Source organism: Paenibacillus sp. G34 (assembly GCF_056856875.1).
Genome location: NZ_CM166469.1, coordinates 2306857 through 2364527, shown reverse-complemented (window position 1 = coordinate 2364527; position 57671 = coordinate 2306857). Strand labels below are relative to the sequence as shown.

The 57671-nt window shown below is 45.9% G+C and carries 42 protein-coding genes and 1 pseudogene (2 of these 43 only partly in view); 7 read left to right on the top strand and 36 right to left on the bottom strand.

Annotated elements, in window-relative coordinates; genetic code table 11:
- The 5 genes from AC1VYS_RS10775 to rpiA form a co-directional block, all read right to left on the bottom strand.
- Window positions 1–1537, bottom strand: the 5' portion of a protein-coding gene (locus AC1VYS_RS10775) for an ATP-binding protein (protein WP_482914232.1). The gene continues 179 nt to the left of window position 1, outside the view; the window shows 1537 of its 1716 coding nt (coding positions 1–1537); it begins with the start codon at window positions 1535–1537; the stop codon falls past the left edge of the window.
- Between the two features lie 15 nt (window positions 1538–1552).
- Entirely contained in the window at window positions 1553–2641 is a 1089-nt protein-coding gene (locus tag AC1VYS_RS10770; RefSeq protein WP_482914231.1) for a cobalamin B12-binding domain-containing protein, read from the bottom strand.
- A gap of 226 nt (window positions 2642–2867) precedes the next feature.
- Window positions 2868–3329, bottom strand: a complete 462-nt coding sequence (locus AC1VYS_RS10765; protein ID WP_482914230.1) for a MarR family winged helix-turn-helix transcriptional regulator — start codon at window positions 3327–3329, stop codon at window positions 2868–2870.
- 15 nt (window positions 3330–3344) lie between these two features.
- A complete protein-coding gene (locus tag AC1VYS_RS10760) occupies window positions 3345–3944 on the bottom strand; it encodes a GNAT family N-acetyltransferase (protein ID WP_482914229.1) in 600 nt (199 codons plus the stop codon).
- A 30-nt stretch (window positions 3945–3974) separates the two neighbouring features.
- Window positions 3975–4649 (bottom strand): ribose-5-phosphate isomerase RpiA, encoded by a 675-nt coding sequence (gene rpiA, locus AC1VYS_RS10755; RefSeq protein WP_482914228.1) that lies wholly within the window; start codon window positions 4647–4649, stop codon window positions 3975–3977.
- Window positions 4650–5154: 505 nt separating this feature from the next.
- Between rpiA and AC1VYS_RS10750 the strand changes: the two genes are divergently transcribed.
- Together AC1VYS_RS10750 and AC1VYS_RS10745 are read left to right on the top strand one after the other, a co-directional pair.
- Complete coding sequence (locus AC1VYS_RS10750) at window positions 5155–6900, top strand: methyl-accepting chemotaxis protein (RefSeq protein WP_482914962.1); 1746 nt, start codon at window positions 5155–5157, stop codon at window positions 6898–6900.
- Between the two features lie 42 nt (window positions 6901–6942).
- Complete coding sequence (locus AC1VYS_RS10745; RefSeq protein ID WP_482914227.1) at window positions 6943–10647, top strand: non-ribosomal peptide synthetase family protein; 3705 nt, start codon at window positions 6943–6945, stop codon at window positions 10645–10647.
- A 171-nt stretch (window positions 10648–10818) separates the two neighbouring features.
- Here the strand turns inward: AC1VYS_RS10745 and AC1VYS_RS10740 are convergent, their stop codons facing one another.
- The 3 genes from AC1VYS_RS10740 to AC1VYS_RS10730 all read right to left on the bottom strand — a co-directional run bounded on the left by AC1VYS_RS10740 (window position 10819) and on the right by AC1VYS_RS10730 (window position 12872).
- On the bottom strand, window positions 10819–11439 hold the full coding sequence (locus AC1VYS_RS10740) for a TraX family protein (protein ID WP_482914226.1): 621 nt from the start codon (window positions 11437–11439) through the stop codon (window positions 10819–10821).
- A gap of 57 nt (window positions 11440–11496) precedes the next feature.
- Entirely contained in the window at window positions 11497–12057 is a 561-nt protein-coding gene (locus AC1VYS_RS10735) for a GNAT family N-acetyltransferase (protein WP_482934509.1), read from the bottom strand.
- A gap of 341 nt (window positions 12058–12398) precedes the next feature.
- On the bottom strand, window positions 12399–12872 hold the full coding sequence (locus AC1VYS_RS10730; RefSeq protein WP_482914224.1) for an RbsD/FucU family protein: 474 nt from the start codon (window positions 12870–12872) through the stop codon (window positions 12399–12401).
- A 210-nt stretch (window positions 12873–13082) separates the two neighbouring features.
- Between AC1VYS_RS10730 and AC1VYS_RS10725 the strand changes: the two genes are divergently transcribed.
- Window positions 13083–13505 carry a MarR family winged helix-turn-helix transcriptional regulator gene (locus AC1VYS_RS10725; RefSeq protein WP_482914223.1) on the top strand — a complete coding sequence of 141 codons (423 nt, stop codon included), beginning with the start codon at window positions 13083–13085 and terminating at the stop codon, window positions 13503–13505.
- Between the two features lie 29 nt (window positions 13506–13534).
- Window positions 13535–14875: an MFS transporter gene (locus AC1VYS_RS10720; protein ID WP_482914222.1), complete on the top strand. Its 1341-nt coding sequence runs from the start codon at window positions 13535–13537 to the stop codon at window positions 14873–14875.
- Window positions 14876–15095: 220 nt separating this feature from the next.
- Here AC1VYS_RS10720 and bcbE read toward each other — a convergent pair whose 3' ends face one another.
- The 3 genes from bcbE to yicI all read right to left on the bottom strand — a co-directional run bounded on the left by bcbE (window position 15096) and on the right by yicI (window position 20100).
- On the bottom strand, window positions 15096–16484 hold the full coding sequence (gene bcbE / locus AC1VYS_RS10715; RefSeq protein ID WP_482914221.1) for a bacillibactin exporter BcbE: 1389 nt from the start codon (window positions 16482–16484) through the stop codon (window positions 15096–15098).
- 95 nt (window positions 16485–16579) lie between these two features.
- Window positions 16580–17668 (bottom strand): phosphotransferase family protein, encoded by a 1089-nt coding sequence (locus AC1VYS_RS10710; RefSeq protein ID WP_482914220.1) that lies wholly within the window; start codon window positions 17666–17668, stop codon window positions 16580–16582.
- A 113-nt stretch (window positions 17669–17781) separates the two neighbouring features.
- Complete coding sequence (gene yicI / locus AC1VYS_RS10705) at window positions 17782–20100, bottom strand: alpha-xylosidase (protein ID WP_482914219.1); 2319 nt, start codon at window positions 20098–20100, stop codon at window positions 17782–17784.
- Window positions 20101–20273: 173 nt separating this feature from the next.
- Here yicI and AC1VYS_RS10700 point away from each other — a divergent pair, with 173 nt between their 5' ends.
- Window positions 20274–21206: a helix-turn-helix domain-containing protein gene (locus tag AC1VYS_RS10700; RefSeq protein ID WP_482914218.1), complete on the top strand. Its 933-nt coding sequence runs from the start codon at window positions 20274–20276 to the stop codon at window positions 21204–21206.
- A gap of 152 nt (window positions 21207–21358) precedes the next feature.
- Here AC1VYS_RS10700 and AC1VYS_RS10695 read toward each other — a convergent pair whose 3' ends face one another.
- From AC1VYS_RS10695 to AC1VYS_RS10600, 20 genes and pseudogenes are all read right to left on the bottom strand, one after another.
- Window positions 21359–22288 carry a hypothetical protein gene (locus tag AC1VYS_RS10695; RefSeq protein WP_482914217.1) on the bottom strand — a complete coding sequence of 310 codons (930 nt, stop codon included), beginning with the start codon at window positions 22286–22288 and terminating at the stop codon, window positions 21359–21361.
- Window positions 22289–22679: 391 nt separating this feature from the next.
- The gene (locus AC1VYS_RS10690) at window positions 22680–24551 is read right to left on the bottom strand and encodes an adenine deaminase (RefSeq protein ID WP_482914216.1); all 1872 of its coding nucleotides are present in this window, start codon (window positions 24549–24551) and stop codon (window positions 22680–22682) included.
- A gap of 320 nt (window positions 24552–24871) precedes the next feature.
- Complete coding sequence (helD, locus tag AC1VYS_RS10685; RefSeq protein WP_482914215.1) at window positions 24872–27247, bottom strand: RNA polymerase recycling motor HelD; 2376 nt, start codon at window positions 27245–27247, stop codon at window positions 24872–24874.
- 194 nt (window positions 27248–27441) lie between these two features.
- Window positions 27442–27903, bottom strand: a complete 462-nt coding sequence (locus AC1VYS_RS10680) for a pyridoxamine 5'-phosphate oxidase family protein (protein WP_482914214.1) — start codon at window positions 27901–27903, stop codon at window positions 27442–27444.
- A 135-nt stretch (window positions 27904–28038) separates the two neighbouring features.
- A complete protein-coding gene (locus AC1VYS_RS10675; protein ID WP_482914213.1) occupies window positions 28039–29106 on the bottom strand; it encodes an FUSC family protein in 1068 nt (355 codons plus the stop codon).
- Between the two features lie 599 nt (window positions 29107–29705).
- A pseudogene (locus AC1VYS_RS10670) lies at window positions 29706–30086 on the bottom strand (HD domain-containing protein); the annotation flags it as partial.
- The gene (locus AC1VYS_RS10665; protein ID WP_482914212.1) at window positions 30086–31525 is read right to left on the bottom strand and encodes an NAD-dependent malic enzyme; all 1440 of its coding nucleotides are present in this window, start codon (window positions 31523–31525) and stop codon (window positions 30086–30088) included. The gene AC1VYS_RS10665 and the pseudogene AC1VYS_RS10670, both read right to left, overlap by 1 nt.
- A gap of 279 nt (window positions 31526–31804) precedes the next feature.
- Window positions 31805–33877 carry a beta-galactosidase gene (locus tag AC1VYS_RS10660; protein WP_482914211.1) on the bottom strand — a complete coding sequence of 691 codons (2073 nt, stop codon included), beginning with the start codon at window positions 33875–33877 and terminating at the stop codon, window positions 31805–31807.
- Window positions 33878–33939: 62 nt separating this feature from the next.
- Window positions 33940–35025 (bottom strand): glycoside hydrolase family 53 protein, encoded by a 1086-nt coding sequence (locus tag AC1VYS_RS10655; RefSeq protein WP_482914210.1) that lies wholly within the window; start codon window positions 35023–35025, stop codon window positions 33940–33942.
- Between the two features lie 32 nt (window positions 35026–35057).
- Window positions 35058–35936: a carbohydrate ABC transporter permease gene (locus tag AC1VYS_RS10650; RefSeq protein WP_441929694.1), complete on the bottom strand. Its 879-nt coding sequence runs from the start codon at window positions 35934–35936 to the stop codon at window positions 35058–35060.
- A 29-nt stretch (window positions 35937–35965) separates the two neighbouring features.
- A complete protein-coding gene (locus tag AC1VYS_RS10645; protein ID WP_441929695.1) occupies window positions 35966–36856 on the bottom strand; it encodes an ABC transporter permease in 891 nt (296 codons plus the stop codon).
- A 282-nt stretch (window positions 36857–37138) separates the two neighbouring features.
- A complete protein-coding gene (locus AC1VYS_RS10640; protein WP_482914209.1) occupies window positions 37139–38830 on the bottom strand; it encodes a type 2 periplasmic-binding domain-containing protein in 1692 nt (563 codons plus the stop codon).
- Window positions 38831–38954: 124 nt separating this feature from the next.
- Window positions 38955–40583: a response regulator gene (locus AC1VYS_RS10635; protein WP_482914961.1), complete on the bottom strand. Its 1629-nt coding sequence runs from the start codon at window positions 40581–40583 to the stop codon at window positions 38955–38957.
- A gap of 21 nt (window positions 40584–40604) precedes the next feature.
- A complete protein-coding gene (locus AC1VYS_RS10630; RefSeq protein WP_482914208.1) occupies window positions 40605–42365 on the bottom strand; it encodes a sensor histidine kinase in 1761 nt (586 codons plus the stop codon).
- Between the two features lie 538 nt (window positions 42366–42903).
- The gene (locus AC1VYS_RS10625; RefSeq protein WP_482914207.1) at window positions 42904–43602 is read right to left on the bottom strand and encodes a hypothetical protein; all 699 of its coding nucleotides are present in this window, start codon (window positions 43600–43602) and stop codon (window positions 42904–42906) included.
- Between the two features lie 165 nt (window positions 43603–43767).
- Entirely contained in the window at window positions 43768–45297 is a 1530-nt protein-coding gene (locus AC1VYS_RS10620) for an ABC transporter substrate-binding protein (protein WP_482914206.1), read from the bottom strand.
- Window positions 45298–45426: 129 nt separating this feature from the next.
- Complete coding sequence (locus tag AC1VYS_RS10615) at window positions 45427–46335, bottom strand: carbohydrate ABC transporter permease (RefSeq protein WP_090924403.1); 909 nt, start codon at window positions 46333–46335, stop codon at window positions 45427–45429.
- 17 nt (window positions 46336–46352) lie between these two features.
- A complete protein-coding gene (locus AC1VYS_RS10610) occupies window positions 46353–47339 on the bottom strand; it encodes an ABC transporter permease (protein WP_186809556.1) in 987 nt (328 codons plus the stop codon).
- A 181-nt stretch (window positions 47340–47520) separates the two neighbouring features.
- A complete protein-coding gene (locus tag AC1VYS_RS10605) occupies window positions 47521–49134 on the bottom strand; it encodes a response regulator transcription factor (RefSeq protein WP_482914205.1) in 1614 nt (537 codons plus the stop codon).
- Entirely contained in the window at window positions 49109–50902 is a 1794-nt protein-coding gene (locus AC1VYS_RS10600) for a sensor histidine kinase (RefSeq protein ID WP_482914204.1), read from the bottom strand. The genes AC1VYS_RS10605 and AC1VYS_RS10600 overlap by 26 nt, the downstream gene beginning before the upstream one ends.
- Window positions 50903–51414: 512 nt before the next feature.
- On the opposite strand from AC1VYS_RS10600, the gene AC1VYS_RS10595 reads away from it, so the two are divergent.
- The gene (locus AC1VYS_RS10595) at window positions 51415–52833 is read left to right on the top strand and encodes a hypothetical protein (RefSeq protein ID WP_482914203.1); all 1419 of its coding nucleotides are present in this window, start codon (window positions 51415–51417) and stop codon (window positions 52831–52833) included.
- Here AC1VYS_RS10595 and AC1VYS_RS10590 read toward each other — a convergent pair.
- The 4 genes from AC1VYS_RS10590 to AC1VYS_RS10575 form a co-directional block, all read right to left on the bottom strand.
- Window positions 52830–53432 (bottom strand): DUF4269 domain-containing protein, encoded by a 603-nt coding sequence (locus AC1VYS_RS10590; RefSeq protein ID WP_482914202.1) that lies wholly within the window; start codon window positions 53430–53432, stop codon window positions 52830–52832. The genes AC1VYS_RS10595 and AC1VYS_RS10590 overlap by 4 nt on opposite strands.
- 5 nt (window positions 53433–53437) lie before the next feature.
- On the bottom strand, window positions 53438–53647 hold the full coding sequence (locus AC1VYS_RS10585) for a YwbE family protein (RefSeq protein WP_482914201.1): 210 nt from the start codon (window positions 53645–53647) through the stop codon (window positions 53438–53440).
- A gap of 290 nt (window positions 53648–53937) precedes the next feature.
- Window positions 53938–54729 carry a polysaccharide deacetylase family protein gene (locus tag AC1VYS_RS10580; protein ID WP_482914200.1) on the bottom strand — a complete coding sequence of 264 codons (792 nt, stop codon included), beginning with the start codon at window positions 54727–54729 and terminating at the stop codon, window positions 53938–53940.
- Window positions 54730–54817: 88 nt separating this feature from the next.
- Window positions 54818–56848 carry a Na+/H+ antiporter gene (locus AC1VYS_RS10575; protein WP_482914199.1) on the bottom strand — a complete coding sequence of 677 codons (2031 nt, stop codon included), beginning with the start codon at window positions 56846–56848 and terminating at the stop codon, window positions 54818–54820.
- A 207-nt stretch (window positions 56849–57055) separates the two neighbouring features.
- On the opposite strand from AC1VYS_RS10575, the gene AC1VYS_RS10570 reads away from it, so the two are divergent.
- Window positions 57056–57355 carry a hypothetical protein gene (locus AC1VYS_RS10570; RefSeq protein ID WP_482914198.1) on the top strand — a complete coding sequence of 100 codons (300 nt, stop codon included), beginning with the start codon at window positions 57056–57058 and terminating at the stop codon, window positions 57353–57355.
- A 96-nt stretch (window positions 57356–57451) separates the two neighbouring features.
- On the opposite strand, the gene AC1VYS_RS10565 is transcribed toward AC1VYS_RS10570, so the two are convergent.
- Window positions 57452–57671: the end of a MarR family winged helix-turn-helix transcriptional regulator gene (locus AC1VYS_RS10565; protein ID WP_482914197.1), read on the bottom strand. It continues 263 nt past the right edge of the window; only the last 220 of its 483 coding nucleotides appear in the window; its start codon lies off the right edge, out of view; it ends in the stop codon at window positions 57452–57454.

Here is a 57671-nt window from a genome sequence, read left to right as displayed (position 1 = left end):
CTGTCTCGGCTGCGGCCTCATGATCGGCTGAAACCACATGTCTGCGCAAGTCCTCGATCTTTCCAGGCGTTTCCGCACGATACATCTCCAGTAGCATACTGAGTAACGTTTGATTGCCATCCGTGTTTAATTCAGCAATTTCACGAACCACGTTCATATTTAGAATCTGTACGGGTTTCGATGCGGAGTGCCACTTCCGAATGATGGAGCCCAGCACCTCCAAGGTAAACGGCTTGCCGATAAAATCATTCATTCCAGCCTCATAACACTTATCTTTTTCACTTTGCATGACATTGCCAGTCATTGCAATCATCGGCGTTGGTTGGCGCATCTCATCCTGCTCAATTGTCCGAATCTGACGAGCGGCTTCGATTCCATCCATCACTGGCATCATACTATCCATCAGAATCAGGCTGTATTTCTTATGACGAAATGCATCTACAGCATCTTCCCCATTAACTACACATTCAAGCTCTGAAAAACCAAGTTTTTTGAGTTGTAGCTGGACAAGCTGACGGTTAATGGCATTATCATCAGCCAGCAAAATCGGCAAGGTACGAGAATCTTTTTCAGACTGATCTCGATTCACCGAAGCTTCCTCTCCATCCGTTTGCTGCACAATATCTTCGCTTTCGGCCATCTGCAGTCCAAGCTCAAGCTCAAACCAGAAAGTAGAACCTTCTTTTTCTTTACTCTCAACGCCAATCTGTCCATTCATCAGAGTAACGAGTGACTTGCAGATCGACAAGCCAAGACCTGTACCTTCATATTCCTTCGAACGTCCCTGTTCTGTCTGCATATAAGGCTGGAATAGACGAGCCTGATCTTCCTCTGAAATGCCAATACCAGTATCATGCACCTCGAACCGAACAAGCTGTTTACTTGCATGTTGTTTCACAAATTTAACCCGCACCTTAACTGAACCATCGGTAGTAAATTTATTTGCGTTCTGAATCAGGTTGATCAGTATTTGTGTAATTCGGGTCGAATCCCCTTCAAGTACAGCAGCGATTTCCGAATCACAATCAATCAAAAACTGGTTTCTTTTCTTATCAATCTGCGGCTTAAGCAGACGGAAGATGTGATCCAGAATTTCCTGGAGCTTCACCTCTCCCTGCTCAAGACGCACCTGACCTGCCTCGAGCTTGGAAAGATCCAGAAGATCCTGAATTAATTTGAGCAAGAGTTTGGCCGCCTCCTGGATAACTGTCACTGATTCCTTCTGCTCCGCCGATAGAGGCGACAACGCTAATAATTCTGCCATTCCCAATATTCCGTTCAGCGGTGTGCGGAAATCGTGACTGATGACCGCCATAAAAGCACTTTTAGATTCGTCAGATGCCACTGCCTGCTGGCGTGCGGTCTCAAGACCAGCATTATTCTTACTGAGCTGCCGCTGGAGCGTAACCAGTTCATTATTCATATCCGAAAATGCCGACAGTGTTCGCTCCTCTTGTTCCTTGCTTCGAATCAGTTGATCCGATAACTGCTCGATCGTTAGGCGCAGTCTCTGTATCTCTTCATTGTCATTAGACATCACTTCAGCCCTTCCCTATTCAATTACCTTGCTTGCACTGTCAAACGATACCGGATGATTCAGTAAACGCTCAGCAATAGCAACCGCCTCGTCCGCTCCAGGTGCATAACCGTCAGCACCAACTGTTCGCCATAAATCCTTGTCTATATTAAACGGATAACCGCCTACCATCACTTTGACATGAGCCGTTTCTGCATGGTTACGAATACGTTCAATCAACTCTTTAGCCAGATGAAGATGATAAGTCATCGTCACCGAAATCGCTATTACATCACTCTTATGCTGCTTGATCGCTTCCACAATACTTCCATTGGGCACATTAGCGCCGAGATAATACGTATCCCAGCCTTCCATTTCAAATACATCCGTGAGCATTCGCAGCCCAACCTCGTGCTGTTCACTCCCCACGCAGGCAGCGACCAGTTTTTTACCCTGATTTGGACCGATCATCCATCTAGAATATAACCGTGAAATAAATGATTGCGTTGCTGCTGTGCAAAAATGCTCTTGACCTACACTAATCTGGCCTTGTTGCCACAGCCGACCAATCTCATATTGAACAGGCTGGAAAATGTACCGATACATATCACGGATCGATGCTCCACCATCCAGTTCCGACTCGATAATTTCAAAAGCTTCCCTCCGCTGATTGTTTAGCAGATATTGCAAATAAACCTCAGCTTCCATTCCGTAGGGCATCGAGGCAAGAATAAAACTGGACTGGGTTTCCATTTGCTTCGTTACATCGATCCCCATCTCCAAATATTCTAATAGAAACTCACGATGCGGTTGTTCGAATTCTTCATTTAATGCCTCTTTGATCAGCTGAAGGTTCATTCCCAGATCCTCTGCCGATACCTGGTAGCCTGCAAGTAGCACTTTTAACCATGATATATAGTGAGTGAACAAACTGGGACTTTTCACAAGCACACTTTCTGCCAGATAGCTCAGACTGTACTGTGAGTCCTGTTTAGTTCTTATTTTCCCAATCGGACCGAAACGCTCCATTAAGTCGGGCTGCAACCGATACTGCATTTCGGTTATTTTCTCAGCCAAGATCCCTGCATCTTGAAGTAAACGTTCTCCGGCCTCCCGATGACTCATCGACGCATTCCTCCTTTTCTACATCCTGCTAACGCACAAAATCTATTTCATCTATATGATTCCGTTCATATGATTCCGTTCAAGGCAACTCTGCTAATCTATTATACATGAAGCTGGGTATTTACTTTCGACGTTATAAAACAATTTTCCTATATTATGCAGCCATACGCAAGCCATATAGCCAGTATCCGAGGTACGTTGCAGACACAAAAAAAACGGATCTACGTTATAAACGCAGGTCCGTTTTGCCTTCTGCAGCAAGTCCAAGCTTCTTCAGCAGACGTATCGCATCCACTTTTTCGGAAGGCTCAAGCCCCTCCAAAATGTCGATAATGACTTGATGGTGCTGTGGGAATATTTGCGTGAATAACTGCTTTCCTTCTTCCGTTAATTCAGCATATATTACCCGGCGATCCTCCTTGGAGGGGCGTCGAAACAGTAAATTCTTGTTTTGCAGCTTATCAACAACATACGTGATATTGCCACTGGACATCAATACTTTTTCACCAATCTTTTGCAAAGCCTGTGGTCCTTTATGATATAACAAGTCGAGTACACCAAATTCTGTGGAATTGAGTCCATGGCTTTGGATGTCCCGATTGGAACGTGATGTCACTGAGTTGTAAGCGCGAATAAGAACCACAAACAACTGCAATGACAGTTCCCGGTTATCCTCCTTGTTCAGCATTTCTATAATCCTCCATCAGTTATATACATTTCCGTCCGTTTCGCCGGATCGCTTCTGTTCCCATTCCTCACGCAGCATGCCCATTCGAATTGAATCATAATATTTCCCAAGAACGACCCGGCATTTCCGCATCCGCCCCTCGATCTGCAGTCCTATCTTTGCAGCAGCCCTCATCATTCGTTCATTGCCAGACCAAGTAGTCAGTCCAACTCTCACAATAGGCATGTGTTCAAACAAATGACTTGACCACATATGTAGTGATCGTGTACCAATCCCCCGCCCCCACCTGGCAGGTTTGTAGATTATAATTCCCATCTCCAGCCACATGGATAGCGGATCTTCGATATAATAACTAATCATTCCCACGATTTCTCCGTCTGCTTCAATGACCCGGATGGATTCCGGACGTCCTACTTTTTGATCTGCTTTCAACCGTGCGTGCGTATTGTGCTCGTATTGTTCGTAATGCACAGGCTCCAAAGGATAATAAGGTGCATCCCATTTCTTCCATTCAGGATCGTCATCACTGTAGATCAGCTCATATAGTTTAATAATGTCGTCTTGTTCCACTACACGAAGAACAAGCTCATCATCTCTAAGAGGCAGTTCTTTCATATTAAATCATGACACCCACTCTCGATAAATTCATTGCGGACGGTGAAGCTCATCTATAGTGCCATCTTCTTTCGCGATGATCACAACGTCTGCCATATTCACGAATAGTCCATTATCCACGACACCTGGTAGCATATTCAGTTGCACGTTAAGCTTGGCTGCATCAGCAATGGCTCCCATCTGACAGTCTGCAATCAGATTTCCGTTATCTGTAAGGTATTGTTCCTCTCCGTTCATTCGCCACTTCGGCTGACATCCCATTTTTTCAAGTGTCTGAAAGGTCCATTCTGAGGCAAAAGGTACGACCTCAACCGGCAAAGGAAATTTCCCGAGTTTTTGTACAGCCTTGCTACCGTCGGCAACAATAATCAGTTTATTGCTGTTCGCAGCCACTATTTTTTCACGCAGAAGTGCTCCGCCACCGCCCTTGATCAGGTTAAACTCCGGATCGACTTCATCCGCTCCATCAATCGTCAGATCCAGTCGTCCGATTTGGTCAAAAGGAATAATCGGAATCCCCCATTCCCGTGCCAGCTTGTCCGAAGCCTCTGAGGTAGCCACTGCCTGAATATTCAGACCTGCCCGTACCCGCTCCCCAATTTTACATATCGCAAAATATGCGGTTGAGCCTGTACCCAAACCAACCTTCATTCCATCTTCAACGAACGCTGCCGCATGTTCTGCCGCAATCTGCTTCAGATTCATTATTTAACCCCCGCCTGCTCTTAATTTGTATGAAACCATATGTATTTATTATAGATAAAACCTCATCCGATGTATATCCATGCTTCCAAGCCAGATGAGTCCTTTCCTGATGATAAATGGTGTAATTTTTCTCGCTATGTTATAGAATACAGAATGAAACTAAAAAATGGCAATTTTTAATAATAAACAGTACTAATTACCTATAAAAAGAATCCTATGTCCATAAATACGTAAAAAATTAAAAAAGTTTTAACAAAACTATTCAATTTAACGACATTTTACACGACATAATAGATATAGATGTGTTTTAATAATTAGACACACATGGTTTCAAAAGGTACATAAGTCTTGCATAGTAATCAATAACCAAGACCATTGTCTCATATTCCCCTAGGAGGAGATGACTGAATGAAGTAACTTTTTTACACCGTAAGCACACCTTACAGATTCTTAATTTATAGAAGATCAGGAGTGGAGTTTAGTGAAATCATTGAGTTGGAAAAACATGTCGTTTTTCTCCAAAAATTTATTGCTCTCATTTACCAACATTATCATTATCGGCGTGGCTTTGATTGCAAGCAGTTATTACTTCCAAAGAACGGTTCTCGTCGATCAGCTTCATGGACAAGTCGCACAGATTACGAAAAAGTGGGCCCAAGATATTAATCCTGCAGATGTACAAACTGCAATTACAGAGCGTAGCTACGAAGGTACTGCACAGACGAAACTGAGAGCCTATTTCGATGAGATGCAAAAATATTATCCTAACATTGCACAAGCCTATATCTTTGGTGTGGAGCTTGGCGGCGACAACAAACGGTTAACCTCCCTTGTTGCGATGCCAACGAACCTGAGAGAGGCTTTTCAGAGCGATAACGTAAATATTGGCGATATGTACGAACAACCGGTCGTTGTAGCCAATGCCCTGAAAGAAATGCTGAATACCGATCGTCCAACGTTTACGACCTTTTATTCTGATGACTTCGGAACCTGGACAACCATTGCTTATCCAATCAAAGACAACAACGGCAAAATTTTCGCTTACTTCGCTGTCGATGCGGATGCCAAAGCAGTTCCTGCAGGTCTGAACTCGTTGTTATTAAACGGAATTATTATTCTCGTGGCGTTCTTGCTCCTGTTCCTCATTATTCAATACCTAGTCGTTAAAAACACCCTCTCCCCGATTCGTCATCTGATTAAAGGCATTGATGAAGTCAGCAGAGGTAATTTGGATGTCAACATACCGACAGGAAAAGATGATCTGGGACTTGTTAACGAGAAATTCAACGTCATGGTACGCCGAATCAACGACACTATCGTAAAAGTGCAAATGACTTCTCAGGAAGTGAATCAATCCGCGAAGGAACTCTATGAAGTCTCTGAACGCAACAGTGACAACGCAGACACCATCAATAGCAACGTCACCCATATTTCTTCCAATATCCGCTCGCAGGAACAAGCTACCCGTGACAGCGCACGTGCAATGTCTGAGATGGCTACCGTCATTCAGACCATTGCGAGCAGTTCCGCAAGTGTTGCGGATGAGGCCTATGAGATGGAGCGTCGTTCACAGCAAGGTAACAGTGTGGTTCGTCAAGTATCTGAACAAATGAACCTGATTACTCAATCCGTGAAAAATACGGCTTCTGCAATCGAAGTGCTGGAGAGCCGTTCACAGGAAATCGGCGATATCCTAAACATTATCTCAGGGATATCGAGCCAAACTAACCTGCTCGCTCTTAATGCATCCATTGAAGCTGCTCGTGTAGGTGAAGAAGGAAGAGGTTTTGCCGTGGTTGCCGGCGAAGTACGTAAGCTCGCCGAACAGTCTGAACAGGCAACCAGTCAGGTTGGCGTATTGATTCAAGAAATTCAAGCCGGTATTAAACAAGCCGTGCAAGCCATGGAACAAGGTACTTCTGAAGTAGATACGGGTCTCTCCGTAGCAGATCAGACCGGTCAATTGTTCGATGAAATCCTTGAAGCGGCGAAAAAGGTATCCCATCAGATTCAGGAAGTGTCAAGTGCAACTCAGGAAATTTCAGCTGGCACAGAAGAAATGACCGCAACAGCCGATGACTTGTCTGCAAGTGTAAGCAAGACAGCGGATAGCAGCGAGAAGATTTCTGTATCTGTGGACGAGCAAAAGGCATCTCTGATTACACTGGTAGACTCCTCCACTCGACTTAATGATATGTCTCAAGAGTTACAGGAGTTAATCTCTCATTTCAATGTAAGCAGGCAAAAATAAAAATAAACCAATATTCAGTTACAACCAAGGAGGATACCTGAAGTGATTGAAAACCAATCATTATCCCTCTCCGTGGAATCTGGCTTACCTGTTCTTCAGATTCCATTGGATTATGGACGTCGCCAGCAAACATTCTCTTATGAGTCTACTCATATTACATTGAAAGCGTCATTGAGTCGTGAACTTAGACAGAAGTTTGAGGAACAGATGGTGTACCCTGCTTTCCTTTCAGCTTATGCGGCCTTGTTATTCCGATTGTCTGCTGAACAGGAGCTAGCGATCGGAGTACTTGCTCCCGACCAGGCTGCTTCTTATCTTTCAATACAGGTTCAAGGAAAGACAACTTTCAGTGAACTACTTACACAGATCACGCAGCAGCTTCAGATTCCTTATACACAACAAACCGGAGGATATCCTGAGACATTGTTCATGCTGAACAGCGTACAATTGCCTCAGGCACCTCAGGTGATGAATTGGAACGTTCGTTATGATCAGGATGAAATGATACTCGATCTATTTTATGACCGTTCGTTATTACAAGAATCAACCCTTTTGCGGTATGCAGAATATTTTCAGACTTTGCTTCTCGCTCTTTTGCGTGATGATGGCAGAGCCATTGGCGCAGTAGACATTCTCTCGGCTTCAGACCGTTTGATCTATCGAGAAATGAACGACACCGCAGTCCTTGAACCAGCCCATTCAACAATTCATGGCTGGTTCGAAGCAACTGCCGCAGCGTACCCGGATTCCCCGGCGATCACTTCACTTTCTGCGGCTTATACGTATCGCGAGTTGAATGAACGCGCAAATCAGGTAGCTCGTGTTTTAATCTCAAACGGATTGAGGCAAGGTGAATTCGTCAGCATTTTTATGGATCGCAGCCTAGATACGATTATTTCGTTGCTCGGTGTTCTTAAAGCAGGCGGTGCCTATGTGCCGATTGATCCTGAACATCCGCAAGAACGTAACAGTTACATTGTCGAAGATACAGCCTCGCCGTTTGTACTGACAACCGAGGCCTCGTTTGATCAAGCCAAAGAATTATTCTCCAGTATTTCTACGGTACGTCAGATTCTTTCCGTAGACGGACGGCTTGCAGGATTTGCTGCCAGCAACCCCAATCTGGATATCAAACCGGATGATCTCGCTTATGTCATTTATACTTCTGGCTCTACCGGAAAACCGAAGGGTGCACTCATCGCCCATCGAGGTGTCACTAATCTGGGCAGTGTCGTACAGCGCGACTGCGACATTCAATCCGGCGATGTATTAACTCAGTTTGCCACATACAGCTTCGATGCATCGGTATGGGATACCATCGGCGCTCTGTTCTATGGTGCTGAGCTTTATCTCTTGTCTGCGGAAGAGCGGGTATCTATTGAAGAATTTGCAAGTGCAATTGAGCGAACAGGCACAACAATCATTACGATTTTGCCTACCATTTTCTTCAATCAACTGGCCTCTTATCTTTCAGATGAAGGCTTTCATAAGCTGGCAAAAGTGCGCATCATCACCGTAGCCGGAGAAGCACTCTATGGAGAGCAAGTTCGGGCTTTCCAACGCAAATTTGGCAATCAGATTGACATTGTTAACGTGTACGGTCCGACTGAATGCACAGTGGCTACCACTACACACCGAATTAGTGAACAGGTTCCAGGACACGTCGTTAACATTCCAATTGGCAGACCTATTCATAACTACAAAGTATACATTGTCAACGAAGAGCAGCAACTCTGCCCTGTAGGTGTACCTGGTGAAGTATATATCTCCACTCCTGCTCTTGCCAAAGGATACTTGAATCAGCCAGAGCGGACGGAACAATCCTTTATTGATAGTCCTTTTGCTATGGGTGAGAAAATCTACAAGTCCGGAGATATTGCCAAATTGCTAGATACAGGATTATTGGAATATGTGGGGCGCAGTGACTCTCAGCTCAAAATCCGAGGACACCGGATCGAGATCGGCGAGATCGAAGATCATTTGGCAAGACTGGAGCAGATTCAAGATGTTGCCGTAATTGCGAAAAAGGAAGCGGACGGCCAAAACATGCTCGTAGGCTACTTTACATCCAAAGATGGGAGCACACTCTCCGTAGCTGACATCAAAGCAACACTTTCAGAGAAGCTGCCATCATACTTTGTACCGAAGTGGATCTGCCAGCTGGATGAGATGCCTATTGCTCCAACCGGAAAAATCAATCGCAAAGCTATGGTATCCATGCCACATGCTGAACGTCATACCGAGAAGCTAGACCGCGTGATGCCTGAAACAGAAACGGAATCTATTCTCTTCCAAGCATGGAAGGAGATTCTACAGCATGAGGAGTTTGGTGTCGAAGACAGTTTCTTCAGCATTGGTGGTGATTCCCTGCGTGTCATCCATGTATTGGTTCTTCTGAAGCCACATTATCCGCAGCTGAAAATCGCTGATTTCTTTGCTGAAAAAACAATTCGCGCGCTTGCTCGACGTGTAGCAATTTTATCAGAACAACGTGAACCAGTTAAACAGACATCCACTGCAGATGGCATCATCACTCAGCTTTCGGAACATCCTGTGGAGCTATCTTCCCAACTTGGTTACCCAGACATTCTTCAGCCTGAACATGTGCTGCTGACTGGTGCAACCGGTTATCTCGGCTCGCATGTATTACAGCAGTTAATTGTAACGTCTTCGGCACGCATCTACACCCTTGTTCGTCGCCCAAGCAGTGATATGACAGCCATGGAACGTTTGAGCAAGGTGATGCAAGGTTATTTCGGCAAACAACTTGCTGACCAGCTTGTGAATCGTGTCGTTATCGTTGAGGGAAATTTGGAGGAAAAAAATCTGGGGCTTTCCGCCGAACAGCAACGTTTGCTCGAGAAAAAAATCGATCGTGTCATTCACTGTGCGGCTGATGTACGCCATTTCGGAGAGGCGGCTCAGTTCGCTAAAACCAATGTCGAGGGTACAGTTGCTTTGTTAAACCTGATACGTCACAAAAAAGGAGCTTCGTTCCATCACGTCTCCACGATGGGTATACCTGAAGATCTGGCCCTAAGCGGACAATGGGAATCTACATTGCAATATGACCGTTTCCCGGAAGATCTGCATGTGGACAACGTCTACTCAGACAGTAAACTCGAGGCCGAAAAAGTACTCATGACCGCCGCAGAAGAAGGCGTGCCGGTCAGCATTTACCGTGCAGGCAACCTGACATGCGATTCTCATACCGGTCGTTTTCAGACTAATATCGATAGCAATGCCATCTACCGCATGATCAAAGCGATGCTGTTGCTGGGCAAAGCCCCTGCCGCGGACTGGCTGATGGACTTTACTCCGATCAATTATGCCAGTGAAGCGATCGTACATCTTGCTTTGCGTCAAGATACAGCTGGACGTGTGTTCCACATCTGTAATCCGGAGCCGATTCACTATGACACACTAGTTGAAGCGGTAAAGCTCGCTGGTTATGACGTCGAAACCATGCCATTTGAAGACTACAACAGCTGGTTATTTGATGCGAGCATAGCAAAAGAACCGGAAGCTTTGCAGCTGGCCATTGCCCAGTTGGAAGGCGATGGAGCGAAAGATTCAGCATATGCCTACGCATCACCTGTTACAACGGCATATGTCGAACCAGCCGGAATTTTCTGCGCCAAGACCGATGAGCGTTTCATTCATACTATGTTGGACTATGCTGTTCAAATCGGTTATTTCCCAGCACCGATTCGACCAAATTATGGAACAACAAAGGTAGCAGAGTAAACGGGTTTTGATCATTGATTAAGTACAACTGGAGCTAAAGTAATAAGCCAAGTTCTCGCCCATTACGGCAAGAACTTGGCTTTTTTTACTGCCCATCATTGAGAAGGCTTAGAATCATGTCATTACGTTCGTCCACAGACGGTGCTTCTGAGCTTAAGCCACTTCTCGGTTCTATATCCAACGAATCACCGCAATGATCGCCAGATGAGCCGGATAGAAATAACGCCAGATCCATCGTGGCCCTTTCAAGCGAAAACCTGCCTGGTAGTACTGTGCGATAGCTATACCGGTTGTCGCAAGCACGCTATACATCTGGAGAAAACTATGGTGCAGCATCAGGTAAAGAACATTTAATATAACATGTGCCATAACCAGCACTGGCCCTTTGAAATACCGGAACAACAGCACCAATATCAAACCATACATACCATAATCCATATGCGTCCATTCCATAACCAGTCCTGCCCCGATTGCAATCGGGATACTAATCAGCTTCGAAGGTAGTCGATCCAAAGCTAGCAGAACCAACAATGCCGACCAGAGAGTCCAGACGACATTCAGCGAAAAATGATTAAACGCAGCCATAAACGGCACTTGGGAAATCACTGCGATCCAGAATAACCGCCATATGTATTTCTGTACGTTACGTGTATGCTTGTAGCCGATAAATACGGCAAACGCATAGATTGGAAAAGCGATACGACCGATAATTCGGAGTTCAATCACATGTGGAAAAAATACAGCTCCTATATGATCAATCAGCATCGTTATCATGGCAAGCCACTGCATCATATCTGGTTATCCCTCCATATCCCGTCAACAACAGCTGATGTAACTGTAACATTTTTATCAAGATTTATTTTCGTACTCAACGTTACATTCATAATACATGAAGCTTTGATCCTGTGTATATCCTTCGGATTCATATAAGGCTTGTGCCTGCCGATTACTGATCGCTGTAGAAAGCGAAATACGAAGAATATGTTGCTCCTTAGCCTGTTTCATAACGGCCCGCAACAGTTTTCTGGCTATCCCTTTCTGTCGATACTTCGAATCCACATACAGGTCGTTTAGAATCCAGATCGGTCCCATCGAAACGGAACTATAACTGGGATAAATCTGTACCAAACCCATGGCTGTATTAGGCACCCCCGATTCTTCGATATGTTTTTCCTGAATGGCAACGTCGGTGTTCACATCTATATCTGCGTCAGAGGATGAACCTTCTTCTTTTCCTTCGTTACACTCAGCTATGTAAATAATTGAATCCTGATTAATCATTCGTTCCTGAATAAAGCTGGACGCTCTCTCCAAATCCGAATCCTGACCATAGAACATACGGTATTCATTAAAAAGCCTGGATACCTCAGCAATATCACCTGGCTTTGCTTGTCTGACTCTAATTTCCATGCCCTTCATTCCCTTCATACTGTTCATTCCTTTTCCTTCATACTGTTCATTACATCATATTATTACATTACATTCCTCGCAGCGTATCATTCTTAAATTCATTGTAAAAGAAACCATGCCTTTCTCCCATTCATCAACCGGAGTAAAGTTTGCATTTATCTATCCTTCAGACTGGACACTTTTTCTGTACCGTTCTCTACATTCAGTCCATTATTGATAACCAGATGCAAACATCCTGATCTCAAGATGATTCAATTCATCATAGGGAAATATATAAAAACTAAAGCTCAGGCAAACGTAAAAAAGCGACGAAAGCCTCGCCAGCTGCGTCGCCATAATTTTTAATAGGTTTCTGAATTCAACCGCTCTTGAGCGGGTCCCGGTTCAGGGAAAATAACTCCCTTTTTCAAAATGAGGTTCGCGTATTGAGCACGTTCCCCCGTCGCAACAATGACATAGGCCTTGGCAGCGCGCTCATAAAAATCAAAACGATCCTCGTATTCGAGTGCATCGCTCATATCCTCGTATTCTTCAATCAACCTCCGGTAATCTTCCCAGATGATCGGAATAACCGGATCTCCCTTAACCACTTGCATTACGGCTGCTGGCCGCTCTACATAAGTATCCAGCGGAAAGAGCTTTAATATCGCTTCTAGTAGCTGTGCGGTGCCTATACCATCACAGCGTACTAAACGCTGCGCATGACTGGCGGCCGGAAAATTGGCATCGGTGAGAACGAGTTCATCGCCATGCCCCATTTCGGACATCAGTTTGAGCAACTCGGGCGGAAGGATGGCAGGAATATTTTTCAGCATCGTTAAACGCTCCTTATATAACAGATTTTATTATTATGGAAGCCGTTTCATCCTTATTCTAACAGGATTTTTTACGCTTTGCATCGTTATACTCGGCTCCTTTCCTTCAACAATTGTCTTTGACAAAGTTACTTGTTCCACATATAGTTGTTATAACAAGTATATGAATTTTAGAGATATTCCTCTACGGAAAGCGAGGTTCATCGATTCATGGATTATTCTTTGGAGCAATCTGTTGGATTCATGCTCGGACTCACTCACCGCAAAACAGCTGCCCTTCTAGCAGCACAATTCAAACCCTACGATATTACGACAGAGCAATTCTCCGTGCTTTTTAATGTGGTGCGTAAGGAAGGCGTTAACCAGAAAGAAATGGCAGGGTATGTGTTCAAAGACCAGCCTACCACTGCAAGGATCATTGATTTATTGGAGAAAAAAGGTTGGGTCGAGCGCCGTACAAGTGATCAGGACCGTAGAGCGTACCTGCTGTATCCTACCAAAGAGGGCAAAGCATTAATTGATGTGCTTGTTCCGATCGAAAGAGAAATGAATAAAAAACTTGCAGAAGGTATACCGGAAGACCAGATGGAAACATTTAAACATACTCTTTCCCTCATTAATCACAATCTGTAACTATCACAACTCAGGGGGAATGTTTCACCATGAAAGATCAATCTGCACCTGTCCGATTATGGACGACTGATTTTATTTTACTTATGTTATGTAATTTTCTATTATTCTTGCAACTACACATGATCGTTTCACCACTACCCTCGTATGTACAGGATCGATTCCATGCCAATGCATTTCAAGTCAGCCTGTTTACCTGCCTGTTTGCATTAAGCGCCATTGCGGCACGACTCTATTCTGCCAAAGCACTGGAAAAGGGTTTGCGTAATGCAATGATTTATATCGGCTTGTCCGTAGCCCTGCTTGCCACGCTTGGCTATTATTTTGCTGCGGGTATCGCTGTTCTGCTTCTGCTCCGTATGGTGTTCGGTGTTGGATTCGGACTAAGCAGTACTGCATTTCCGACCATGGCATCTGACATTGTACCTGTTAAACGCATGGGAGAAGGGATGGGATACTTTGGGTTGTCCACCAGCCTTGCGATGTCCATGGGGCCCATTATTGGCGTTACCTTACTGCAAGGAGCCGGATTTGTCACACTCATGCTAAGTACTGCTGGTGTGATCGCTGTAATCTATCCACTCAGTTATACCCTGACGCGAAAAAAGGCGGCCCGAACTCCACAAGTTGCTGCAAAGCAGGCATCTCAACTAAAGCAACCGAATGGCTCCGTTGCATCTGTTTCAGGTAGCAAACCGGGTTCTAAAGCCAAGGCGCCATTTAACCGTAAACTGATCCTGCCAAGTGTACTGAACGGTTTGCTGTCTATTACGTACGGCGGACTGGTCGGATTTATCGTTTTGTATGGTAAAGAAGCACACTTAGCTAACCCTGCACTGTTCTTTCTGTTTAATGCACTGGCTGTTCTGCTCGTCAGACCGTTTGCCGGTCGAATTTACGACAGTAAGGGGCCAAAAGCATTATTGATTCCTGGAGCGATATGTATCGCCATTGGACTGATCACGCTTTCCTGGGCAACAACGATGCCTATCTTGTTTGTGGCTGCTTTTATCTACGGCATTGGCTATGGTTCCATGCAATCTTCGTTGCAGACCTGGATGATTCAGGTGGTATCCCCTGCTCAGCGAGGCATGGCGAACGGTATGTTTTTGAATACACTCGATCTTGGTATTGCCACAGGCGCACTTCTGCTTGGCTCCATCGCCTCCCTGACCAGTTATACGGAAATGTATCGTTATTCTGTCTTATTTATGGTCATGTTCCTGCTCATCTATCTGATTCAGGGAAAACGGAGCGGCAGCTTCCAGATCGAAACGCATCCGCTGTTATCACATACCCATATTGCTGCCACGGATAATACTCCATCAACCGGCTCCAATGATTCACACAGAGAATCCAAGAAGAGAAATTAATGGAGTTTCGTTTCACTTCATAACGTTTTTTAACATCACCTTATCCGGAACATAGGTATTTTTGAAAAGTTTCAAACTAACCTCATCAGATGTGATGAGGTTAGGACAAAAACGCGTTTACATCTGGCAAGCAGCTGTACTGCCTGCCCAGACGTAAACGCAATTTTTAGGTTTACCTTTTACGTAAGGCATCATTCAGTTGTCCAAACTGGTGCCCAAACTAAAAAGGACTTTTTTTACGGCGCAGGGGTGAAGGTCTATATCCTTGATCGGTTTCACTTTCTTGCACACGCCTTTTGCGGAGCTTATCTTGACCGTCCTGACTGCCTCGCTTCTCTTGCTGATCCTGCTTGTCCTCTTCATCCCGCTTCTCCAGATCCTTCTCCTTTGATCCAGTACCCGAGGACGGTTCTCCATCCTTATTAGGTTTCACTGCGAGCAATGTGAGCAAGCCTCCGACCGCACCTGACGCAGCCAGAATGCCAAAAAGCAAAAAATGATAGGAGCCAATCAACAAAGAAACAACGGGCGGGCCCAAAGAGACTCCGATAAAACGCATGCTGCTGAACAATGCCGTAATTGTACCGCGTTGCTTTTTATCCACACCTTCTGTAATCAGAGTATCCAGACAAGGCAGTGCAGCCCCAATACCGGCACTTCCAAGGGTAAATAATCCAACAACAACGTAGATATTATCGAACATGCCTATGATCCCCAGTGATACAGTTACTAAAGCTAGTCCAGCAAAACCGAGCCATTTCATACGTGATTTATTTTTACCTATCCACTTCCCGGCCATAAACGAAGCCAGACATAACGAAGCCAGCGGGATCGCTAAAACAAGCCCTTTGACTACACCTTTGAGCGCAAATTCACTCTCCAGCGTTTCAGATAGATAATAAAGAACACCAAAAATAAGAAACATGCAGATTCCGCCGATCGCAAACAAAGCGTATAACCAGCGTCCCTTTTCTTTGAGTACGTCACGGATGGAAGCAACAAATTCCGAAAATGTAGGCGGTTTTTCCTTCCTCTTCGGTGTTTTCACCAGGAATATAACAAGGATGAGCGAAATAAGACAAAGCACCGGAATCGCCAGAAACGGCGAATACCACAACCATACCGCCAGCGCCGCACCGAGAATCGGACTAAGCACTTTGCCAAAGGTATTCGAGGTTTCAATAATGCCCAGACTTTTACTCACCTCATCTTCATTCTTGAACATGTCCCCGACAAGAGGTATGACAATCGGAAATGCACCTGCTGCACCTACTCCCTGCAAAAACCTTCCCCCAAGAATCGTCCAGTAAGCAACATCATTGTTCAGTATCCATGCAGCAACCCCTGCGATGGCCCCTCCAACGGCCGCAATGACAAGACTGGGAATAATAACGGCTTTCCTCCCGAATCGATCCGATAAATATCCTGCCAGAGGAATCAGCAGAATGGCCACTACAGCATATACCGTAATCAGCATACTGACCTTGAATGAAGATACCTTCAATTCCCGTTCAATCTGTGGCAAAATCGGTATAAGCATGGAGTTCCCCAGTGTCATAATAACAGGGATGGAAGCAAGTGCGACAAGGTCCCACTTTTTATCAGACATACCCTAACCACCTTCGCAGATTCTACACACAACAGCGTTATTGTCGGTTAATCTGGGGGCGATTATTCAGCATATGTCAAAATGGATAGGTTCCATTAGCGGAATTGTTCGATCTTCCATTTTTCCAACAAATCCAACGTACGCTCCTCAAATATTCGGCCATCTTCCGGTTGGTCTACCTGATGCTGATGAACGTAGGCGTTAAAGTATGAGGACAATAGACGATACGCAAGCCGGCGTGCTTGCCCTTCTGGTGAGGATTCAAGGGAACGGCCGTAACCTGCGTGAAATGCGGCTGAATCCGTGTTGAGGATGGCCTCATATTCCCGATCGGCGAACATCGAACGATCTCCATCAATCACAGCGGCAATACTCATCTTGTCTTTTTCCCCCTGCACAAGCACATTGGCTGCCCATAGATCATTATGGACAAGCACAGGTTGCTTGATCTGATCAAAAAGGGCTCTGTGTTGCTGGAAGACTGCCGTAATCTCTTCCCCGACACCAGGCATATACCCTATTTGAGCGGCCTTTCTGCTTATTTCTTCGGCTATCTTCAGCAACACCTCAGACCAGTGATCCGATCCGCGAATCGAGCCGTCCGCCTGAGGCCAACCGAATGATGATCCTTCGATACGATGCATCGCCGCCGTATACTTACCTAATTGCGTATATAAATGTTCCTTATCCTTCGCTTCGATAGATTCGTGATCCAATTGCAAACTCGGGATGAATGTCATAAACATATAGGTTCGCGGTACTTCCAGACCACTGTCATCACAAGACAATACTTCGGGTGCAGGAATGCCTGCCTTACGGTAGTGATTATACACGACAGGTTCCGAGGCCATCATTGTGCGTTCAAACGAAAACAAGGGATCACGCTCGATTTGCTCCCCGCTCTTTTCAGTCCCTGGATGTTGCACACGTTCGGGAGCAAGTCGCAAAATGATATCTGTGATTGGTGTATTCTCCAGTTGAATGCGATATGTTGTATTAAAAAGACCGCCTTGCAGCAACCCAAACTGTTTTACGATAACGTGATCTCCAAAATGTTTGTGTACCAGTGAATAAAGCAGTTTCGTTGATATTGGGCTGTGTAAGCCCGAATTAGGTTTTTGATCTTGGTGTTGATTTGCATTTGCATGTTGATCTTGGTGTTGATTTGAGTGTTGGTATGCCATATTGTTTTCCCTCTTTTCATTCTCTCCTCGAATGTACTAATCAATATTCCAGTATCAATAAACAAACAGACGGCGCCCTCAGGCACCGTCCCTTTATGGTCTATTCTAACATGTTACAGCTCGATTGTAAGCTTGCCTGTACCTGCTGCTACAGCTACGATCACACCTTGTACACCCGCTTCCTGTGACCCGCCATCCACGCTGGATACGGAATGCACACCGCGAAGTACGATATTCCACGGCTTGCCAGCACCTTCCGCTCGGACTACCAGCTTCGAACCGTTACGTGTGACGGTCACTTGCAGTTCACGCTCAGCACCTTGGTTGACAACAACCGCTTGCGCAGTATGCCCATCCGCAAGTTCAAACAAATGCAGGAATACATTGTCCGCAAAATCATAATCAGGCTTGCTATCAACTGCACCTACCGCGATCAAACTGTTCGGTTTGATCATCATTGGCAATGTTTTGAAGTCATGATTCTCACTGATCCAGCGTGCACCCTGGACTTTTTTCCCTGTCAGATAATTGGTCCATGTTCCTTCAGGCAGGTAATAACGAACGTCACCTTCTTTGTTGAAGATCGGTGCAACGAGGATCGAATCTCCAAACATGTACTGTAAGTCAAGTGTCGCACAGGTTGGATCGTCCGGATACTCCAGTACCATCGCCCGCATCATAGGCAGACCCTGCACAGAGGACTCTACCGCGGAATTGAACAGGTAAGGCATCAGACTAAGTTTAAGTTTTGTAAAATCGCGCACGACATCGACAGCTTCTTCATCGAACAACCAAGGTACACGGTATGATTCATTGCCGTGAAGACGGCTGTGGGAAGAAAGTAATCCGAACTGTACCCAGCGTTTGTATACATCTGGCTCGGCTGTCGCTTCGAATCCGCTGATGTCATGGCTCCAGAAGCCAAACCCGGAAAGACCGAGAGACAATCCACCGCGCAGTGATTCTGCCATGGAGGAGTAGTTGGACGAGCAATCTCCGCCCCAGTGTACAGGGAATTGTTGACCACCCACGGTTGCGGAACGTGCAAACAATGCCGCTTCGTTTTTACCCAAGTTTTCTTCAAGCACATCAAATACTGCTTTGTTGTACAAGAATGTGTAATAGTTGTGCATTTTCACCGGATCGGAACCATCATAGTAGACAACATCGGTTGGAATCCTCTCACCGAAATCCGTCTTGAAGCAGTCCACGCCTTGATCGATCAAGGCTTTCAGCTTGCCTTTGTACCATGCAGTCGCTTCCGGATTCGTGAAATCCACAAGCCCCATGCCGGCTTGCCATTTATCCCATTGCCATACACTGCCGTCAGCCGTTTTGACGAGATATCCCTTTTCCATGCCTTCATCAAATAGAATTGATTTCTCAGCAATATACGGGTTGATCCATGCACATATTTTGAGGCCCTTGTCCTTCAAACGTCTTAACATACCTTCCGGATCAGGGAACATGTCTTTGTCCCATTCAAAGTCACACCACTGGTACTCCTTCATCCAGAAGCAGTCGAAGTGGAAAACAGAAAGTGGCAGATCGCGCTCAGCCATGCCATCAACAAAATGATTAACGGTCGCTTCATCATAATCCGTAGTAAATGAAGTCGTTAGCCACAGACCAAATGTCCATGCCGGCGGTAGAGCCGGTTTACCCGTGAGCTTGGTGTAGTTATCCAGCACCTCTTTCGGATTCGCACCGCCGATAATGAAGTACTCGAGCGTTTCGCCCTGCACACTGAACTGTACTTTGGATACATTTTCAGAAGCAATCTCGTAAGATACCTTCTCCGGATGGTTGACGAATACACCGTATCCTTTGTTCGACAGATAAAACGGAATATTCTTGTAAGCCTGTTCACTGCTTGTACCGCCATCCTCATTCCAGATATCCACGACCTGTCCGTTTTTCACAAACGGCGTGAAGCGTTCACCAAGGCCATACACATACTCGCCCACGCCCAGCTCCAGTTGTTCCCGGAAGAAAGCCCCCTCTGTTGCTGACTCGATATAGGCCGGGCCTCTCCAGCCGCTGCCAGTTAGACGTTTTTCATTATAGTGGAAGCCGATGTCCCAGCCTTTTGTTTTGTTCACGGTTACACGAAGATTTCCGCTTTTTAACTCTGCACCGTTCTCATCCTGGACAATTTGCACATCGGTATTCAGCGTGTTCAATGCAAACTCGGGGCCTGGATTGGACTTGCCCTTATGGTGGTTCAATTGCACACGGATGACATCAGGCATGGGGGAACTGTAGGTAGCTTTGAGCAGCGTTCCGTTCAGCGTATCGCCTTTGCGCTCAATGCGTTTGGTTGCTGCATATACAGTAAAGGAATCACCCTTTTGTACAATATCTCGAATATCCGCCGGATTTTGAACATGATATCCGTCACGGATCTGCCAGTAGCCATCGGTAAATTTCATCTTGGATTACCTCCTTCGGTTATACTATAATGATATTGATATAAATGATGAATTTCTTCTTATATTTTGACTGATTATATCAGTATTTTGATATTTATAGCATGTTCAGGGCGGATTTACCGATTGAATTGCAAACGATTACATCTATTTATATTCATAAGGGAGGTTCCATAGTGGAACGTGAACGTTTACGGGAAGATCGAATTCACGGCAACGCCATGTACCCGGTTAGTGTATACCCGGACATTCAGCAATTAAACGGGGACAGCATTCTCGATTGCCACTGGCATGATGAGATGGAGTTCACCATGGTGACGCAAGGCTCCGCCGTGTTTCAGATTGATATGAACCGAGTTGAAGTGAAGGCCGGTGAGGCTGTTTTTATTCATCGGGGTGAGATTCATGCAGGATATCTGATGGGCGATGAGCCTTGTATCTTTTCTTCCATTGTATTTCATTCAGATCTGCTCGGTAGTCATACATTTGATGCGGTGCAGGAGAAGTTTATCGGACCTATTTTGCGAAAAAGTATACAACTCCCCTATCACATCAAGGCTGATGAAGCTTGGGGTTCAGAAGTTCTAGCGTACCTGAAGCGCATCTTCGCAGATCACGCGAGCGGGACAGAAACCTGTGAGATATCCACAAAAGCATACCTCTATCTCATGCTCGCCCATATGTTTGAACAGCGGAAGGCACTCCCGGTCAAAGGTGCAGTTAACGGGGGAACACCGGATAAGATGGAGCGTCTAAAATCAGTTCTCGGTTACATTCACAAGCGATATCCTGAACCGCTCAAATTGAAAGATCTGGCGGGTGAAGCGAATATGAGCGAAGGACATTTCTGTCGTTTTTTCAAACAGATGGTGCAGAAGAGCCCTGTCGATTACATTAATTATTATCGGGTACAACAGGCCTGCGCACAGCTTGAGAATACGGATCATAAGATTGTGGATATCGCCATGGATGTAGGATTCGAGCATCTGAGTTATTTCATTACCACCTTTAAGAAACACAAGAACACAACTCCGTCTCAGTACCGTAAAGTGTTTTCCAACAACATGACCCTTGCGCCTGCTGCGTTTACAGAGGTTCAGATAATTTAATGAAGGAAAGCAAAATCAGGTCATCTCTTAACACCAAGAATCTCTTGTATAAAATGATACTGCATAAAAAAAGATCAATAAAAAGGTGCCTTCAGCAATTACGCTGTAAGCACCTTTTATTTACGTTAACCCCTACGAATACGAAACTTGATCTACTTTCTTAACGTCTTCCAGGAAGAATACTCATGAACCGAAAAACCATTAAAGGAAGTGTGAGCACTCGCCATTTTCTCCACTAATTTCAACTGTTCCTCCATGTAGGCATCTCCCTCTTCGTAAAAGGTTATAAAATCGCCTTCCTTGCTTTGTTTTGTTTCCACCGCAATAGATATTTTCTTACCTACAGAAGCCGCATCGATAAGTTCATCCTTTGCCACATTATAGATCGCGGCAGCTGTATCCCGATAAGCCATAATCGTAATGGAATCAAATTTGCGGATCATCCAGCTGCTAACTGCCATCGTTGAACCCGGAATTTTGTAATTGTCCAGCCAGAACGGCAGATCAGCTGCCACCGGCATATTCATACGCGCAGCACGGTCCACAATATAATCTACATTTCCCTGCCACTGCGTAATCACGCTGGCTTGGTTGGTCTTCCACTGCGGATGTACATGAGGTTCAATATCCAGATGAATACCTGCAAACTTCTCACTAGCCAGTGCCTGTGCCTGATAAGTTACGATCCAGTCCATAAAGGAGGCAATCTGTTCACGGCTCTCGGTCAGTCCCCAGGCGGAACGCCCGTCCATTACATCAACAGCAATATTCTGCGCTCGCGCTAGCCGAATAAAATTTTTGTATTCAGGGAATTTCACATCCCGGTTCATCTGTAAATAGATCGTATTAATTTTGTTGTCCGCAGCAAACTTCAATATATCCTGCGCATTATTTCGAATCTGCATCGTATCCCACACCCATGTAGCTCGCACAGGACGATCCAGTTTGCCATGAATCGTGGCATAACTGTCCACCGGTTCAACGGAACCTACGGCAGCAACCCGGGTAGAACATGCCGTACTTAAACATAAAACCAGACAACTCATCAGCAGAATAAAACGGAATTCTTTTTTAGTTTTCATATTTGTACACTCCCTTGAAGTTATGGCAGCTTTACGTATACATCCGGAGGAATGGATGTCGTTTATTATTCATTTTTTGCACTTTTGTGGAAGTACGTTGAATTCAAACTTCTTTTATACGCAATATCACCTTTAAGACTTACGACGAAAGAATCATATAACTTATTTCGGGAATTCACAGTTCTGAATATATAGTTCAAAAGGCTCAAAATTTAATGTTATATGTAAAAATATAAATTTAAGTCACGACTTCAGTCTGTATTCTTCTTCTAACGCTTCGATTCTGTAGACCTATTTCAACGAACTGGATTTTTAACACGGTTACTCATTTTCTCCAAAATAAAAAAAACCGCCCGAAGGCGGTCTGTGATTTCATTTTTCATCTCATCTTTTATTTCTGTGATGTCCCAGCTTGATCTGCATTCGGTTCATCAAACAGAGATACCCGTTCAATGCCCTCTGCAGAGATGCGCACAAGTCCAATGTCAGATAACCGTAGTTCAGGGATAACCACCAGGGCTAACAGAGATAACGTCATAAAAGCATTGTTTAACGTGCAACCTGCCGATTGTAATGCTTCGCTAACTGCTGTTGATTGCTCTGCTACAACTTCAAATGGTTCCACCGACATCAGCCCAGCAATACGAAGCGGAAACTCCGTCACACCTGCATGTGTTACAACGGCTACACCGCCTTGCATACGAATGACACGATTACCAGCGTCCGCCATAAGTGCATCATCATTGCCGATAATCAGCAGATTATGACTGTCGTGGGCTACCGTCATGGCAATAGCGGCCGGCGAAGTGAACCCGATCCCGCCGACCAGTGCCACTGCGCGATTACCGGTTTGTTTATGGCGTTCCAGCACGGCGATTTTGCATACCTCACCTGTGGCAGGCAGAACCACCTTGCTACCTTGTACATTGACTTGAACGTGCTTCTCCTTCGTTTCCACATGATTCTCGGTCACATGGATAATGCGTGCGCCTATAGTACCCTCCACAATAGGTGCAGCCAGCTCCAGATCCTGTGGCTGAATGTTTGCCTCGAGCTTCACCGTATTGAGTGCTTCCTCAGGATAAGTGAAGGTGTCCCAAACCGCTGTCATTTTACCGTTCTCGGCTACGACTTGCCCAGCTGCAATTGTCATGCCTACACGCACATCCGCAAGGCGTCCGTCTAACAAAATAATATCGGCAATGTTACCCGGAATCACCGCTCCGATATCACGTGCCACACCAAAGCGTTCTGCCGTATTAATGGTAGCCATCTGGAATGCTGTAACAGGCTTCACACCTTGCGAAATCGCCAGTCGAACGACAAAGTCCATATGTCCCTCTTTCAGCAAAGATTCGGAGCTGCGATCATCGGTCACCAGCATCATTCGCCGGGTATCCAGTCCAAGCTCCGTACATGCTTTGATCGTCTCGGCGACATCATGCCATGCAGAACCCTGGCGCATCTTCGCGTACATCCCAAGTCGCAAACGCTCCACTACATCTTCTTTCGTAACACACTCATGATCCCCCGTGACACCGCTCGCTGCATAAGCAGGCAGACGCCAGTCGTCCGAGGCCCAGGTAAAATGTCCATCGGCTACTTTGCCCGCACGCAGCGTTGCTTGAATCTCCCCGATCATCGTTTCATCTCCATACACAACCCCTGGGAAGTTCATTACTTCGCCCAGACCGATCATGTCCGGCCCCCATGAAAGTGCCTCTGCTACCTCTTCCGGCCCGATATAAGCTCCTGTCGTTTCCAGTCCCGGATGCGTGGAAGGTACGCATGAAGCCACTTGCATATAAGCTGCCATCGGCGTGGTACGTGCTTCATCCAGCATAAGTCGCAGTCCTTTAAGTCCAAGTACATTGGAAATTTCATGCGGATCAAAGAAACCACCCGTCGTACCGGATGGCAGGACAGCTCTTGCGAACTCGGATACTTTCATCTGCGTGCTCTCGATATGACAATGACCATCTAACAACCCGGGGGCAATATATTTCCCATTTGCCTCAATAACGCGGGTATGTTCTCCGATCGTATGACTTACATCTCTGCCAACATACGCAATTCGCGCCCCTTGCACGGCAACAGACATGTTCTGCAGAATTTCCCCCGATATCACATTCACCAGCGTACCGCCCCGAATCACCAAAGTTGCCTTCATATCTCCCCGGGCTGTAGCGACCAAATCCGGTACGCAATCGGCCATCAGCGGCCGTTCAAAAGTTGTTATACTCAATTTGCCTGCCTCCTTCATGAAATTACCTGTTCCGTTGCCTGTTACCCCTACAATGCATTATTTTTCCCCATCGTCGTGCAACGCTCAAAAAAATAGATTGTTACGATTATATGAGCCTGAGCTGCATGTGTAAAGAAAAATTACATCTATTGAATACATGCACAAGGAGATTCGCCTTATTTATCAATAAGAACTAAGATATGTATGCTCATGTCACTATTGTTAGCAACTTTCTCTTCATAACATACACAAAAAAAGGTCAACCAGAACTGATCTGGCTAACCTCATCTTGTAGAAAAATTCACCGCACCAACATACCGCTCGGATCAGTCTTCTTTTTACTCTACACGAGTTGCAGGAAGATCTTGCATCTCATACCACTCATCAGACTGTGAGGTGATAAATGGACTTGGCTTTCCTAACGAATAAACATGCAGTAAATGCATCGCCCGGGTACAGGCGGTATAGAACAGCTTGCGCTCTTGTTCACGAGAATAAGCTTCAGCCGAGCCATTATAGATTAACACCGCATCAAACTCCACGCCCTTGGCCAAATAAGCCGGAATAACATGGACACCCTGTTCGAAGGCCAGTGTTGTTTTTTTGATCAGCTTAGGGGCCGCCTTCAGCTTTTGACTTAGTATGGTGTGCACTTCCTTGCTTTCCTCAGCCGTCTTACAGATTACCGCTACAGATTCGTAACCCTCCCGCATGAGATGATTAAGATCTGCCGTAATTTGTTCCACATGCTGCTCCAGATCAGAGGATACGATAACTTTGGGTTTCTCCCCGTTCCGGTTAAACGGAATAATCTCTTCCCCGCCAGGAACCATCCCCCGTGTAAATTCCACAATCTCCATCGTGGAGCGATAACTGCGTGTCAGCACAATAACTTCTGTATTCTCTGGTCCGTATAAATCACTTAAAGGCCCAGTACCACTAAGTACAGAGGAATGCGCATAAATAGCCTGATTGAAGTCACCAAGGGCCGTAATTTTCGCATGAGGAAACAGCCTTTTCATAAATGCCAACTGGAATGCAGAATAATCCTGCGCTTCATCAATAATGACATGGCGAATGTTCGAGTTAATATGGAAACCGAGCAGCATTTCGCGCAAATACAAGTACGGCGTGATGTCCTCATAGGCCAGCTCCTGCACTTTTAGTCTGCGCAGTGTCATGGTCGAGATTTCTTCCCAATGAGCAGGCAAAGGCTCTCTATCAAGTAAACGAACCATTTGCGCCTGATCCTGGAACAGGTTTGCATACAACTGACGGATATCGACAAAACGTAGTGATTTGATCCATTTTCGCAAAGGTTTAAGTCGGTCACTGACGACCATTCTGGCCAATATATCTCTTTCCTGCTGGAAATCATCAAACGTATGTGATTTCCCTTTTTGTTTGCGTTTTAACCGTTGGTACGCGCGCTGCAAATCTTCAGCTTCCATCAGATCAAGCTGTTGATCCACCCATGGCGCGTTCAGTTCGCTTTTCCCAAAAGTCGAAAGTTCCTTGAGCAACCAATCCCGTAACAGTTCCAGACGACTCACCAGCTTAACAGACGAACCAAAGCTGTAGAATTTCTCAGCCATCGCATCTGCATCCACGATCGCCTTGCCCTGAAAGCGTACCGGCTTGAATCTCATCCCGCCCGAGAGCATGCTTTCCTTATAGCGGGTGATAACCTTCAGGAACGAAGCAGAGGACTTGAAACGTATACTGGACATTCGTGCATCGTAGCCAGGCTCCTCGGTTCCCGTAAGCACATACTCCAGCTGGATAAATGGATCCTCGAGCTGATATTCGCGGCCTAAACGGCGTTCCAGATATTCTTGAAACGTCGTCTGTAACATGTTCTCCTCGCCAAGCTCTGGCAATACCGTAGATACGTAGCTGTTAAACATCGGGTTCGGTGAAAAAAGAACCATCTGATCCGCTTGCAAGTGCTCGCGGTATTTATAGAGTAGATAAGCGACTCGCTGTAGAGCGGCTGAGGTTTTGCCGCTGCCAGCTGCGCCCTGAACAATCAACATGCGTGTCCGGTCATTACGAATGATCCGGTTTTGTTCCTTCTGAATCGTTGCGACAATACTCTTCATTTGTGCATCAGACGTTCGGCTGAGCACAGCCTGAAGCAGCTGATCTCCTATCGTTACCCCTGTATCAAACATAAAGCGAATCCGGCCATCCCGAATAACGAACTGCCGTTTCATCTCGATCTCTCCACTAATCTCGCCGCTTGGAGTACGGTATGAGATCGGACCTGGTGCACCATCGTAATACAGGTTGGAGATCGGTGCACGCCAGTCATAGATCAGGAAGGATTCTTCCTTCTCATCCAGCAAGGACGCAATCCCCAGATAGATGCGTTCTGCATCCGGATATCCGTTCTCCTTAAAATCGATCCGTCCAAAATAGGGGGAATGATGCAATCGTTTCATTTTATCCAGTGCCGCAGCTGTATTCAGATGACTTCGTTCGCGGTCTGACAGAACCTGCGATTGTTGCCGCATGCTCGTTGACGTCTCTCCGACATCATCAGCTTCACTGAAGTTCATCGTTACCTCATCCCAGAAGTCTTTACGCATCCCAACTACTTCGTCCCGGAAGGAGCCCACCTCTTCTTCCAATGTAGCGATCTTGCGCTCGATCTGATCAGTAACGGTGTTCACCCGTTCCTGTTCTTTATCCCACTGTTGCTCTGTACTCATAAGTTGTGCGCCTCTCTTTCCCCGGATTGTGTCTTCGAATATCCATTTGACAAGCCCGAAAAGGCAATGGTATAATTATTAGAAAGTAAACATTTTAATTTTATGTTAATTAATTCTAATTCCTGAAAACCATTTTATATTCTACCAGTGACAGCGTCCCGATGCAAGCGGAGACGTTATTTGTTGTTTTAACGCTACTTCTTTAAATCCTCAATTGTAGTTCTCCAGCGAGCCAAAGCCCCGATCTGATCTTTTAATTGAAACGTGATGCCAGACGTAATTTCCGCATAAGGTGCCTCATCTACACGAAGTTGAAGGATAGTACACTCATATCGATCTCGCGGGTGAACAGCTTCCGCTAGTTCAGGCAGCAGACGAACTTCAAGTCTTACATGTAATAAACGCTGTCCTTGCACTGCAATTAACGTAGCCTTACCCGTTTCCATCATATTCATACTCGTCTGCGTACCTTGCCAAAGTGCCAAACGGAGGCAATTCGGGTTTAACGCGATGACTTCCCCCATGCTGATCATAGCGAGATGTGGCCACTGCGCGTCAGTTACGGTCAGCAATTGCAATGCCTCATGTTGCTTGCTCTCCAGATTGCTTCCGTTAAACCATTCCATGAGTTCTGTGTCCAACTGCGTTAGATCCATCTCTTCTACCCCCTCAATTCGTTCATAATCGTTGTCATTCTTCTCATTTCATATCTTGAATTCACCGATAGACCAAACAACCCGGACGCTACTGTCCGGGTTTGGTTGTTTCTTTATTGTATCTGATTTTTGCAGCTAAGGCCATTTCAGCCAGTTCAGCATACTGTCATGTGACTCTTTGTCTTCACTTGACGTGTGTACGTGGTCTGCGAGCCGGTTCAGACGTTCCAGTTGATATCCATAATCGTATATAGCGGCGGCCACAATGGACAACCTTAACATACCGCCCTTATCGACATCGAACTGGGTAATGGCCTGTTCCATAAAATGGTCATTTTCCGTTACAAATTGTGCAGCTTCTTCACCGTTTGGTTTTAATTTGTCTTCGAATTTGAGCAAGGCATGTTCATGGAATTTAATGACCCGTTCGAGATGGGTATCAAAAAACAGATCCATTTCGGATGTTCGCTGTGCCTGAAAGTAATGACGTTCTACCGAATCCAGGACATCGTATCCCTTTTGCAAACTGAGCAGCATTTGCTTGTATACAACCATCTGACGGGTTTCACTGAATTTGGCACGCTTCATCTTCTTCTGCTCTTCTTCGAACAGATGATATTTGTCTGATAAAGATTTGATCGACCCGCCAAGATTGCTTTTCTCTTCCCTGAACACAACCTCTTTAATCTCATCCGAGATCGACGTTCGAAGTAGCAATGACATCCCGTTAAACACACTTTGGATCTGCTTCACAAACTGCACCTTTGGTTTAGGAGGAAACACCGAGATGTTAATCAGGAAGGCCGATATGATGCCCACAAGCGTTAACAAGAAGCGATTCAGAGCAAAATGCCAATCTCCAGAAGCCTCCATAATGGATACCACTGTAACCAGTGTCAGCCCTACCGTTTCACCCATATTTAATTTAAGACAAATCATAATAACCAGCACAATAATTAACCCTACGGCAATGGGTTCATTGGACAGCACCATGCCCCCAAGCAAAGCTACAATTGCACCTAGCGTTGTTGTCTGCAACTGATCGAGGAAATACTTCCACGAACGATAGATAGAAGGTTGCATGGCAAATATCGCTGCGATCGCGGCAGGCACAGGAGATTGCGGATTCAGGAACAAACTGCTCAGAAATAAAGCCAGCGTGACCGCTATACCTGTCTTAAGTACACGTGCCCCGAATGACATGGCATTCACCTCCTACTACCCGACATGTTCGTTTACATTTGATGATAATCATGTTCATTATTACCCCATATTTCTATTTTGGCCCGAATAACTTCAGGAGAACGATTTATTGTACCATGAGCACTCGCGCCTTTGCTATTCCCAGTTTCAAAATGTACAAAAGAACATAATAAAAAACTTCATCCTTTCGGCACGTTCTGAGCATAACTTAACCCAAAACATACAAAAGGATGAAGCCATTTTAATAAATATGAGAACAAAACTTCTCTTGGAGTCCGGCTTTATTCCTTTAGTTAGTGATCCCAAAACCGATTTTAACGGTCTGTTCCTTCCCATTCCTGCTTGAACTGCTCAACAAACTGCACCATATACTCATGACGCTGCTGCGCCAGTTCCTTGCCGTAGGATGTATTCATCAGATCTTTAAGTTTGAATAATTTCTCGTAAAAATGATTGATCGTTGTGCTGCGCCCATTGCGATATTCCTCTCGAGTCATCTGTTCCCTCGGTGCTAAGGACGGATCGTACATTTCACCCCCACGGGCACCTGAAAAGGCAAACGTACGGGCAATGCCAATCGCTCCTAGCGCATCAAGCCGGTCTGCATCCTGCACCACCTGTGCTTCTAACGAAGTGACGGCCGCCCCTTGACCACCCGCATAAGATATCGTGCTTATGATGTTCACTACCGACTCACGAGTGGCCGACTCCAGGGGCTGGGTATCCAGCCAAGCATGCAGCTTCGCCATACCGGCCTCCAGACTGTCATTCAGCTTCTCATCCGGTACATCATGCAACAGTGCAGCCAGTTCGCATACAAACAGGTCTGCACCCATGTGCCGAGCCAGCCTGACCGCTAGAGTAGTTACACGCTCAATATGTGACCAATCATGCCCGTCGGAATGTCTGGACGCTTCTTCCTTCACAAAAGCACGAGCCGCACGCAGAATGGTTTCATTAGTAGATGAATCGGATGCCATCAGGATTCTCCGCCTTCACGCGCTTGTTCACGCGGGACACGTCTCGCCACACCTGTCCGAATTGCCGCCTCGATAACAAGGCTGCGCATGGATTTGACGACCTTATCGTTAAATACACTAGGGATAATGTAATAACGTGTACGCTCTTCATCCGAGATGGAAGAGGCGATCGCCTGGGCAGCAGCCAGTTTCATCTCTTCGTTAATTTCCGTTGCCCGGCAATCGAGAACGGCTCTGAACATCCCCGGAAAACAGAGCACGTTATTAATCTGGTTCGGATAATCCGAACGCCCTGTAGCCATGACCGCAACAATATCTTCAACCAGAGCAGGCATAATCTCAGGTACGGGATTTGCCATCGCAAATACGATTGGATGGTCTGCCATCGTCTGCACATCCTCACGCGTTAACAGATTGCCGCGCGATAAACCAATGAATACGTCGGCATCACGGATTACTTCACGCAGAGAGCCTTTCTCCAGATCAGGATTAGTACGTGCCGCATATTCGGTCCATACCTCGTTATCATACGTATTCGTGCGCACGATTGCTCCGTCACGATCCACACCGATCAGTCGCTTCGCACCTGCGGATAACAAAATGTTGCTGCAAGCTACACCCGCTGCTCCGATGCCGCACACGACAATTTTCACATCTTCGATGGACTTGCCAACCAGTTTGAGCGCATTGATCAGACCTGCATACAATACAACGGCTGTACCATGCTGGTCATCATGAAATACCGGAATATCAAGCTCTTCATTCAACCGTCGTTCGATCTCGAAACAGCGCGGTGAAGAAATATCCTCCAGATTAATGCCGCCAAATGCCGGTGATATCGCTTTCACGGTGCGAATGATCTCTTCGGTGTCCTGTGTATCCAGGCAGATCGGGAACGCATCTACACCCGCAAATTGTTTGAACAGCATCGCTTTACCTTCCATTACCGGCATGGCTGCACGCGGACCAATATTACCGAGTCCAAGCACTGCGCTGCCATCGGAAACTACCGCTACGGTATTTCGTTTAATCGTTAACGAAAAAGCTTTGCCGGGTTCTTCTGAGATAGCGGAACATACGCGAGCTACATCCGGTGTGTACACACGGGACAGGTCTTCCCGGTTATGAATGGGTGTCTTCGGTGTAACTTCAATTTTACCGCCAAGATGCAGCAGAAAAGTACGATCCGATACGTTAACGATGGACACGCCTTTAAGCTGGCGTACCGCTTCTATAATTTTGCTGTTATGCTGCGAATCGGTGACCGCGACAGTTAAGTCTCGCACACTGACATCCTGATTGGTCGAAATGACGTCAATGGCAATGATGTCTCCCCCAGCTTCCGAGATGGCCGAAGCCACTTCGCCAAACTTGATATCTTTCGTTGTCATTTCCAGCCGAATAATAATGCTGTTGCCGTCCAGATTTCTCTGATTCATTTCAATTCCTCCCAGACAATGAAAGTCTTAAGTTGACAAGTTACGTGTTTGTCTTCGCTACGTGGACACGATTATCCTTTATCTTGTCCAAAAAAAGCCCTGAAGTCCCACATAAGACAAAATAAAAAGATTGCCCTGGCACCTGTTTAAAGGCCCAAGACAATCCATTTTGTTATCTCTCTATGTGTAACATTCGTTCGTTCTTCGGATCATCAGAAGTATTCGAAACAACCTATTTCCTAAGAACGCCAGAGCCCTATTCATATCTCAATTCTGAACCTACTTGCGATTCGCCGCTCTGCGCAATACACGAATGTCATACGGCTGTAAGTTCAGACTTGCTTCAACGGCTTCTCCGCTAAGTATATCTGTATACGACTGACTATCCAGCTGAACCTGCGTTTCATGCTCGGTGTAGTTCTGAACGAACACATAATCGGAATCACCGTCAGTGCGTACATGTGCAGTAGTGCCAGCAGCCAAGTCTGATTTCAGTCCACGCTCCAGATCCAGATCTGCGATCAGCTTGCCATAAAAGTCATCATAGAACGGCGCTTTCATTCGAGCAGCCATGTAATAAGCTTTACCTTGACCTAGCTCGTTCACGGTCAAAGCCGGACGTCCTGCATAGAAATCAGAACGATACACGGCAAGTGAGTTTGCACTCTCCAGATGAATCAGGTCGCACAGTTCAATTGCATCATACTCCGAAATGAGTCCCAATTCATTACCCTGTGCTGGAATAATTCCATTGAGTTCACGATCATGCAATCCGTCGATCTCTTCTGACCAGATACCGAGCGTTTTACGAAGCGGACCAGGGAATCCACCCAGGAAACACAGATCATTCTCGTTTACAATGCCTGACCAGTAGGTTGCCACAAATGTGCCACCCTGCTCCACAAACTTCTCGATTCGTTCGCCTACTCCTTCACGAACGAGGTACAGCATCGGCGCCACCAACACTTTATACTTGGAAAGATCGGCTTCCATGTCGATGACATCGACTGCCACACCTTTTTTCCAGAACGCTTCATAGTGAGCTTCTACGGTCTGCTCATATTTCACTCCGATGTTGCGCGGCCCCTGTGAATCGTTTACAGCCCAGCGGTTTTCCCAATCAAAGATAATTGCAACTTCAGCCGGAACTGTTGTCCCTACAATATCCTCCATGCTTTGCAATGCTGTACCTACATCAGTCACATCCTGAAACACACGGGTGTGTTCTGTACCCACATGGTCTACTACTGCACCGTGCAACTTCTCGCTTGAACCACGGCTTTTTCTCCATTGGAAATACTGTACACTATCTGATCCATGAGCTACCGCCTGCAAAGAGGACAACAGGTGCATCCCAGGACGCTTCAACTTGCTTACATCCTGCCAGTTCGTGGAGCTTGGTGTGCTCTCCATCAGCAGGAAAGGCTGTCCACCCTTAATGGAACGCACAATATCATGCATCATTGCAATTCGCGATGCCTGCTTTGCATCGTCTTCTGCATCATGCCATGTCGGATAACTGTCCCAGGAGAGGAAATCAAGAATATCCGCAAACTTCCAATAGTTCAGGCCACCGTAGAATTCCATCAGATTTGTCGTTACCGGCAGATTTGGATTTTTCGCCTTCAGTGGCTTGGTTTCATGTACGATGAAATCCGCTGTCTGATCGGTCACAAAACGACGCCAGTCCAGGTTCATCGCATGAACCTGAGTTTCTCCATGGGGTGCCGGAGATTCGACTTGACTCCAATCCGTCACCGTATGGCTCCAGAACGTTGTCCACCATGAGTGATTGAGCTCATCCAGTGTTTTGTACTTGTTTTGAACCCAGCCGCGGAAGGCTTCCTGACAATAATCACAGTGACAGTCTCCACCGAACTCATTCGAGATATGCCATCCGATGACAGCTGGATGATCCGAGTAACGCTCTGCCAGCTTGCTGTTCATCGCCGTTACTTTTTCACGGTAAACTGGAGAGGTGTAACAGTGGTTATGGCGGAAACCATGCAGGTTACGAATTCGATTCTCCGATACACGCAGCACTTCAGGATACTTTGCCGACATCCAGGCAGGTCTTGCACCGCTTGGCGTTGCCAGAAAGGCATAAATCCCGTTCGCCGCAAAGCGATCGAGCACCTGATCCAGCCATTCAAACGTATAGACACCTTCTTCCGGCTCAAGCGATACCCAAGAAAAAATACCGATAGACATCACATTACACTTTGCCAGTTTCATCAAACGAATATCTTCTTCAAGCACCTCTGGATAACGAAGCCATTGCTCCGGGTTATAGTCAGCACCGTGTAGCATGTGTGGGGCTTTGGAACTTACGGGTGGAAATTTGTATGTCATTATGAGAACTCCCTTGCTGTTGAATTACGATTAAAATAATAAATTTGCTCTTGCACGCCTTCTTAAACGAGGGTTGTGGCATTCAGTTCTTGCCCTGCCGTTAACGCCTTGAATGATTCGAGCTTGCGTCCTTTAAAATCAAACATCGTCAGATTTCCCCAGTTATTCGGGTGTCCTACAGACCACTCTTCTTTGCTTGGAATCCAGGCAGGTTCCCAATAATAGAATCCATGGCCCAGGCCCCCGGGAACTTCACGAATAATCTGTAACATATCCTTCAAGTATCGGGTTTGCCCTTCTACCGTTGCAGGATATCCGGGTAGCAGCATGTCTTCCTGATTCATGATCCACTCTATGCCTTCTGGCTGTTCGAGCGTCCATGGATATGCCGTTTCAACCACGTTGATCGGTTTTCCATAGCGTTTGGCCAGATCATTCAGGTTATCACGCAAAGCATCCAGTGTTCCGTGCCACCAAGGATAATAGGACAGACCGATAACGTCAAATTCTACACCTAACGCCTCAAAACGATCATAGAATTTACGGCTTTCGGCATTATCTCCACCGCGGTCAATATGAATCATGATTTGAATAGAAGGGTCCACGGATTTAACGGCTGCAATGCCATACTTCACAAGCCCTGCAAAACGTTGCCACTGTTCGTCTGTATCATGTTCTTCACCGCCGACACGTCCATCATCCCATAACATGCCTGGTGTAATTTCATTACCAATTTGAACCATATCGGGCAAGGCGTCGTGTTCCTTCAATGTACGGAGTACATCCGCCGTATATGTGCATACGGCCAGTTTGAGCTGTTCGTAAGGCAAATTCTCCCATGCTTTCGGTTTCCACTGATTGGCCGGATCGGCCCAGCGGTCTGAGTAATGGAAATCGAGCAGGAACTGTAAACCCTGTGCCTTGATTCGTTTCGCTACTTCTACCGTACGCTCCAGATTACAGTATCCGCCGGCAGGATCGTTCCAGATGCGAAGTCGTATGGCACTTACATCATTCATTTTGAGAATGGTCAGCAGATCTTCCTCCTTGCCGCGCTCATCCTGATATGTTCCCCCATGCTGTTCAATCTCGTCCATAAATGATACATCCATGCCAAGAATGAATGGTTGATTGGTTGATTGATTCAAAATATCAGCCTCCAGTAATTAGGGATTGGGGTTCAGCCTTTAACTGAGCCCAGTGTCATACCTTTTACAAAGAAACGTTGAAGGAATGGATATACAATAAGGATCGGCGCACTTCCAATAAAGATTTGGGCTGCACGCACGGTCGTTTGAGAGATCGTTTCCATCTCCTTCGGATTCATCGCCATCGTACTCATATCACGTTTGATAATGACTGTCTGCATGAAGGTTGCCAAGGGATAATCTTTCGCATTATTCATGTATAAGAGACCGTCAAACCAGGAATTCCAGTGGAACACCATGCTGAACAATGCAATGGTTGCGATGGAAGGCATGGAGATCGGCAGGAAAATACTGAACAAAGTTCTGAAATGATTCGCACCGTCGATCAGCGCTGCCTCCTCCAACTCTTTCGGAATACCGCGGAAGAAGTTCAGCATCAGGATGACCAGGAACGTGTTGACTGCACCTGGAAGTACCAGCACCCAGAATGAATCCATCAGACCAATCTTCTGAATAACCATGTAGAACGGAACCAGACCACCGTTGAAAATCATGCTGAATACAAAAATCCATGAGTATACCGTTCTGCCTTTGAACTCACTATTTTCCTTGGACAGCGGATATGCCGCCAAGAAGGTAATCAGTAGTGTAATGCCTGTACCAATGACAGTTCGCAACAGCGAAATCCAGAGCGAGTTCAGGAAGATTGGATTATTCATTGTTTTTTTATAGGCTTCGAGGGAGAACCCTACCGGCCAGAGGCTGACCAGATTTGCATCTGCTGCAGCCTTGTTACTAAACGATACTGCCAACACGTGGATCATTGGCACAATACACATAATGGCAATCAGAATGAGAAAACTGATATTGATGACATTGAAAATGCGGTATGATGGTGATTTATGATACATCGTAGTCCCTTCCTTCTATGTTCATTCGATTAGAATATGCGGTATCCGGCGTATTTTTTGGCCAGGCTGTAAGATACAAGGATCAGAACCATACTGATGACGGATTTGAACAATCCAATCGCGGTTGCAAAGCCCATCTCTCCATTTTCCAACGCCGAGCGATATACGAATGTATCAATGATGTCTCCCGATTGATATACGAGCGGATTGTACAGGTTGAAAATCTGGTCGAAACCTGCGTTGAGTACGTTACCCAGAGCCAAGGTTCCAACGACCATCAACATCGGTACAAGAGATGGAATCGTGATGTGAAGCGTTTGCTTCCAGCGGTTCGCTCCGTCAATCTCTGCCGCTTCATACAACGCCGGGTTAATGCCGGCAAGTGCTGCCAGGAAAACAATCATGTTATAACCGAATTCCTTCCACACATCCGTCACAATGATTGTTGGACGGAACAGACTGTTATCCCCAAGGAAGAAGTAAGGCCCAAGCCCAAATGTACCGAGTACCCGGTTCACCAGTCCTCCCGTTGACAACAAATCAAGGAGAATACCGCCCAGGATAACCCAAGACAAGAAGTGAGGTAAATATACCAACGTCTGGATCGTACGCTGAATGGCCATCTTGCGAACCTCATTGAGCAGAATGGCGAACACAAACGGAACAAACAAGTTAAAAATCAGCTTGAGTACAGCGATGATCAGCGTATTCCAGATAACCTGCAAGCTGTCCTCTCGTTCAAATAAATATCTAAAGTTATCAAGCCCGATCCAATCCGAGCCACTGATACCAAGCCATGGTTTGTAGTCCTGGAATGCCATAACAATTCCGCCCATAGGCACATAACTGAAAATAATCAGAAAGATGATGGCTGGCAGCAGCATTACGTGGAATGGCCAAGTTCGTTTTAAAGTTCTCATGATTGCTCCCCCTGTAATTCTTCCTACTCAAGTACTTCCTGAGTGGCTCTATATGCAAATTATATCAACCTTCCAGCACCCCCAAACAGCGCATAAAAGCAATATAAATGGCACAAAAGCAACTACTTTGGACATGTACTGGAACGAGGAACTCTTGGAGCAGATAAGCCGCTATTTTACGGGATTTTTCAACAATTACATTACGACAAAAAACGAAAAACGCACAGACCGCTATCGTCTGTGCGTTACTTCTGGTTTTACATATTCACCGCGTATAGCGGACTATTTTTTCACGCCGTCATACCACGTGTTAACCTCTTGAGTGATCTGATCGCCGCCACCGGATTTCCATGTTTGAACATACGTGTCAAACGCATCGACTGGACTCTTGCCATAGATGATCTCATTAAAGGTTTGGTTCTCGATTTTGTTGAGGTAATCCAGTTTGGATTTCATCGTTTTTGTCGTTGGGCCTGTGAACATGTTTTTGAACGAAATATCTTTCTGTTCAAGCAACACTTTCGCTGCGTTAGGCGTCTCTTTACCATAGTTCGCTGCTACATCTTTTTCCAATTTGGTTTCCGGCTCTTTGCCATCGGCCAAATTCATCAAAGCTTTCATTTGTGCATCCGGAATACGCGCACCATCACGCACGAGCAAATAACGTACTACGTTGACATGCCCGCCATCAATGTCTTCATACCGTTTTTGTTTTCCGTTTGCATCTAATTGATAGTCATAGCCTTCAAACAGACCGTTATCATATTCACTTCCCGGTTTCGGGTCTGCATAATTATCAAACAGATAGTTTTGATACGTAAAGAATGCTTCCGGGTTAGCCATATCTTTCTTGATCAAAGTAACACCATTGACAAATGCTGTACCATGGCGCATCGCTTTACCATCAGGACCACTTGGGATCTCGATTGGTTTCCAAACGGCACCTGGGACGTTTTTCACCGTATCGTTCAGTGGCCATCCACTCATCCAGTATGGACCTGGAATGATGCCGGCTGTACCTGCAACGGCCGGTTCTGCCGTTTTATTTTCATCCCATAGCGCTGCTTCCTGAGGAATGTAACCTTTCGTCAGCCATTCATTCAGCTTCGTCAAACCTTGTTTCATACCCGGGTTAATCGAACCATACTCCAGCTTGCCATCTGCACCCACATTCCATTGTTGCGGCAAGGTACCATATGCACCAAAGATCCAGGATGGATCTCCCATCCATGTGTTCATGGATTTCTTGAAACCAATGCTCAGCGGTGTGACTTTGTCTGGAGCTAATCCATCCGGATTTTTATTTTTGAACGCTTCCATCACGGCTTCCAGCTCGTCAATGGTTTTTGGCGCTTTCATGTTCAGCTTGTCCAACCAGTCTTGACGAATCCAGAGCAGGTAGTCGTTGTTGTACGCGTAATCCAGTACGGGAATACCCATTCTTTTACCGTCACGGCTGTATTGATTCCATACGTTTGGATCTTGCTCCATTGCTTTTTTCCATGTGTCTGAAGCATATTTATCGAACAACGGTCCAACTTCCTGATACATACCCGAGTCAATCAAATCTTGAGCAACCAGATTGTCCGGTTGTCCGATCGTAACGATATCAGGCATTTCCTGACCAGAGGACATCGCCAAACGAAGTTTGGTTGCGAATGCACTGTTCGTATCGGTTACGGACCAAAGGGATTTAATATCAATACCGAATTTGTCCTTCGCCCATTTGGTAGCGACGTTATTTTCCATCGATTCGCCGTTTTTGAATTTCAGTTCCGGGTCAATGCCCCACGCTGTCGTAATCGTTACTGCCGGGTCATACTTTTCTTTGTATTCATTCTGAGCTCCCGTGGAGCTTGGTGCTGCACTCTCTTTGCTTTCATTGCCGCCCGAACATCCTGCAAGCACAACCGTCAGACATAGCGTTGTAGCGAGAAGCGACAAGAATCTCTTTTTCGTTGATTGCGCTCTCATGTTGTTCCCCCTTAAATCGTTTTGGTTACCCTTTCATTATAGGACGGGTCAGGCACATCAGCCTATGATACGAAATCAAGATTTCTGCACCTTTGGCAACCTATATCCGCGAAATATGTTGTATTTATGTCTGATCCCGGAATTCATTCGGTGTCAATCCATAATGTTTTTTGAACATTTTGCTGAAATATTGCGGATTTTGATACCCCAGTTCACTCGTGATCTCATATATTTTTTTGTTTGTGTTTTTGAGCAGATACAGTGCACGTTCCATACGCATACGAATCATATAATCGCCTAGCCCCTCGCCTGTCTCTGCTTTGTATATCTTCGAAAGGTATACCGGGTGTAGATAAACCTTATCTGCAATCATTTTTACGGAGAGGTCTTGCCCGGTGTCTCTTGTTACCAGTTCCTGTACCTGTTTGATGACATGTCTGCGACTTTGTGCACCCTCCTGATCGGACAGTTCCTCTTGCAATTTCGCCAGCATGTCCATCGCCCACCGGCGTAGCTTCTCTGGTGATTGGATTAACTGATGTGCCAGCAACAGATCAAACCCCGCATGATCGATCTCGTGTACCAAGTGACCCTGTTTGTGGGCAATATACATAAAAGCATTGGTAACAGACAAGTACATCTCATACATATGCTCTCTGGACAAGTAAACCTGCTCCGCGGCATCAAAAACAGCATTCAATTTTGCAGCTGCCGCTTCCCACTGTTTGGTCTCCAGCAACTGAGGTAGTACAGGCGGCTTGTACAACTCTTCTATAGCTTGGGTTGCATCAGTTTCAGTTCGTTTGTTCAAGTTATTTTCCATATCCATATAGATGATTTTGTGTTCTTCCGGCCCTGATAGTATAAGGGAACCCAGACTTTTACGATAAACGTTGGTCAGTTCTTGAAAAGGAAATGGCGGGGTCACAACTACCGATAACTCCCCTTGAAGGTAACGCACGACATGCTCACGGAAGGTCTCAACTGCAACTCGCATGTTCGTGCTCCCTAACCGGGATAGCTCTGCCAGTTCCCGGTTCTGGAGAAACATAACCAAACAATCATGAGGCCCGCGGCTCCACCAGACATGGTACGTCTCTCCCAGTACTTCCTCTGCGATATTCCCCACAGCGAAATCCATCAGATCAAGCGACTGTTGATCCATGGTTGCAAACCGCCCAGCCAAGCGGATCAGCATCATCGCAGCAGACTGCTCCGGCTCCATATGAAGCTCATATTGTTCTAACTGCTCACGCAAAGCTTTGGATGAAATGACTCGGCCGAGCAGCAAATCATGCATTAGATTCTCTCTTAAAATCTTGTAATCGGATTTACGGCTGTAGAGCAGACGATGATACTTGTCGAACTCGTCCCATTCATCCCGAAGTGAGGTAATCGCCGCGGAGACTGAATTCATAAACTCATCATCGTTGACAGGCTTCAAAATATAATCTGTTGCCTTTAATTGAATCGCTTTTTTGGCATAGTCAAAGTCACTGTGTCCTGTCAGCAGAATACAGCGCACATGAGGCCAGCGCCGGTTTACTTCCGAAATCAAATCAAGACCTGTCATACCCGGCATACGAATATCTGTAACGACGATATCAACTGCATTCTCCTCCATGACCTCCAGTGCTTCCTTGCCCGATGCCGCACGCAGCACTGTCGTGACTCCAAGTTCCCCCCAAGGAATCGTTAACTCCAAACTTTCCGTTACATACGTTTCATCATCAACAAGCAATATATCAATCAATGTAGCCACTCCCTCTTTCACTTATATTGACTCTTCGTCCTCCATCAGAGGTTGTTGTTCCACTGGCCATGACAAGGTCACACGCACTCCACCAAGCTCCGATGCTGAGAGGTCGATGCCGCCCTTCCCTCCATACCTGAGTTGAAGCCTCTGGTTGACATTCCATAACCCGCAACCCATCTCCTGATCCATCGTGCCTGCAAGTTTGATCAATAGCGCTTCGCGAGCTTCTCGTGTCATCCCTTGACCATCATCTTCAACAACTAAAAACATAGTGCCGTCGCGTTGCTCACCTGACACTCGAATCTCGCCAGCCTCGGCATCCGGTTCAATGCCATGGATAACGGCGTTTTCAACTAAAGGTTGTACGATTAGCGGCGGTACCTCGATCCGAAGCATATTTTCCGGCAAATCCAGCGTATAGTGGATGCGCTCCATACGCATACGTTGAATTTCCAGGTAGTTGGTTACAAATTCAATCTCTTCTGATAACGGAACGACATCCCTTTCCTGTCTTGTTGTATACCTGTAGTACCTCGACAGATTGTGAGACATGGCCACAACGGCATCGACACGCTTCAGCTTCGCCATACTTGTGATGAACGAGAAACAGTTATAGAAGAAATGCGGATTAATCTGGGACTGAAGCTGCTTTAACCGGGCTTCCCGGACATGGATCTGCTCCAGATATACGTGTTCAAACAACTGCTGTATCTTTTCCACCATGGAATTAAAACGTTCGGACAAAAAGCTGAATTCATTACGACCTTTGGGCTCAATACGAACAGAGTAATCCTCCTGCTTCAATCGCTGAAAACCGCGAATCAGTTGCTTCACTGGCACTTGAACTTGCACATACAACAAGTACGCAGCAATACAACTCATCAGTAGCAGACAGATCATCGCAGAATAAAACAGGAGATTCGACTGGTGAATCGGTTTCAAAATATCAGACAGTGGCATATAATCGACCAAATACCAGCCGGTTGTACTCGATTTCACAGAATTGACCATGTATGGCTCATTCCCGATGACGATCGTGCGATTTTCCACGTCTTGCAGTGCATGGCTGGATAACTCTTTAATTAATTGATTGGTTAACGTGTGGTCTGATGTCCGATTATAGATCACCCCTGTTCCTTCACGAAAATAGAACGGGTCGTGTCTGCCGTCGCCTTTGAATTTATCGAGCATATCGCGGATATTGTCACTGTCAAATTCGAGCTTGATGATCGTTTCTGCGTTCTCCGCAGGATTCTCGATGCCATAAGGAGATACGGTGATCCAACTGAACTTGAAGCGATCATTTTGCCCATCCTTAATCTTGTGCACATCCCAGCCAGAAATGAGACTTTCTTTTAAAGCCTGCTTGTCGTAAGTACGAGCATCTCGCTCCGAGATCACCCTGCCGAGGGAGGGAGAGTACAAATATAATTTGGTTTCCCAGTTAGAGGAGCTTTCCTGAATACTCAGCTTGTTCTGAATTCGCTTAACGAGATTGATTGCATCCAGATCAAAATAACGGCTCTCCGCAAAGATGCGCCGAAAGCTCGCAATATCGGGGTCATGAATCAACAAGTTAGGCCATGAAGATAACAACTCAATATTGGTATTGACCTGATTTTGAAAGAATTCAAGCTGATTGCTGTTCGAACGGTTAAGCTCTGCCCTTAGTACGGCTGTTGTTTTATGATTCGAATACCAGTACAGAAGCACAACGGGAATAAGCATGATCAGAATTAAAATGACCATCTTGGAAAACAAATTTGTCCGGTATGACATGGAAGTTTCATCTCGCTTCTCTTGATTTTCTAATTTCTATAGAAGTTGAACTACCGATTTTACACAGTCCACTCCGATGACAGAATAACCTGGAGAGTAGCGGTTATCCCCAGATTTTTTTGAATCCCTTTTACTAAGGGAAAATCCGGTGATAAAGGCGAAGGTTATGCTTACGATGTAGCTTTCTTTCAGAAAGCTTTTAGCTTCGCTTTTTCAGGTTTTTTCTGTCCTCTCCGTTAAAGTGTAAAAAATTATCAACTTATATCGTGACATTAATTTTAGTCAAGTTCGCTGTAAATACAATCTATTTCTTGCACATGAAAATAAATAGAGTGTGCCACTATTCATCGTACGTGTTATCAACTCGATCGAAAAGGAGATAAAACCAATTTTTCAGCACTAAATTCAACTTCCGCACACAAAAAAACCGGCGGTAAGCCGGCTCTGTTCGTATGCATTGACTCCCCTTTACGTTTTCCTTCTGGAAGTGATTTATTTATTGTTATGTACTTGAAACTAGAGTCTTGCATATTACGAACTAAGGAATGTCATAATCCAGAACACTATTGGTTCCGTCAACTGCCACATCTAGTACGATATCCTTCAAATTGCCCCTGACTTCGAGCGGACATTCTGCTACACCAGAGAATTCAAGTTTTCCAGTGAAGGTCTTCCTTGGCTCAATCTCTATTGGCATCGGCTCTAATCGAACCGACTTTAAGGAATCGGACAGCGGATCATCCTGATTATGATAACTTCCGGCCAAGTCAGGTTTAACTGTGGCAACAACCGCGGAGTTGCTGTAGTTTTTCAGCGTCAATTTACAGCTTGCCAAGGCTTGTCCATTGGATGACACATCATAAGTGCATGAACTGTCATTCTGCATATAAGATATGCTGCTCATGCCCTTTGCTCCCCATTTCACTACGTACATCAGCTTGTCTGTCATAAACGAATAACTGAATATGATGATCAGGACAGCAATCCATAACGTTCTTGCCAAGAGTGGAAAATCACACACGATTTCCTTGCGTGTAAGATAATATCCACAAGCCAGCATGCCAAGTCCAAAGTACATCGTAATATGTACACCACTTAAATATGATGTGGTATAGGGGGATATGCCAAGGGATAACAACAATGAATCGCCTACTGAAAAACCGAGATGATGTTTAAAGGTAAAGATGATGGCAAATAGCAATAATGCCCCTGAGAACACAAGCCTGGTTCTCGACACACAAACACCTCCTAATCAACCTCCTGATTATATCATATTTTTCCTATTTTTGATTAACAATCCAGACACAAAAAAGGAGTTATCGACTTTTCACCGATAACATCCCCTTTTGCGTCCTGCCAGACGAAGTACATTTGATGTTAATTACTTCGTCAGAACATTTTTTTATTTTTTAGCCAGGAATGCATCCAATTGCTCCTGTTTGGCCGCGATAATTTTATCAATACCTGCTGCTTTCAATTTTTCCAAATACTTCGGAATCATTTCATTCGGATCAACGGCACCCGAAGTCATTCCCGGCTTAAATTGTTTGTTGACGTTATTTACAGCCGCAATTTCGTTTTTAACCGACTGGCTGTTAAACGTGAAGCCAAGGGCAGGAGATTTCACGCCTTTCGCGTTAAACTCTTTGAACTTTTCCCATTTCTGTGGATCTTCGTTATCCCACAGATAGTTCAGGAACTGGTTACCCAGTTGCCATTGTGCACCTGGATTGTAGGTACGGTTATTCGCATCTACGCCGTCAGGCAACTTGATAATGTTATCTTGACCTTCTACTTTTACATAATGTTTGCCTTCAATACCGAAGTTGAGCAAGTTGTTAATTTCTTTGTCGGAGTGAAGTAAGTTAATCACTTGCATTGCTTTCTCCGGCTGTTCGGAAGAACGGGAGATGGCAAGCATCGCACCAGAGGCATCGCCAGTTGTAATTGTTGGACTTGTCATCTCAATTTGCGTGAGCGGATGTCCTACGTACCCTTCTTCTTCCTTATCTTTACCTGGCTTCATGCCATCCGTCCACATGAATGCTTTCCCGGCTTTTGCCTGGTCTTTCGGGAATACATTGGACGTTGCTGCATCACTGTTGATGTAACCCGCTTGGTACCATTTACGTGCAAGTTCGGCTGCTTCTTTGAACTCCGGTGTTTCCACCTCGTTCAAAACGGTAGTCTCCCCTGCTGTCTTAGAGATTACGCCAGGTACCGACGCATCACCGAGGTAATCCCAATCCAGATTTTCCAAGAGTCCGTTACCATTCGTATTGGACATGTAGAACGGAGTAACAGACGGCTCGTTCTCTTTAATGGTTTTGAGTAGCGGTTCCAGATCAGCCCATGTTTTTACTGCGGTCAGATCCAATTTGTATTTATCAGCCAGATCCTTGCGTACCAGCACGCCGCGTGTTGCCGCAAGTTCCTTGTTCGTTGGTACGCCATAGTTGACGCCATCCACCTGGGAACCTTCCAGGAAGGCTGGGTCCAGATTTTTCTTGATATCCTGACCATGTGCGTCAAGCAGATCATTCAGCGGCAGGAATGCCCCCTTCGCCACGTTTACCGTGTAGTTCTGCCAAGCAGCTGTAAAAATAATGTCTGCTTTTTCCCCTGAGGAGATCATCAGGTTCAGCTTGTTATCCCACTGTCCCCAGTCCACCGCATTGATTTTGATGGTTGCTCCAATCTTTGGCTCCATCTTTTTATTGATTTCCGCTTCAACAAGAGCCACATCTTTCTGTGGTGTTCCCGGATAGAACAAGGAAACCTCATAAGGCTTTTCATTGCTAGTGTTCGGTGTACTGCCTTCAGCACCCGGTGTTGCAGAGTTCCCCTTGTCGGACGAACAGCCAGCAAGCACCAGTGCCAGCGCCATGGCCGCCGCCGTCATACGTGACCATACTTTTAATGATTGAACCAATTGAACCCCTCCTGTTCATATGATGGACCCTTCACCGTTTAGCCCCAATTCCTAATAAACGGTAAGCTTTCTGTATATGCCCTTTCGTCTATCTTCGGTTGATCCTACTCACTCCCTAACCGGCCGGAGTTATCCTTTCACAGCACCCACCGTCAGACCTTTGATGAAGTAACGCTGGAAGAATGGATATGCCAGTACAATTGGACCAATACCAACGACAGCCATTGCCATTTGCAGCGTTTTGTTTGGCAGATTGAGAAGTCCGCCCTGCGAAGAAATCTGTGAAGAAACGTTGGAGTTGGTTGTTAAATATTGAATATCGAGCAGCGTCCGGTACATAAGGTACTGAAGGCTGATCGTCCGGTTATCCGAAATAAAAATCATACTAAGGTACCAGTCATTCCAGTAGTTCAGCGTACTGAACAGCGCAACAGTTGCCATAACAGGCAATGAAAGCGGCAGTACAATTCGCAAAAACGTTTTCAATTCACCTGCTCCATCGATACGAGCCGATTCCAGAATGGATACGGGAATGGAGTTCGCAAAAAACGTACGCATGACAAGGACAAAGAATGGTGACAGAAGTAGTGGCAGGATCAATGCAAGGATCGAGTTTTTCAAATCCAGCACGTTGACGTACACCAGATACCAGGGAACCAGTCCTCCGTTAAACAACATCGTGAAGAAGATGAAAAAGGCGAACCAACCGCGGTACGGTAAATCTCTCCGCGATAACGGATAAGCATATAGTGCAGTCAAGGCCACACTTGTAATCGTACCTACGACCGTAACAATGATAGAAATTCCATAAGAGTGAATGATCTGATCCATATCTTTAAATAGGAATTCATAGGCTGTAAGGCTGAATTGCTCCGGTATGAGCTTGTAGCCATTGGCAATAACCGTTGTCTCGTCCGAGAAAGAGATGGCGAAGACCAGTATGATCGGCACGATACAGGCAATGGCATAGAATAGAAACATAAAATGAATGACGGCTGCGGAACGCTTGGATACAGCTAATGGATCACGTGTTTTCACAACTGACTTGCCTCCTCTCAAAATAATGCATTATCTTTGTCGATCCGTCTAACGATGGTATTCGACACCAACACCAGGACAAAACCGACAATCGCTTGATACAAACCTGCTGCAGATGACATCCCGATGTCTCCACCTATGAGGAATGTCCGATATACATACGTATCAAGTACGTTGGTTACAGGGAAAAGCGCACCTGATTCCAGTGGAACCTGATAGAACAAGCTGAAGTCTGCATAGAAGATACGGCCAATCTGAAGCAGTGTCATAATAACGATTAGCGGAATCAAGAATGGAATGGTGATAAAACGAATCTGATGCCACTTCGATGCACCATCCAGCACAGCCGCTTCATAATATTCTTCATCAATGCCCACAACAGCGGCGAGATAAATGACAGCATAATAACCAATATTTTTCCACGTATTCACCAGCGGCAGGATATACGGCCAATACTTCGGTTCCGAGTACCAGTCAATCGGCTGTCCTCCGAACATTTGCAGTATGGTTGAGTTCATAAATCCCGAGTCCTTGCCGAGGAAAGCCAAAACGAGATAACTAACCACGATCATCGATAAAAAATAAGGCAACAACATCAGCGACTGATACAGTTTGGACATCGCTTTGTTTTTAACCTCGTTAAGCAAAATGGCGAGTCCTACACCGACAGTAAGATTAAGTGCAATAAACACGGTGTTGTAGGCAAGGGTGTTTCGCGTAATCTCCCATGCATCGCTGGTTGAGAACAGGTATTTAAAATTATCCCACCCGCTCCACGGGCTTCCCCATATTCCATCCGCGTAATTTACATTTTTGAATGCGATCAGAACGCCGAACATCGGCATATAATTGTTTACCAGCAGAAACAGAATGCCTGGCAAAAACATCAGGTAAAGTACCTTGTACTTGCCAAGATTGTACAACACGGACTTGCGCTTTCGAACCGTGCCTTCCGGTATCTCCGATATCCGTACGCCCTTACCCGCTTGGGGTTGTGTCTTCATAACGTGTTCTCCCTCACTCCTCTTGAATTCTTCCTCAGGATGAAGCTCCGTGCGCCTCCTGTGGTTCAAGTATACGGCGGGTCGATCAAGTCCTCTATCTGCTGTGGTGACCTATTCAGTTATCAAATTATGACTTTCATCCCATAAAAAACAAACAAAAAGCGCAGCATGCTGCGCCTGATTACACGGTTCTGGATTGTTTGCGAAACTCCTGCGGCGTAATGCCGGTGCATTTTTTGAACATTTTCGTAAAATGAGAGTAGTTATAGTACCCGACTTTACCCGCGATATCCGTCACCTTGACGGTAGATTGAGACAAAAGCGTTTTCGCCATAGCTACTCTGCGCTGAAGAATGAATTCGGACAGGGACATTCCCTTCTCTTTACGGAACAAGCGGGACAGATAAGCCGGGTTAAATCCGGCAAAAGCAGCCAGTTCCTCGCGCATCAGCTCTTCACCAATATGGTTCTCAATGTAGATACATAACTGATCCACAATCGACATCGGATTATGATCGTCCGGGTACAATATTGGAATGACGCGATCAATGAGATCAAGTGTCCACTGTTTTAACTGCGGCAATGACCTTGTAACTACCGTTTCTTCCGGCTCCCGTTCTCCGGGGTACAAGCTGCGGATGGATACATTTTTCTGATGCAGCAGCGGGTAGACAACGTGTAACATGGCATGGAAGTAGAGCCGCAGTATCTCTGGAGATAAACCCTCCTGGGCAGCAAGCAACTCGAAGATTTCATCCACGCGTTCCCGCAAATCTTCTACTTTACCTGTTTCAAAAAGGATAGACAGCTCCGAGAACCATGGGATGGGCAAAAACCGGTCTTCTTGATCCCGATCTCGCTCATCGTAAACAAAAACCTCTTCCAGCTCCTTAATGTTGCGCCGCTCCATATCCATCAGTTCATTTAACATACCTTGCAGTTCGATTACAGATACGGGTGCACCGACATAACAGGACAAACGGCAATAGAAGTATGTGCCACACTCCTGAATATAACGCTGGCAGCGCTGTTCCGCTTCACCCGCAGCAAGGATAACGCCATCTTGTTCATAAGCGAGCACAATGTTTAACCCGCTGTGATCCTGGAATACCTCACCCGGCTTATCGCCGAGCAATATTTCTCTGGCTGCATTGCGGAGAGCATATTCCAGCACCTCTTCATCGCGCAGATTAAATTCGCGCACCCACTCTTCAACTGAAATCACGATGGGCAGTACGCGCACCTCGGGATCAATCTCTGCACCGTACAGTTCAGCCAGTTGCTGTAGTCGCTGTGGTGTAAGGGTACTTCTCTGAGACACCGCATCCTTCCAAAATCGTTCCGTCAGTAAAGGTTTATGTGTTTTCCACCGGTTGTATACGGTTTCGTAAACTTCGTTCGTGCGGGTGCGCTGTTCTCCGTCACTGATCTTCTCCAATGCCCTTGTAACGACTTTGAGAAGTTGGTCAGCGGGAGCAGGCTTCAACAGATAATCAAAGCTGTTCAGTTTGATAGCGGTCTGGGCATAATCGAACAACGCATGACCTGTCAGAAATATCGTCAGGATGCCGGGGTCATGCTTCAATACCCAGCTCTGTAGGTCCAGTCCCGTTTCCCCGGGCATTTCGATATCACATATCAAAATGTCGATGGCATGGGTTCGAATGACCTGTCTTGCTTCTTCGACATCACATGCCCCAAACACCTGATCTATGCCGGTCGCCTTCCAGTCTACCCCTTCCAGCATAGCCTGCAAGGCATACACTTCATCATCCACGATTAACAGGTTCCGCATGAGTTCCCCCTTCTTGCTCCTCGGTCTGAGCAGGCAGATAAATGTTTATTGCAGCGCCTCCGTCTATCCTATTTTCAAACATTATTCTGGCCTCCGGGCCATACTTCACTAACAACCGATGGGCAACATTCCATATTCCGATATGATGGCCCCCGGGATCTTTGGCATATTCCCCCCGTTGCAACTGCTCCAGCAGCACTGATTCGAATCCTACGCCATTGTCCATAATTTGAAGCTGGAGCGTACCGCCTCCGGCCTGAGTGCCCGCTGCTTCCGTCAGGTGGGCGGTAATTCGAATTACAAATGACTGCATTCTGCGTTGAAAACCATGGATAATTGCGTTTTCAACAAAAGGCTGAATTGTCAGCGGCGGCAGAACATATTGCCCCACATCCTCGCCAATATCCAGTTCAAAATCAAGCTTGCTCGGGAACCTCAGCTTCTGAATCTCAAGATAATGCCGAATGTGCTCCATCTCTTCATCCAGCGTAATCACACGTTTGCCAGCTCTTAAGCTAGATCTGAAATAATCCGCCAGATGACCCGCCATCTGCTGTACGAGTTCATGTTTTTGCAGGGAGGCTAAGCTGTGAATAATATTCAGAGAATTCAGGTAAAAGTGAGGATTAATCTGCATCTGCAATTGTTTGAATTCTGCCTCCCGTGTCCGCAGCTGCTCCTCATACACGTCAATCTTCAGATGTTGAATCTCTTGAATCATCTGATTGAAGCTGCGTGTCACAAACTCCAGTTCAGACGAGGATGGCGCATCCAGCGTCACATCCAGTTCCCCCCGGCTAACCCTTCTCATTCCCCGAATCAGAGCGTTCATTGGACGAAACAGAAGCTGTCGCAGAAAAAAAAGTGCCGTGATCAAAATAACGGCTGCCCCGATCGGAAGCAGTCTGATGATCTGCTGGAAAAACGGCAGATTACGCATCATATCTTCCTCTGGCAATAACACGACATAGTTCATCTCCGACATTGCGGAAGGAATGCCAACCATTAAATATTGACGAGCCGCGCTACCCCGTTCAGAGATCACCTGATATGGACTTTCCAAACCGGTCAAATGATCTGCGACCAACCTGATTTGTCCGGCATTCAACGTAGAATCCGATAAAGCTCTGCCATCAGGTGTAACGATAACCGCACCGCCTCTGTCCCCCGATTCAGCAAATTGTTGCGAATCATTCAGCGCATTCATATCAACCAGTGCTCCGGCATAGAACTGCTGATTAATCCGTACCGTTTTCACAAGCGCATTAAACGATCCTCCGCGAACAATGCTCCATTCCGGCTTCTGAATATCACCCTCCAGTTGCCGCAACTGGGCAGGCATATTACGCTGTACCACCGATTTTTTAATATCATAATTACCTGCGGTCGCGAGCAACAGATCATCATTCACCGCATCATACAGATAAAATGAATCGATGAGATTGTAAAATCCGATATCGGTCATAAATTTGTTCATAATTCGCTGCTTGGCAATGGTGTAGTCTCCGCTTCCGTATTGAAGAAAAAACAGGGAGATTATATCAGGGTCCCGCTCGCCCAAGCTGTATAAATATCGATTGGTTTCCTGTAATACACGCTCATTCTGTTCCACGTTTTTGGCCAGATGATTCATATTGGTAAGGGATACTTTGTCACGCACGACCTTCATGGCGTACACGTTGTTGTAGTACAACAGCATAAATAGCGGCAACATGATTAGCGTGAGTCCCACAATAAATTTAAAGCGCAATGAACGGATCAAGTTCATACATTAACGTCCTTTTGATTCAGGCTGAGCTGAATTTTTCTAATTTCTCCCTGAAGATGGCATGTATATTGTAATCACCTCGGTTTGACGTTGTCTATCAGGTCCGGTGACCCAAGGATGTGCGTTCTTGTGACTTGATATAGCCATATGCTCTGTCGTGTGATGCTTCGTTTCACTCATATAATTCTCTGAATGTAAAAAAAATCCTGCTCTATAAGCTGAACTAAAGACGTTTACACCGAGCACTCCAATGACAGAATAACCTTCCAATCGCTGTTATCCCCAGATTTTTTTGATTCCCTTTAATAAAAGGGAAAATCCGGTGATAAAGGCGAGCGCTCCGCTTCTCCAGGTTTTTTCTGTCCTCTCCGTTAAAGTGTAAATGAATAGTTCAATTTAAGAAGCAGGATATATCCTTTGACTCTCATAACCTCCTTGAACATCCGGGCTTGACATGCATAGGATATAGCACTCCCAGGATCGATGACCCGGGATACAGGGAGGCTGTTATGATGATAAATATTCAACTCATCCCGTTGCATTATGTCTATTTGGCTTTTATTATCTTGATTATCGCCGTCATGGTTCGTCGCAAAGACACAACGATCATCTGTGTCGCAGGCATTATGACCATTGGACTGCTGGCAACAGAAACGTTAAGTGGTTCTGTCACCGGGGTTTTCAACAGCTTTATCTACGCAACAAAGGAATTATTAAGTACAATCTTTATCATTTCAATTATCGTTGCGATGAGTCGTGTTCTGATCCGAACAGGTATTAATGAAGTCATGGTCACACCGCTCACCCGATTTATTCGCACGCCTCAAGCTGCATACTGGGGCATTGGACTTATCATGATGGTCGTCTCTTTATTTTTCTGGCCATCTCCTGCAGTAGCCTTGATTGGAGCAGTACTTTTGCCCGTAGCCGTTCGGGTAGGATTACCTCCAATTGGAGCTGCCATCGCGATGAACCTGTTTGGGCATGGCATCGCCTTGTCAGGAGATTACATTATCCAAGGTGCTCCCAAACTTACTGCAGACGCAGCAGGTATTCCAGTTACTTCAGTGATGGCTGCCAGTGTTCCTCTCGTCGTCGTCATGGGTACGGTATCTACTTTTACCGCCTTCTGGATGCTTCGCAAAGAAATGAAATCCACCCAGTGGAAGGAACAGGAGCTTGAGCAGCCACAATCATCAGCATCTGAGTTACAGTCAGAACCCCATTCCCCTACACCCTTCCCGACAATGCCTCTTCGTCTGAGAAAAACATTCGCTGTACTCATTCCGTTGTTATTCGCACTGGATGTCGTACTGATGTTTGTGCTGAACCTTCAGGGCGGGGATGCAACGGCACTAATCGGCGGAACCGCCGTCGTTATTCTTATTGCTGTTTCCATTGCCGCACATCGTCATAACGGATCAGAGGAAACGACTAATTATCTTATCGAAGGATTCCAGTTCGGATTCAAAGTATTTGGTCCGGTCATTCCGATTGCCGCATTCTTTTATCTCGGGGATGCTGCCATTACGGAGTTGTTTACAAACCCCTTACCTGAGGGCTCACACGGGATCGTCAATGATCTTGGCGTTGCACTTGCGGGGATTGTGCCGATGAATGGAACCGTTGGGGCAATTACAATGACCGTCACTGGAGCTGTAACAGGCCTGGATGGCTCAGGTTTTTCGGGAATTTCCCTTGTGGGGTCCATTGCTAGCATGTTTGCAGGCTCAGCAGACTCGGCGCCGGTACTTACCGCACTGGGCCAAGTAGCTGCCATCTGGGTTGGAGGCGGAACGTTGATTCCGTGGGCGCTAATTCCGGCAGCCGCCATCTGCGGGGTCAGCCCGTTTGAGCTGGCACGGCGTAACCTGAAACCGGTTATACTCGGATTAACGGTAACTACAATTGTAGCGATCTTTCTCATCTAAAATGTGACGCGTGACCTGGCAAAGTCCCACAGTTCCGTTTCCTGCAGGCTGGCTAGATCTCGCATTGCTATGTAAGGATCACCCTCTAACCCTAGTACATGAGCGAAGGCAGGCTCTGTTTTCCACCCTGCTTGCTTAAGTCTGCGAATCTCGCGGTGTCCCGCCTCTCCCCAACATTGTAACAAACTCCATTCCACCTGCATGTGAAGGTAAGCATTTTGCTGATCAATAGGCACCGATTGGGCAAATATCTCGACAGGCCATGCCCCCAATTTCAGTTCACATGTAACATATGCTTTCTGATCTGAATTACCAACTCCGTATGTCCACTGTATTTTGCCGTTAAGCGCAATAACCTCGAGTTGACTTCTCACCGCTGCTTGATAAGTGTCCAGGTCGTCCACATAACACAGCACATCCAGATCGCTGTCAGGAAGATCAACATCGATCGGTACCGTTCCAGCGGGGTAAGCGGAGTAGGGAGCAAGCATAACTAGCAGTCTGCTATCCTGCAGGACACGGTAAGCATCTTGCTGACGTTGATTACCAGCCGACAGATGGGTCAGCACTTTATCGGTAGTATCCAGCCTCCCCTTCATGCTCATTACGATGGATTACCTGCGGAAATCACTTGTTTCACTCGTCCCACTTGACCATTCGTCAATCGCACTTTGATGCCATGGGGATGTGAAGGAGAATTGGTTAACAAATCCTTGACGATTCCTCTCGTCAGTTTGCCTGAGGATTGATCTTGTTTCAGTACGATATCAACCTCTAGGCCAGGTCTGATGTCAGCTCGCTTTTGTCCATTCAATATATTCACCTTCTCTAATGTTATATTCGGCTCTAATCTAAAGACTTAATCTATTGTAGACGTTTCGACTGTAAAACAAAAGCGTGTGACTGTTCTCCGAAACGTTTGGCTTCATCTCCAACAAGCCCGAATGCATTTGCTTGAAAAAATTCATGTCAAACAACCGCAGACCATGATTAATTCAGGAGGCCTGCGGTTGTATGTAACATAAACATCATTTTATGCGGTCTTGCTTTCAGTTCTGTTTGCCCTCCACAGGCAAGGGTTCCTTGCTGTTCATCTTACTGGAACTAGTGCTGCCTCTTTGGTAAACCAGACGACATCCCATCCTTGGCAGCTTCACGAGCTTTAACGGCAAGAAGTTCGGATACGGTAACAAACTGAAAACCTTGCTCCTGCAGTTTAGGCAAAATCGTTCGCAGGGCATCGATCGTGTGGGATCTGCTCTCCACTTTGTCATGAAACAAAACGATGTCTCCATTGCGAGCATTCTTTAACACTTTGTTCGTAATCGCGGATACACCCGGTAGAGCCCAGTCTCGAGTATCCTGATGCCAAGACCATAATACGATGGTGTACCCTTTTTGCTTAGCAGCCTGAATCACCATGTCGTTGTAATACCCTCCAGGTGGTCTGAACAACAATGGGCGCTGCGCACCTGCACTCACAATCGAAGCCTCTGCTGCTTCCATGTCTTTCATGTATTTGTCCGCTTTTGTGGAGCGAACGGCATACGTGTGTGCAAAAGTATGATTTGCGATCTCATGCCCTTCCAGCTGCTCCTGCCTGACAATGTCAGGAAATTTCTCTGCCCATTTCCCGAGTACAAAAAAGGTTCCCTTTGCATGATACTGTTTAAGCAACGCTAAAATTTGCGGTGTCTGAACAGGGTCTGGTCCATCATCAAAAGTCAGTGCGATCAATTTGTCCTGTGTGGGAACTTCCCACACGATCTCGCCCCGTTCTTCGTAATACTGACGATTCTTCTGAACGGGCTTGGCATACACTGAACTTGTCAAACTGCTAAGTATCATTCCGGTCAGCATGAATAATGCGATGAATCGGGTGGCTTTCAGGGTCATATCGTATCCTCACTTTAATTTTCATACGTCAAACTCTCCGTTAGCATTGCCCGATTCATGTGAACTCATGAATGTTGATTAATAATGATTAATCGTTTTTCAGAGCAGTTGCTTCTACATCATTGATATAACGACGTAATTTGGCTGCAACATCGCGTGTAATCTCCCCGTTCTCATATAATTGCTGTACGGTATTACGCTGCTCCTGAATGGCTACCATCTGAAGCTCCAATTTATCCTGATTAAACGGATCTTCAGTCGTCTTATCCTGATTCCAGGCACGCAGTTTCGCAATGACCCGTTCATATTTAGAGATGACCGAGAGGGCCGCCACACGATTGGTGTCATTCATCTGTGCTCGGATAGCCTTGATCGCTGCCTGGGACGTACGCAGCTTTACTTTGCGAAACAGTTCTGCATTTTCAAGCATAAAGGGCTGTTCTTGTTTGCTGGAACGGTTTGTGAACAGTTGGCTGAGCATTCTTCCGATTTCATTAAGCGACGCCAGTAGCTGAGTGTTCGTCCGGTTGGAGAGCATCATCTCCTTGCGATCCAGCCAGTTATCACATTTGAAAGCCGCTTCGGGACCAAGGGCATTTTCGTCCATCATCACTTCAATTTCTCTACGCTCCGCACGGGTAGCGATCAAATTGATAGCTGTTTCCTGTTTCTGCAACGCTTTACGGTTATCTACACTAAGTTGCCCTGTCACCTGTTTGATATATTTGGACAGGTCGGATACAACGGCCAGTGCAGCGGCTTTATTTTCTTCGTTCATCTCGGATTTGACCGCTCGAATGGCGGCATTCAGCATAATGTCCTGTGCTCTCCGTTCAGACTTATGTGGTGTGTTTTCCTCGGAGGATTTCCCCTCGTCCTTGGCTAACACAGGCAATAACACACTTGCAGCAATCAGAGAGAACAAAATGACGCCAGCTGCCAGAAAAATAATCAAATCTCGCTCGGGAAACGGGGAACCATCCTGTAGTACAAATGGAATCGAAAATGCACCAGCCAACGTTACCGCACCTCTAACCCCCGATAAGGAGAGAATTGTAATTTCCTTGAAACGGGGTTTGCCAATAGAGGACTTGGCACGTAACCATTCATTAACTTGCCAGAACAAGTAGATCCACAGGAAACGAAGCAGAACAAGTAGTCCTGAAATCAGCAGTACATATCCTAACACTTCAAAGTTATTAAATGACACGTTCACAAAGATCTTACTAAGCACATCGGGAACCTGTACACCTAGAATAACAAACACCAGGCCGTTCAAAATAAATAAAATAACAGACCAAGTGCTCGCAGACACCACTTGCATCTTAATCTGAACCGATTCAGCCCGGTCACGTTCAATCGCATGAATGATCCCGCCTGCAACCACAGCCAGAATGCCGGAAACTCCGATCTCTTCACTCACCAGATAGATGACAAATGGAGTCAGAATCTGAAGCAACATATGGATCGTTACATCCTCCATTCCCAATCTGCGAATCCATACCCCAAGCCGAATGAACAGAAAAGACATGAGCGCTCCAGCGATCAAACCTCCTGCTGCGATTATAATGAAACTAACTGTCGCTTGGGCGAGTGAAAAAACCCCCGTAACTGTCGCCGCAATGGCAAATTTAAATGCGACCAGGCCCGAAGCATCATTCATCAACGCTTCGCCTTCAAGAAGTCTATGTATGCTTTTGGGCAGATGCACACGTCCAGCCATAGCTCCTACAGCCACTGCATCTGTCGGAGAAAGAATGGCCGCAAGTGCAAATGCGGCAGGCAGTGGAATGGTCGGGATCAGCCAGTGTATGGCATATCCGGCAACAGCAACCGTAACGAATACCAGCCCGAGCGCGAGCAGAAGAATCGGCGCTCGCAGATTCCATAGTTCGTTTCTCGGTGTTCTTTTCCCATCGTTGTACAGTAAAGGAGCGATAAAAAGCACAAAAAACAATTCCGGATTCAGTGGCAGGTGCACACCAGCCGGTAACAAAGCTGCAGCTATACCTAGTGCAATCTGAATAAGCGGAACAGGGATGAACGGTATAAACCGGTTCAACACGTTAGAAAAACCGATCAGTCCCAGCAATACAAGTACCGCAATGAATAGTTCCATGATGACAACCCTTTCCGCTGTATAAGTAACAAATTGTTCATGATGCCTTATTTTAACAAAAACATAGGTGTTTATAACAAAGTTTTCATATTCATTTACCCAATTCAATGGAGCTGATACGCATCGTACCAAAACATTTTGATTGAGTTCATATATAAGATGTACAATATGTGAGAGACATACTCTGTTAGAAAGGAACGTTCATCTATGGCTTTTGGGATCAAACGGCAAGAACTTGCAGCATGGAAAGAACGTGTCGCTCGTGGGGAGATCGCTTATCTCACTCATTTCTGGATCGATTCCAGATTTCCTGGCATCACCAGTGTTACCAAAGTAGGCTGCGCCGACCTGAATCGTCTGGAAAAATGGTGCAACGAACACGGTTTAGACCCACGTTACATTCATCGGAGACAACCCTTCCCCCATTTTGACTTAATGGGCAGCAGACAGAAAGCCATACTTATACAAGAAGGTCTGAACGATCATGTATCCCGCTTTCATCTATAGGCACTGCTGTAACACGTAAAACGCCAGTCTTCACAAATTCATGCCCGGTAGTGGGGACGAATAGATGAGGACTGACGTCTTCAGGTGTCATACGCATTAACGGTACGTCTGCTCGAAAGATTTCATATCTTCCAGCAGCTTCATTTCTATTTTCTTGAGCATGCCCAGCATTAACTGCTGCTCCTCCTCCGTAAGTGCTTGTAACAATTCCCATGTCATGCGACCGCGGTTGGCATTCAGCGTTCTGGTTAATTGCTCTCCCTCGTCCGTTAAGGATAACCACACGATTCTGCGGTCTTCCTCGCTACGTTCGCGT

What these genes read in the sequence shown, in the direction of transcription:
- bcbE (WP_482914221.1), bottom strand. Translation starts at nt 16,484, where the DNA reads ATGTCTGATAAAAAGTGGGACCTTGTCGCACTTGCTTCCATCCCTGTT.
- yicI (WP_482914219.1), bottom strand. Translation starts at nt 20,100, where the DNA reads ATGAAATTTACCGATGGCTACTGGCAGATCCGTGACGGATATCATGTT.
- AC1VYS_RS10570 (WP_482914198.1), top strand. Translation starts at nt 57,056, where the DNA reads ATGGCTTTTGGGATCAAACGGCAAGAACTTGCAGCATGGAAAGAACGT.
- AC1VYS_RS10575 (WP_482914199.1), bottom strand. Translation starts at nt 56,848, where the DNA reads ATGGAACTATTCATTGCGGTACTTGTATTGCTGGGACTGATCGGTTTT.
- AC1VYS_RS10680 (WP_482914214.1), bottom strand. Translation starts at nt 27,903, where the DNA reads ATGGATCTAACGCAGTTGGACACAGAACTCATGGAATGGTTTAACGGA.
- AC1VYS_RS10720 (WP_482914222.1), top strand. Translation starts at nt 13,535, where the DNA reads ATGAAAGATCAATCTGCACCTGTCCGATTATGGACGACTGATTTTATT.
- AC1VYS_RS10690 (WP_482914216.1), bottom strand. Translation starts at nt 24,551, where the DNA reads ATGAAGGAGGCAGGCAAATTGAGTATAACAACTTTTGAACGGCCGCTG.
- AC1VYS_RS10580 (WP_482914200.1), bottom strand. Translation starts at nt 54,729, where the DNA reads ATGACCCTGAAAGCCACCCGATTCATCGCATTATTCATGCTGACCGGA.
- AC1VYS_RS10725 (WP_482914223.1), top strand. Translation starts at nt 13,083, where the DNA reads ATGGATTATTCTTTGGAGCAATCTGTTGGATTCATGCTCGGACTCACT.
- AC1VYS_RS10645 (WP_441929695.1), bottom strand. Translation starts at nt 36,856, where the DNA reads ATGAGAACTTTAAAACGAACTTGGCCATTCCACGTAATGCTGCTGCCA.
- AC1VYS_RS10730 (WP_482914224.1), bottom strand. Translation starts at nt 12,872, where the DNA reads ATGCTGAAAAATATTCCTGCCATCCTTCCGCCCGAGTTGCTCAAACTG.
- AC1VYS_RS10595 (WP_482914203.1), top strand. Translation starts at nt 51,415, where the DNA reads ATGATAAATATTCAACTCATCCCGTTGCATTATGTCTATTTGGCTTTT.
- AC1VYS_RS10695 (WP_482914217.1), bottom strand. Translation starts at nt 22,288, where the DNA reads ATGAAAACTAAAAAAGAATTCCGTTTTATTCTGCTGATGAGTTGTCTG.
- AC1VYS_RS10760 (WP_482914229.1), bottom strand. Translation starts at nt 3,944, where the DNA reads ATGAAAGAACTGCCTCTTAGAGATGATGAGCTTGTTCTTCGTGTAGTG.
- AC1VYS_RS10605 (WP_482914205.1), bottom strand. Translation starts at nt 49,134, where the DNA reads ATGCGGAACCTGTTAATCGTGGATGATGAAGTGTATGCCTTGCAGGCT.
- AC1VYS_RS10735 (WP_482934509.1), bottom strand. Translation starts at nt 12,057, where the DNA reads ATGGAAATTAGAGTCAGACAAGCAAAGCCAGGTGATATTGCTGAGGTA.
- AC1VYS_RS10740 (WP_482914226.1), bottom strand. Translation starts at nt 11,439, where the DNA reads ATGATGCAGTGGCTTGCCATGATAACGATGCTGATTGATCATATAGGA.
- AC1VYS_RS10600 (WP_482914204.1), bottom strand. Translation starts at nt 50,902, where the DNA reads ATGAACTTGATCCGTTCATTGCGCTTTAAATTTATTGTGGGACTCACG.
- helD (WP_482914215.1), bottom strand. Translation starts at nt 27,247, where the DNA reads ATGAGTACAGAGCAACAGTGGGATAAAGAACAGGAACGGGTGAACACC.
- AC1VYS_RS10675 (WP_482914213.1), bottom strand. Translation starts at nt 29,106, where the DNA reads ATGTCATTCGGGGCACGTGTACTTAAGACAGGTATAGCGGTCACGCTG.
- AC1VYS_RS10765 (WP_482914230.1), bottom strand. Translation starts at nt 3,329, where the DNA reads ATGCTGAACAAGGAGGATAACCGGGAACTGTCATTGCAGTTGTTTGTG.
- AC1VYS_RS10770 (WP_482914231.1), bottom strand. Translation starts at nt 2,641, where the DNA reads ATGAGTCATCGGGAGGCCGGAGAACGTTTACTTCAAGATGCAGGGATC.
- AC1VYS_RS10750 (WP_482914962.1), top strand. Translation starts at nt 5,155, where the DNA reads ATGTCGTTTTTCTCCAAAAATTTATTGCTCTCATTTACCAACATTATC.
- AC1VYS_RS10710 (WP_482914220.1), bottom strand. Translation starts at nt 17,668, where the DNA reads ATGGCATACCAACACTCAAATCAACACCAAGATCAACATGCAAATGCA.
- AC1VYS_RS10650 (WP_441929694.1), bottom strand. Translation starts at nt 35,936, where the DNA reads ATGTATCATAAATCACCATCATACCGCATTTTCAATGTCATCAATATC.
- AC1VYS_RS10630 (WP_482914208.1), bottom strand. Translation starts at nt 42,365, where the DNA reads ATGTCATACCGGACAAATTTGTTTTCCAAGATGGTCATTTTAATTCTG.
- AC1VYS_RS10640 (WP_482914209.1), bottom strand. Translation starts at nt 38,830, where the DNA reads ATGAGAGCGCAATCAACGAAAAAGAGATTCTTGTCGCTTCTCGCTACA.
- AC1VYS_RS10610 (WP_186809556.1), bottom strand. Translation starts at nt 47,339, where the DNA reads ATGAAGACACAACCCCAAGCGGGTAAGGGCGTACGGATATCGGAGATA.
- AC1VYS_RS10590 (WP_482914202.1), bottom strand. Translation starts at nt 53,432, where the DNA reads ATGAAGGGGAGGCTGGATACTACCGATAAAGTGCTGACCCATCTGTCG.
- AC1VYS_RS10665 (WP_482914212.1), bottom strand. Translation starts at nt 31,525, where the DNA reads ATGAATCAGAGAAATCTGGACGGCAACAGCATTATTATTCGGCTGGAA.
- AC1VYS_RS10660 (WP_482914211.1), bottom strand. Translation starts at nt 33,877, where the DNA reads ATGACATACAAATTTCCACCCGTAAGTTCCAAAGCCCCACACATGCTA.
- rpiA (WP_482914228.1), bottom strand. Translation starts at nt 4,649, where the DNA reads ATGAATCTGAAGCAGATTGCGGCAGAACATGCGGCAGCGTTCGTTGAA.